The 57,671-nt window shown below is 61.3% G+C and carries 48 protein-coding genes (2 of these 48 running past the window's edge); 25 read left to right on the top strand and 23 right to left on the bottom strand.

Annotated elements, in window-relative coordinates; all coding sequences use genetic code 11:
• From EEB13_RS29085 to EEB13_RS29075, 3 genes are all read right to left on the bottom strand, one after another.
• On the bottom strand, window positions 1-516 hold the 5' portion of the coding sequence (locus EEB13_RS29085; protein ID WP_116102517.1) for a class I SAM-dependent methyltransferase. Its footprint begins 288 nt before the window's first position; the window shows 516 of its 804 coding nt (coding positions 1-516); the start codon lies at window positions 514-516; its stop codon lies off the left edge, out of view.
• Complete coding sequence (locus EEB13_RS29080; RefSeq protein WP_116102519.1) at window positions 513-1,169, bottom strand: FadR/GntR family transcriptional regulator; 657 nt, start codon at window positions 1,167-1,169, stop codon at window positions 513-515. Before EEB13_RS29080 ends, EEB13_RS29085 begins: the two co-directional genes overlap by 4 nt.
• Window positions 1,170-1,248: 79 nt before the next feature.
• Entirely contained in the window at window positions 1,249-2,151 is a 903-nt protein-coding gene (locus EEB13_RS29075) for an Lrp/AsnC family transcriptional regulator (protein ID WP_141486850.1), read from the bottom strand.
• 224 nt (window positions 2,152-2,375) lie between these two features.
• On the opposite strand from EEB13_RS29075, the gene EEB13_RS29070 reads away from it, so the two are divergent.
• Together EEB13_RS29070 and EEB13_RS29065 are read left to right on the top strand one after the other, a co-directional pair.
• A complete protein-coding gene (locus tag EEB13_RS29070) occupies window positions 2,376-4,091 on the top strand; it encodes an amidohydrolase (protein ID WP_029256542.1) in 1,716 nt (571 codons plus the stop codon).
• Window positions 4,091-5,425, top strand: coding sequence for an MFS transporter (locus EEB13_RS29065; protein WP_045065567.1), 1,335 nt, complete (start codon window positions 4,091-4,093; stop codon window positions 5,423-5,425). Before EEB13_RS29070 ends, EEB13_RS29065 begins: the two co-directional genes overlap by 1 nt.
• Before the next feature lie 86 nt (window positions 5,426-5,511).
• Here the strand turns inward: EEB13_RS29065 and EEB13_RS29060 are convergent, their stop codons facing one another.
• The 3 genes from EEB13_RS29060 to EEB13_RS29050 all read right to left on the bottom strand — a co-directional run bounded on the left by EEB13_RS29060 (window position 5,512) and on the right by EEB13_RS29050 (window position 8,219).
• Window positions 5,512-5,877 carry an ANTAR domain-containing protein gene (locus tag EEB13_RS29060; protein WP_095888045.1) on the bottom strand — a complete coding sequence of 122 codons (366 nt, stop codon included), beginning with the start codon at window positions 5,875-5,877 and terminating at the stop codon, window positions 5,512-5,514.
• Window positions 5,878-6,214: 337 nt separating this feature from the next.
• Complete coding sequence (locus EEB13_RS29055) at window positions 6,215-7,048, bottom strand: alpha/beta hydrolase family protein (protein WP_261984673.1); 834 nt, start codon at window positions 7,046-7,048, stop codon at window positions 6,215-6,217.
• Window positions 7,049-7,172: 124 nt separating this feature from the next.
• Window positions 7,173-8,219, bottom strand: coding sequence for a LacI family DNA-binding transcriptional regulator (locus EEB13_RS29050; RefSeq protein ID WP_141486848.1), 1,047 nt, complete (start codon window positions 8,217-8,219; stop codon window positions 7,173-7,175).
• A gap of 258 nt (window positions 8,220-8,477) precedes the next feature.
• On the opposite strand from EEB13_RS29050, the gene EEB13_RS29045 reads away from it, so the two are divergent.
• Genes EEB13_RS29045 through EEB13_RS29035 form a run of 3 tightly spaced genes read left to right on the top strand, consistent with a single transcriptional unit; the run spans window position 8,478 to window position 10,769 of the window.
• Entirely contained in the window at window positions 8,478-8,939 is a 462-nt protein-coding gene (locus tag EEB13_RS29045; protein ID WP_172937100.1) for a hypothetical protein, read from the top strand.
• Complete coding sequence (locus EEB13_RS29040; RefSeq protein ID WP_261984672.1) at window positions 8,936-10,585, top strand: N,N-dimethylformamidase beta subunit family domain-containing protein; 1,650 nt, start codon at window positions 8,936-8,938, stop codon at window positions 10,583-10,585. Before EEB13_RS29045 ends, EEB13_RS29040 begins: the two co-directional genes overlap by 4 nt.
• Window positions 10,551-10,769, top strand: coding sequence for a cupin domain-containing protein (locus EEB13_RS29035; protein WP_239654643.1), 219 nt, complete (start codon window positions 10,551-10,553; stop codon window positions 10,767-10,769). Before EEB13_RS29040 ends, EEB13_RS29035 begins: the two co-directional genes overlap by 35 nt.
• Before the next feature lie 51 nt (window positions 10,770-10,820).
• Here the strand turns inward: EEB13_RS29035 and EEB13_RS29030 are convergent, their stop codons facing one another.
• Window positions 10,821-11,474, bottom strand: coding sequence for a nucleoside/nucleotide kinase family protein (locus tag EEB13_RS29030; RefSeq protein ID WP_095888044.1), 654 nt, complete (start codon window positions 11,472-11,474; stop codon window positions 10,821-10,823).
• A gap of 273 nt (window positions 11,475-11,747) precedes the next feature.
• Between EEB13_RS29030 and EEB13_RS29025 the strand changes: the two genes are divergently transcribed.
• The 3 genes from EEB13_RS29025 (at window position 11,748) to EEB13_RS29015 (ending at window position 16,470) form a co-directional block, all read left to right on the top strand.
• A complete protein-coding gene (locus tag EEB13_RS29025; RefSeq protein ID WP_141486847.1) occupies window positions 11,748-13,472 on the top strand; it encodes a pentapeptide repeat-containing protein in 1,725 nt (574 codons plus the stop codon).
• A gap of 206 nt (window positions 13,473-13,678) precedes the next feature.
• On the top strand, window positions 13,679-15,232 hold the full coding sequence (locus tag EEB13_RS29020; RefSeq protein ID WP_141486846.1) for an acetyl-CoA hydrolase/transferase family protein: 1,554 nt from the start codon (window positions 13,679-13,681) through the stop codon (window positions 15,230-15,232).
• 26 nt (window positions 15,233-15,258) lie between these two features.
• A complete protein-coding gene (locus tag EEB13_RS29015; protein WP_141486845.1) occupies window positions 15,259-16,470 on the top strand; it encodes a PucR family transcriptional regulator in 1,212 nt (403 codons plus the stop codon).
• A 6-nt stretch (window positions 16,471-16,476) separates the two neighbouring features.
• Here EEB13_RS29015 and EEB13_RS29010 read toward each other — a convergent pair whose 3' ends face one another.
• A complete protein-coding gene (locus EEB13_RS29010) occupies window positions 16,477-16,824 on the bottom strand; it encodes a hypothetical protein (RefSeq protein WP_045066763.1) in 348 nt (115 codons plus the stop codon).
• A 237-nt stretch (window positions 16,825-17,061) separates the two neighbouring features.
• On the opposite strand from EEB13_RS29010, the gene EEB13_RS29005 reads away from it, so the two are divergent.
• Both EEB13_RS29005 and EEB13_RS29000 read left to right on the top strand, forming a co-directional pair.
• Complete coding sequence (locus EEB13_RS29005; protein ID WP_033233687.1) at window positions 17,062-18,147, top strand: TerC family protein; 1,086 nt, start codon at window positions 17,062-17,064, stop codon at window positions 18,145-18,147.
• 293 nt (window positions 18,148-18,440) lie between these two features.
• Window positions 18,441-19,022, top strand: a complete 582-nt coding sequence (locus tag EEB13_RS29000; RefSeq protein ID WP_080711699.1) for a PadR family transcriptional regulator — start codon at window positions 18,441-18,443, stop codon at window positions 19,020-19,022.
• Between the two features lie 69 nt (window positions 19,023-19,091).
• Here the strand turns inward: EEB13_RS29000 and EEB13_RS28995 are convergent, their stop codons facing one another.
• The 5 genes from EEB13_RS28995 to EEB13_RS28975 form a co-directional block, all read right to left on the bottom strand.
• Window positions 19,092-19,439, bottom strand: coding sequence for a hypothetical protein (locus tag EEB13_RS28995; protein WP_141486844.1), 348 nt, complete (start codon window positions 19,437-19,439; stop codon window positions 19,092-19,094).
• A 45-nt stretch (window positions 19,440-19,484) separates the two neighbouring features.
• Complete coding sequence (locus EEB13_RS28990; RefSeq protein ID WP_261984671.1) at window positions 19,485-20,996, bottom strand: MFS transporter; 1,512 nt, start codon at window positions 20,994-20,996, stop codon at window positions 19,485-19,487.
• 120 nt (window positions 20,997-21,116) lie between these two features.
• On the bottom strand, window positions 21,117-22,226 hold the full coding sequence (locus EEB13_RS28985) for an NAD(P)-dependent alcohol dehydrogenase (RefSeq protein ID WP_141486843.1): 1,110 nt from the start codon (window positions 22,224-22,226) through the stop codon (window positions 21,117-21,119).
• A 23-nt stretch (window positions 22,227-22,249) separates the two neighbouring features.
• A complete protein-coding gene (locus tag EEB13_RS28980) occupies window positions 22,250-23,713 on the bottom strand; it encodes an aldehyde dehydrogenase family protein (protein ID WP_141486842.1) in 1,464 nt (487 codons plus the stop codon).
• A 93-nt stretch (window positions 23,714-23,806) separates the two neighbouring features.
• A complete protein-coding gene (locus EEB13_RS28975) occupies window positions 23,807-24,697 on the bottom strand; it encodes a LysR family transcriptional regulator (RefSeq protein WP_045065541.1) in 891 nt (296 codons plus the stop codon).
• Between the two features lie 123 nt (window positions 24,698-24,820).
• On the opposite strand from EEB13_RS28975, the gene EEB13_RS28970 reads away from it, so the two are divergent.
• Window positions 24,821-26,191 (top strand): NAD(P)/FAD-dependent oxidoreductase, encoded by a 1,371-nt coding sequence (locus EEB13_RS28970; protein WP_045065538.1) that lies wholly within the window; start codon window positions 24,821-24,823, stop codon window positions 26,189-26,191.
• Window positions 26,192-26,237: 46 nt separating this feature from the next.
• Here the strand turns inward: EEB13_RS28970 and EEB13_RS28965 are convergent, their stop codons facing one another.
• The 3 genes from EEB13_RS28965 to EEB13_RS28955 all read right to left on the bottom strand — a co-directional run bounded on the left by EEB13_RS28965 (window position 26,238) and on the right by EEB13_RS28955 (window position 30,031).
• On the bottom strand, window positions 26,238-27,560 hold the full coding sequence (locus EEB13_RS28965) for a ClC family H(+)/Cl(-) exchange transporter (RefSeq protein ID WP_141486841.1): 1,323 nt from the start codon (window positions 27,558-27,560) through the stop codon (window positions 26,238-26,240).
• Between the two features lie 99 nt (window positions 27,561-27,659).
• Window positions 27,660-29,207: an FAD-binding protein gene (locus tag EEB13_RS28960; RefSeq protein WP_095888043.1), complete on the bottom strand. Its 1,548-nt coding sequence runs from the start codon at window positions 29,205-29,207 to the stop codon at window positions 27,660-27,662.
• Window positions 29,208-29,410: 203 nt separating this feature from the next.
• Entirely contained in the window at window positions 29,411-30,031 is a 621-nt protein-coding gene (locus EEB13_RS28955; protein WP_116102531.1) for a LysE/ArgO family amino acid transporter, read from the bottom strand.
• 74 nt (window positions 30,032-30,105) lie between these two features.
• Between EEB13_RS28955 and EEB13_RS28950 the strand changes: the two genes are divergently transcribed.
• The 5 genes from EEB13_RS28950 to EEB13_RS28930 all read left to right on the top strand — a co-directional run bounded on the left by EEB13_RS28950 (window position 30,106) and on the right by EEB13_RS28930 (window position 37,263).
• On the top strand, window positions 30,106-30,993 hold the full coding sequence (locus EEB13_RS28950) for a LysR family transcriptional regulator ArgP (protein WP_033233679.1): 888 nt from the start codon (window positions 30,106-30,108) through the stop codon (window positions 30,991-30,993).
• A 115-nt stretch (window positions 30,994-31,108) separates the two neighbouring features.
• Window positions 31,109-32,581: a class I adenylate-forming enzyme family protein gene (locus EEB13_RS28945; RefSeq protein WP_141486840.1), complete on the top strand. Its 1,473-nt coding sequence runs from the start codon at window positions 31,109-31,111 to the stop codon at window positions 32,579-32,581.
• Between the two features lie 85 nt (window positions 32,582-32,666).
• Window positions 32,667-34,514, top strand: a complete 1,848-nt coding sequence (locus EEB13_RS28940) for a DUF3556 domain-containing protein (RefSeq protein WP_033233678.1) — start codon at window positions 32,667-32,669, stop codon at window positions 34,512-34,514.
• On the top strand, window positions 34,511-35,944 hold the full coding sequence (locus EEB13_RS28935) for a phytoene desaturase family protein (protein WP_141486839.1): 1,434 nt from the start codon (window positions 34,511-34,513) through the stop codon (window positions 35,942-35,944). The genes EEB13_RS28940 and EEB13_RS28935 overlap by 4 nt, the downstream gene beginning before the upstream one ends.
• Entirely contained in the window at window positions 35,941-37,263 is a 1,323-nt protein-coding gene (locus tag EEB13_RS28930) for a PucR family transcriptional regulator (protein ID WP_141486838.1), read from the top strand. Before EEB13_RS28935 ends, EEB13_RS28930 begins: the two co-directional genes overlap by 4 nt.
• Window positions 37,264-37,272: 9 nt before the next feature.
• Here the strand turns inward: EEB13_RS28930 and EEB13_RS28925 are convergent, their stop codons facing one another.
• Both EEB13_RS28925 and EEB13_RS28920 read right to left on the bottom strand, forming a co-directional pair.
• Complete coding sequence (locus tag EEB13_RS28925) at window positions 37,273-38,421, bottom strand: RNA polymerase sigma factor (protein WP_141486837.1); 1,149 nt, start codon at window positions 38,419-38,421, stop codon at window positions 37,273-37,275.
• 9 nt (window positions 38,422-38,430) lie between these two features.
• Complete coding sequence (locus EEB13_RS28920; RefSeq protein ID WP_095887364.1) at window positions 38,431-38,838, bottom strand: YciI family protein; 408 nt, start codon at window positions 38,836-38,838, stop codon at window positions 38,431-38,433.
• A 168-nt stretch (window positions 38,839-39,006) separates the two neighbouring features.
• On the opposite strand from EEB13_RS28920, the gene EEB13_RS28915 reads away from it, so the two are divergent.
• From EEB13_RS28915 to EEB13_RS28885, 7 genes are all read left to right on the top strand, one after another.
• Window positions 39,007-40,296, top strand: a complete 1,290-nt coding sequence (locus EEB13_RS28915; protein ID WP_095888041.1) for an SWIM zinc finger domain-containing protein — start codon at window positions 39,007-39,009, stop codon at window positions 40,294-40,296.
• Window positions 40,293-41,777 carry a DUF5691 domain-containing protein gene (locus tag EEB13_RS28910; protein ID WP_141486836.1) on the top strand — a complete coding sequence of 495 codons (1,485 nt, stop codon included), beginning with the start codon at window positions 40,293-40,295 and terminating at the stop codon, window positions 41,775-41,777. Before EEB13_RS28915 ends, EEB13_RS28910 begins: the two co-directional genes overlap by 4 nt.
• Window positions 41,774-42,874, top strand: coding sequence for an ATP-binding protein (locus tag EEB13_RS28905; protein ID WP_095887362.1), 1,101 nt, complete (start codon window positions 41,774-41,776; stop codon window positions 42,872-42,874). The genes EEB13_RS28910 and EEB13_RS28905 overlap by 4 nt, the downstream gene beginning before the upstream one ends.
• An 8-nt stretch (window positions 42,875-42,882) precedes the next feature.
• On the top strand, window positions 42,883-45,066 hold the full coding sequence (locus EEB13_RS28900) for a DUF5682 family protein (RefSeq protein ID WP_181317482.1): 2,184 nt from the start codon (window positions 42,883-42,885) through the stop codon (window positions 45,064-45,066).
• On the top strand, window positions 45,063-46,220 hold the full coding sequence (locus EEB13_RS28895; protein WP_095887360.1) for a VWA domain-containing protein: 1,158 nt from the start codon (window positions 45,063-45,065) through the stop codon (window positions 46,218-46,220). The genes EEB13_RS28900 and EEB13_RS28895 overlap by 4 nt, the downstream gene beginning before the upstream one ends.
• A 29-nt stretch (window positions 46,221-46,249) precedes the next feature.
• Window positions 46,250-47,884, top strand: a complete 1,635-nt coding sequence (locus EEB13_RS28890) for an MFS transporter (RefSeq protein WP_033233869.1) — start codon at window positions 46,250-46,252, stop codon at window positions 47,882-47,884.
• Between the two features lie 204 nt (window positions 47,885-48,088).
• Window positions 48,089-50,416: a putative bifunctional diguanylate cyclase/phosphodiesterase gene (locus EEB13_RS28885; protein ID WP_033233669.1), complete on the top strand. Its 2,328-nt coding sequence runs from the start codon at window positions 48,089-48,091 to the stop codon at window positions 50,414-50,416.
• On the opposite strand, the gene EEB13_RS28880 is transcribed toward EEB13_RS28885, so the two are convergent.
• The 3 genes from EEB13_RS28880 to EEB13_RS28870 all read right to left on the bottom strand — a co-directional run bounded on the left by EEB13_RS28880 (window position 50,403) and on the right by EEB13_RS28870 (window position 54,020).
• A complete protein-coding gene (locus EEB13_RS28880; protein ID WP_072782667.1) occupies window positions 50,403-51,527 on the bottom strand; it encodes a GGDEF domain-containing protein in 1,125 nt (374 codons plus the stop codon). The two genes, EEB13_RS28885 and EEB13_RS28880, sit on opposite strands and share 14 nt — an antisense overlap.
• Window positions 51,528-51,591: 64 nt before the next feature.
• Entirely contained in the window at window positions 51,592-52,629 is a 1,038-nt protein-coding gene (locus EEB13_RS28875) for a GGDEF domain-containing protein (protein WP_230590094.1), read from the bottom strand.
• A 245-nt stretch (window positions 52,630-52,874) separates the two neighbouring features.
• Window positions 52,875-54,020, bottom strand: a complete 1,146-nt coding sequence (locus EEB13_RS28870; protein WP_095887359.1) for a cation:proton antiporter — start codon at window positions 54,018-54,020, stop codon at window positions 52,875-52,877.
• A gap of 89 nt (window positions 54,021-54,109) precedes the next feature.
• Here EEB13_RS28870 and EEB13_RS28865 point away from each other — a divergent pair, with 89 nt between their 5' ends.
• Both EEB13_RS28865 and EEB13_RS28860 read left to right on the top strand, forming a co-directional pair.
• Window positions 54,110-54,490 (top strand): cupredoxin domain-containing protein, encoded by a 381-nt coding sequence (locus EEB13_RS28865; RefSeq protein ID WP_033233666.1) that lies wholly within the window; start codon window positions 54,110-54,112, stop codon window positions 54,488-54,490.
• A gap of 126 nt (window positions 54,491-54,616) precedes the next feature.
• Complete coding sequence (locus EEB13_RS28860; RefSeq protein WP_141486835.1) at window positions 54,617-56,398, top strand: CocE/NonD family hydrolase; 1,782 nt, start codon at window positions 54,617-54,619, stop codon at window positions 56,396-56,398.
• Between the two features lie 12 nt (window positions 56,399-56,410).
• Here EEB13_RS28860 and EEB13_RS28855 read toward each other — a convergent pair whose 3' ends face one another.
• Window positions 56,411-57,604, bottom strand: a complete 1,194-nt coding sequence (locus EEB13_RS28855; protein WP_141486834.1) for a globin domain-containing protein — start codon at window positions 57,602-57,604, stop codon at window positions 56,411-56,413.
• A 31-nt stretch (window positions 57,605-57,635) separates the two neighbouring features.
• A protein-coding gene (locus EEB13_RS28850) for an RrF2 family transcriptional regulator (protein ID WP_092804572.1) crosses the window boundary here: on the bottom strand, window positions 57,636-57,671 show its final stretch. Its footprint extends 414 nt past the window's final position; 36 of the gene's 450 nt are visible here — the last part of the coding sequence; its start codon lies beyond the right edge, outside the window — the gene reads right to left on this strand; it ends in the stop codon at window positions 57,636-57,638.

The raw sequence follows: 57,671 nt of genomic DNA, 5'->3' as shown, positions 1-57,671 counted from the left end.
CGCCTTCTCGAATTCGCTCGAGCTCGACCACGTCGTCGGCAGTGGTGCGATGCCGTCCCACGCAGAAGCTGCCTCGGTGCGAAGTGCTGCTGCCCACCCGTTCGCCGACCACGTTGCGACGCAGATCTTTCCGCCTGGCCGGGTCACCCGCATCATCTCTGCGAGGGCAATCGAGGGGTCGGGGCAGAAGATGATCCCGAAGATGCTGACGCAGGCGTCGGCACTCGAATTCGGCCAGGGTAAAGACTGCGCATCGCCGATCGTGAAGGTGGGTTGGGTAGTGCCGGGGTGGGGAATCCAGCGTTCGCGTGCGACCTCGAGCTGGCTGGCGGAGAGGTCGAGTGCGTGGACCGTCATGCCTGACTGAGCCGCCGGGAGCGCAAAGTTCCCGGTTCCGGCGCAGACGTCGTACACCGTGCTCACATGCCCGATCGAGCGCAGTGCCTCCGTCGATGCCGGTGAGAGTTGCTCGGCAAGAGGCGAATACGTCGTACCATTCCAGTTTCCCTGTTTCACGACAAACTCCTTTCGACTGCGTCGATGACCGTATCGAGCGCTGCGCCCGCCGCGCGCGCTGCTTCGTCGGGGTTGCGTTTCTCGATGGCCGCGATCAAGGGTCGGTGCTCGTCGACGTGGAAACCTGGACCGACACTGACTGCGGACAGCGAATCCGTCACGGCGGCAAGGACTCCCCGGTAGACGTCGATCAGTGCGGAATTGTGGGACGCCTCGACGATCGAAAGGTGCAGGGCCATGCCGGCTTCGACAGTGAAGCCGCCGACGTGACCGGGGTGGGCATTCCAGGCTGCATGTATCCGCGCGAGATCTTCGGGGGTATGGCGCTGCGCTGCAAGTCGCGCGGCTTCGACCTCGAGTCCGCGTCGCAAGCGCAGTACGTCGAGAACGTCACCTCTGGCGAGCCTGCGCCCGAGTAATCCTTCCACCGGCGACGCCGCCAGGACGTAGACGCCGCCACCATGACGAACGGACAGAACTCCGGCGTGTGCGAGCGCCCGTACCGCTTCGCGCATGGTGTTTCGGGCGACTCCCAATTCCTCGACCAGTGCGGTCTCCGGCGGGAGTTTTGATCCGACGGGCCATCGACCGGTCGATATCGCCTCCTCGATCGCCGCGGCGACGATGTCTACCTTGCGTCCGGAATCGGACATGTGTGCCACCTCGGGTAAGTGGGTCAATGACTTTGTCCGAGGTTAGCGTGCGCTCACGAGTGGGTCAATGACTTGTGAACTATCCGCGTACGTCCAGGCTGCGGGCGTAGTGCTCCTTGAAAACCTCGAGATGCGCCCACGATTCCAAGCCGCTGACACCGTCGATGCCCCGGATTCGCTCGGACAAGGCATGGAGGTCGTTGGACGAGTTGGCGGCGACCGTAGCGATCACGTCGTACCGTCCCAGAGTCCGCGCGAGGAATTCGATTCCCGGGAGCGACTCGATCTCCGATACCGCGTTGTCATCCCGTGAGCCCAGATTGACGCCGATGCCCATCGCCAGCGTCCGGCCACCACCTCGCCGCTTGACGACGGCACCGACGCGCAGTGCCGTGCTCGAGATCAGATGATTGACGCGATTGCGCACAGCGCTCGGCGACAGGCCGGTGTGTTCGGCCAGCTCGAGAAATGGCATGCGACCGTTGCGCTCGAGCAGTTCGATCAAGGCGACGTCCGTCGAATCGAGTCGGATGTCGGCTTGTAAAGCGGTCTCGGGCATGAAGATTCCCTTGATGACGTCGACGTAGACCAGCGTGCTCACGGATCTGACGCCACGCTGTGAGCGGAGTTCGGCGATGGCGCGGTACAGATCGTCGTGGCTGGGCACCCGAAGTTCCGCGATCACGTTGTACTGCCCGCTGACTGCCGAGATGTACACGGCAGCCTCGGATTCGATCAACGCGTCCAGTACCGGGGTCATCGGTCCGGACACGGCGATCGACACGTGTGCGAGTGCCTTCAGGCCGAAAAGTTCGGGGTGTGCGACGGCAACCACGGACACCGTTCCCGAGTCGAGTAGTGCCTGCACCCTGGTGGACACTGCCGCGCGTGGGGCATCGACCGCCACGGACAGTTCGCGGTACGTCGCTCGCCCATTGCGTTGAAGAGCAGCTATGAGCTTGGAATCGAGATCGACCGTCATGGATGCCCCAACTTTTCCAGAGATTTTTCTGTATGAGCTTCCTATTAGAACAGTCGCATGTGGGCATAGATGATGTGGATAAGTGCAGAAATGCACGAAAACTTGTACAAAAAAGTTGTGTACCACCTGGTCTGAAACTTTGATGCATTGCATAGCTCCAGGTCAGGGCGTAGTTTTCGCTCAACACGCAGTGACCTGCACCACCATCTCGACGAAGGACCACCATGCGCAAGTTGCACACGCACGAAGCCTCGCCGCTCGACGCCACCGCCACGATCTTCACCGGCGCCAAGATCCACACCGTTGACGACAGCACGGCGGGAGCCGAAGCGTTCCTGGTGTTCGGAAACCGCTTTGCCGCGGTGGGGACACTCGAGGAATGCCGCACGGAGGCGCGACGCCTGAGCACTCGCACGACCGCGGTGGTCGAACTCGACGGCGCCACCGTCGTCCCCGGATTCGTCGATCCGCACGCACACCCGTTGATGTACGGACAGATGCTCAGCTGGGTGGACTGCGGACCGGAGAAGGCGCACTCGATTCCCGGAATCATTGCCCTGCTTCAGGAAGCGGCACTCACAGCTCCTGCGGGTGTCCCGATTCGCGGATACGGCTATGAGCACCGCAACCTGATCGAAGGGCGCCATCCGCTCAAGGAAGAGCTCGATCAGGTGGCCACCGATCGCGAGGTCTACCTCATGAACGCGAGCGGTCACGGCGGCGTCGTCAACTCCTTCACTTTCGACAAGCACGGCATCGATGCGAGCACTGAGAACCCGGCCGGTGGCGAGTTCTTCCGAGATGCAGACGGCGAGTTGACGGGCGAGCTGTCCGACGCCGCGTGCAACATCCTCACCGGTGTCAACGGTGTGAAGGTCGGCCATCACGGACCCAACTTCCATCTCGAGGACGAGCCGGAAGAGCACCTTCGCCAGCTGTCGGTCGCTCAGGACAAGTTCCTGGCCGGCGGCGTCACCACCATCGGCGACTGCCAGGTGACGCGTCGTGAATTCGACATGTACCTGCGTCTGGCCGAGCAGGATCAGCTCAAGACCCGCGTCAGCATGTACATGCTCAGTCATCTCCTCGATCACGTCATCGACACGGGAATGCATGGCGCCTTCGGCAATTCGCGGCTCGCGTTCGGCGGCATCAAGTTCTACGCCGACGGCACTCTCGGCGGCTGGACCGCATACTTCCCCGACGGCTACGTGGGCGACCCGTGCCGCACCGGGCAGCTCTACCATGAGCCGGCGGACTACTCGGAGCTCATTGCCAAGGCACACTCCGTGGGTCTGCAGACTGCCACGCACGCTCAGTCACCGACGGCCATCGACATGGTGCTCGACGCCATCGAAGCTGCGCAGAAGGCTCACCCCGACGCCGACGCGCGTCACCGCATCGAGCACTGCGGGCTCCCGACGGCCGAGCAGATCGCCCGGATGAACCTGGCCGGTGTGTACCCGGTGAACCAGCCGCAGCACTACTACAACTGGGGCGAGGGCGTCACCGCTGCGATCGGAACTCCGGGTGAGCGGTTCAACCCGCTCGGGGAGTTCATCGCTGCCGAGGTTCCCGTGACCATCAGCTCCGACGCCCCGGTCGCAGAGCCCAAGCCGCTCGAGGCAATTCAAGCAGCCGTCACTCGTGTGACGCGTCAAGGCCATCAGCTCGGCTCCGATGCACTCCGCATCACCGCCGACCAGGCACTGCAGGCTCACACGCTCAACGGTGCACGTGCGCTGGGCCGTGAAGCAGAACTTGGCAGCATCTCGGTCGGCAAGCGGGCCGACTTCGTCATTCTGGGCGCGGACCCCCTCGAGGTTCCGGCCGACGCGATTGCGCAGATCGAGGTGCGGGAGACCTGGATCGACGGCGAACTCGCACATTCAGGTCATAACCACCTATTGTCGAGCACTTCGACCACCGAGGAAAAGTAATGAACCGAGAGCAACAGATCGTGAAGGCCCGCAAGGCGGGATTTGCAGCCTTCGTCGGTACAACCATCGAGTGGTACGACTTCTACGTATATGCCACGGCAGCCGCCCTGGTCTTCGGTGACATCTTCTTCCCGCCCGGAACCGATCGCCTGACCGGCGTTGCGGCGGCGTTCGCGACGTACGCCGTCGGATTCTTCGCTCGCCCGCTCGGCGGAATCGTGTTCGGACATGTCGGTGACAAGATGGGCAGGCGCACCGCACTTGTCGTCACACTGACGCTGATGGGTGCAGGCACCTTCCTCATCGGCATGTTGCCCACTTACGCGTCGATCGGGTTCTGGGCGCCGTTGCTGCTGGTTCTGCTCCGCTTCGTCCAAGGCTTCGCCGTCGGCGGTGAATGGGGTGGCGCGGTCCTGATGGCCGTCGAGCATGCTCCCGAGGACAAGAAGACTTTCTACGGCGGATTCGCTCAGCTGGGCAACCCGGCCGGCGCCCTTCTGGCCACCGGGTTCTTCAGCATTCTCTCCACCTTCGGCGACGACGCGCTGCGCGAGTGGGCCTGGCGTCTGCCGTTCCTGTGCTCGGCGCTGCTGATCCTCGTCGGCTTGTTGGTTCGCCTCAAGGTCGAGGAGTCCCCGGTCTTCGAGTCCGAGGTGAAGTCCGCGGACGTCCCGGAGATGCTGCCGCTCAAGTACGCACTGGTGACCAACTGGCGTCCGATCATCCTGGGCATCGGCATTCTGCCGGTCGCAGTCGGCGGCTACTACCTCGTGACGACCTTCATCACGGCATACGCGACCGACCCCGACGTCGGCTTGTCGGAGACGCTGATTCTCAACGCGCTCAGTGTCGCCGCGGTGGTCGAGTTGATCGCGACCCTGGGCGTGGCGTGGCTCGGCGACAAGGTGGGGCGCGTCCGCGTGGTCATCTGGGGTCTCGCTGCGGTCGCGATACTCGCCGCGCCGCAGTTCTTGGTGCTGAAGTCCGGATCCGTCTTCCTGATCTTCCTGACGTTTGCGGTCATGCGACTGGTGCTCGCTGCCACGTATGGTCCGATTGCCGCCGTTCTGTCGCAGATGTTCAAGCCGCAGGCGCGCTACACGAGCATCTCGTTGGCGTACCAGGGTGCAGGCGCGATCTTCGGCGGGTTGTCTCCGCTGGTGTCGACGCTGATGTACAAGGCAACCGGCAGCATCTGGCCGGTCATCGCACTGCTGATCGGCATGTGCATCCTGAGCATCGTCTGCCTGCTCTTCGCTCCGCAGCACGTGGACGAGGCGACCGACACCGACGGTGTGCGGCAGGGCCTGAACAAGGAATCGGCTTCCGCCTGACAACTGCAAACACGAAGCTGGGGCAGTACACGATTTCCGTGTACTGCCCCAGTTGTCGTTTCAGGTCAGTTGTCGTTCAGAGCAGGTCAGGCGCCGACGAGATGGCGATGAAAGTGATCGCTGCGTCGGTGCGCCTGGCTGAGATTCCTGATCTCGCGAAGCCAGAAGTGAGACGCCAGTGCATTGTTGTTGCCATAGCCGGTGCCGGACGTGTCTTCGTCGATCAAGGCGACAAGCGCCTTGATCAGGCTGGTGACCTTGAGGTTGTTGGTCTGAGAATGTCGTACCAGCAGGTCAGCAGCTTCGTCGGTGCTGCAGCGGTAGAGCGTGCAGACAATTTCGAGAGCCCGTTCGCGGAGACGGCCCGAATTGGTCGGGATCCGTAGTCCGTTTGTCGGAACACTGTTCGTCTGGTTGTTCGTGTTGTCGGTGTGAATCATGGTGTTGTACAAGGTATTCCTTTGAACCACATGGGTTTTGGACCCGTGCGGTGTGTAGCGCATGTTGATACTGGTGCAGTCGGTACGCGATTGGCGGCGGACTCCGTCGGAGTCTTCGGCCTGGTCAACAATCTGCGGGACTGATGAAAGTGCGTAGTGATCAAAGGCGCGGATTTGCACCGAACTGGAAGTCTTGCCCCTGGAACGAGTTTTGGAACTGTCGTTCCGGGCGAAGCGACCGGCTGCCTGACTGACGGCTGCCCTCTGATAACCCCACCGTACGTCATGGTGTCGGTTTCAGCTAATCCTTTTCCGGGCGATCATGCTCACAGTAGGTGGTTTCACCTGCTCAAGGGGTATTTACGTGATCGATTATCGCTTGCTTGGTGGTAGCCCAGGCTGCGGATTCGGTGTTGGTGAATTCGCCGTGGCCGACGCCGGGAAGTTCGATCAGGTCGACGCGATCACCGGCCGCGCGGGCGGCGTCGGCATAGCGTCGGCTCTGCTCGATCGAGACCACCCGGTCAGCTTGCCCGTGCAGTGCTGTGACCGGGATGCCGATGGGAAGATGTTCGATCGGCGAGGCAACACGGTATCGATCCGGGTAGTCGGACGGCATGCCGCCCAGAAGATTTCGAACAAATCGATCCTTGCCGGCTGTGGCCGCGAGTTCCATGTCGAAGACACCGGCCATAACGGTGGCTGATCGAATGGATACTGTGAGAGCAGGGTCGGGCGCGTCGATACCTTGGCTAGGTCGCGACGCTGCCCAGGCGGCGAGTTGGCCGCCCGCCGAGTAGCCGGCTACGTGCACGCGGCCCAGATCCAGTCTTCCGGAAGCCTTTTCCTGCACAGAGTCGGCCAAGGCGTTTGTTGCCGTGACGGTGTCCGAGAGAGTGGTCGGCCATCCGCCGTGCCCGCCCACGCGCCGATACTCGATGTTCCACACGGCAATTCCGTAGGGCGTCAACGATCGAGCCCACGCGCCTGCGTAGTCGAGGTTACTTTTCTGGGCCCATCCGCCACCGTGAATGAGGACAACCACTGGTAGTGAATCTCCGTCGCCGGGGGGTAGATACAAATCCCCGAACGTGTCCGTGTCGGCGGCATAGGAAATGCGTACGGGGGCTACGGATCGATCGGTGCCCGCCGCGCTGGAAACGGAAATAACCAGGGTGAACAAGCAGACCAGCGCAACCGCGACATACCGAAGCAGCCGGTTGGCGGAGCGGTGCGCGATGGCCGGATTCCTCTCGTCACGCTGGGGAGATTGTCGTAAATAGGAGTCTATCTACGACAAGTGAATTTCAGGTGCCTACGGTTCGGTCCGTGCTGACTCTGACGCGAAGTTCGCCCCGAGTGTGGCCCTGGTTGCGCGGTTCGTCGCCGTTGATCAGGGCTAGCAGTGCATCCACTGCCAATGCTGCCTGTTCTTCGGGGAAGAAGTCGACGGCGGTGATCGGGGGATCGGAGATCAGTAGAGCGGGTTCGTCGCTGTTCTGGGCGATCAAGATGCTTCCAGGAATTGACAGACCGAGATCGAGCGCCGCTCGTGCAGCAGCAGGAGCGCAGCCGAGGATGAACGAAAGGATCGCGTCCGGTGGATTCTCGGATGTCAGTGCTTCGTGAGTCGTCGAATACGCAGCGGCGACGAGTTTTTCGACGGTATCGACACCTTCGAACGTTGCAAGTTCATCCATCGCTCTGGGTGTCACGCTGTGGGTGCGGCACCACTCGCGGTAAGCGATGGTTGTCGCGCGGTTCCACGCCGAATCCATTCCGGGATTGAGGACGAGGATGTCTGTCGCGCCCTTCTCAGTGAGGTGGTCCAGGAGCGTTTCGGTCGTGGCGAAGAGATTCGGTGAGATGGTCCATCCGAACTGTTCGCGACTTCCCGGGCCCACTGCGACAGTAGGGATTCCGAGCTTGTTCAATACATCGACGCGAGGGTCGTGCGTCATCGGGTCGACGACGAGAGCACCGTCCATCTCGATGCGCCGCAGCCCGTTCGGGTCTTTCATCGACGGCAGTAGCAGGAGTGAGTGATCCGCATGAAACGCGGCCTGAGTGGCGGCGGTAGCCACGCGGCCGTACCAGTCGAAGTTGAGGTACTCGGACGATGACAACTCGTCCCGAGTGGGGAGCATCAGTCCGAGGGTGGCAGTCCGGCCGGTCCGAAGATTCTGTGCCGAGCGATTTGCCCGGTAACCCAGGCGGTCGGCCACCTCTTGAACGCGCGCCCGGGTCGTCCCGTCGACTCGGCCCTTGCCATTGAGTGCGTAGGAGACTGTCGACACCGCGACGCCGGCAGCAGCCGCGACATCGCGAAGCGTCGGGACGTTCGGCGTGATCATCGGGCTGGTTTCCTTACTCCCTGGTCGGTTTCTACTACAGGTTAACGCCCAATCGTTTCGGCAAGGCAAAAGAAGGCAAGCCTAGTGGACGGTCGTCTAGTGACATTCGAGTGCAGAATCGTTTCATCACAGCTATTGACACTGAAGAAACGATTCGGCACGCTCGTGGAACGTCGGCACAACGTCGAACCAATTCGGATGAACCCGACGCACTCGTTTCAGCCAAGCGCATATTGCGATAACGCACGGAGTCATTGCATGACCGACAAAACCGACCTGCGGCCAACGGGTACAAGTCCCGCCACGCATCCGCCTCGAGCTCCTCATGACCTTTGCTCGGGCACTACCAACAGCGCCTACATCGCGGAGGGGTTCGGCGCGGGATCTTCGGTAGTGGCCTATGTCGGCGATCTCGGTGGCCAGATCGGTTTTGTTGTCGCCTGCGGTATTTTCACGTCGTCCACGCTCGACAACCTTTTCGATATCTCGATACCGATTTCTACAGGCGCGCTGATGGTTGCCGTTCTGGTCACGGCCGTGGGATATAGCCGAGTGGACATCAGCGAGAAGGTCCGCCTGGCACTTGGCATGGGCACTATGGCGGGCTTGTCCACTGTTCATAATCTGTGGTTCGCAATACCACTGCTCGCTGCATTCGTGGTGGGGGCTCTTCGGTGCGTGGGGGTCCGTAACCACTCGATCGAAGTGCTGTCGGTATGAGCGAACACCCATGGTCGGTCCCCGGCGGTTTGGTCGAACGGCCGGGATTGCTTTCGGGAGAGCCGGAGATCTGGGTGTACGCCGACAAGTTCTCGTACTTCGCCGGCGAGACCGTCTCCCTTCGAGTCCACACCACCGCAGACCAATACGACCTCGAGATCGTGCGAGACGGCGCACGGCCCCATAGCATCGTCAAGTACATCGGTCTGCCCGGAAAGCAGCAGGCGACGCCCGCGGACGCCTATGCAGTCGGCTGCGGATGGTCTGAGTCCCTCGCGTTCACAGTCGCCTCGAATTGGTCCTCGGGAATGTATTTGATTCTCGTACGGATGCGTCACGAAGGCGTCGTCGTCGAGCGTGAAGGCTTTTTCATCGTCCGTTCGCGGGACGCCGCGCTGGCCGACCTGGTTCTCATTCACACGACGAGCACGATGTTGGCTTACAACGACTGGGGCGGGGCCAATCACTACCGCGGTGTTCCGGACGGTTCCGGCGACGTGCCGACACCGATTTCCTCGACGCAACGCCCCATCGCGCGAGGAATGCTGCGTAAACCTGAAGGTGCAGCACGCAATATTCACACCGATACTCCCGGAGTGGGCTGGGTTCCGAGACACCCACCCTACGAGTGGGCCTGGGTGAACGGCTATTCGCGTCATCACGCCGATGCTTTTTGGGCGACGTACGAACGGCCGTTCACGGTGTGGGCGGAAGAGCAAGGTTTCCGCGTGCATCACATAACCCAGCATGATCTACACGAAGATCCTTCAGCACTGCAGGGATATTCGTGTGCGGTAGTCGTCGGTCACGATGAGTACTGGTCATGGGAAATGCGCGACCGAATCGACGAGTTCGTTGACGGGGGAGGAGGTTTGGCGCGATTTGGCGGCAACTTCCTCTGGCAGGTCCGCATCGAGGGCGATGTACAGGTCTGTTACAAGAATCCGTTCGATGATCCGATGCGTGAGGTTGATCCGACGCGGGTGACAACGGCATGGGATTCGCCCGAAGTTGCCCGACCGGGAGCGTGGACGATGGGTTTGACCGGTATGGCTGGTGTCTACAACCGTTATGGCGCAACGACTCCCCGGTCCTCCGGCGGGTTCACGGTGTACCGGCCGGACCATTGGGCACTGAACGGAACCGACCTGTATTACGGCGACAACTTCGGGATCGCCCCGATCTGTGTGGCCGGATTCGAGATGGATGGAGTGGATTACACGTTCACGAAGGGGCAGCCCTCCGCCACCGGGGTTGACGGTGCTCCCGAGGATCTGCAAATCATCGCGATGGCGCCGGCGGTATCGGGTTCACGGGACAATTGGAACGGCGCGGTTCCCATCGGTGCACCTTTTGCCGAGGTGCGGGGCATTATCGAATGCTTCTACGGGAGTGAGCCGCCCGAGCACCTTCGTGATCTCGAATACGGATCGGGAATGATCGCGTGCCACCAGCGAGGTTTCGGAACGGTGTTCAACGCTGGTTCTACCGAATGGGTGAATGGACTGATTCACCACGATCCGTTCACCGAGAAGATCACCTCAAATGTACTGAATCTATTTGCTGCACAAATCTCGAGCTTCAACGCGGGGGAAACTGACACGAGAGTCGATGACATTCGAACATTCGGCCCCGGTCAACTGTGATCCCTACCCGTACGACGAAGTAAGCAACATGGTCAGCGGCCGCGTGGCACTTGTCGATCTCGACCGACACCATCGCGAATTCGCTTCTGGTGACGCATTTGTGCCGAAGTCGTTTGGCGGCACGTGGGAGAACGTCGAACCGTCCCAGAAGTACTTCGTCGCTGTTCCTGGAGCGCGTTCATGAGCGTTGCCTCGTCGCATGGGCGTTATGGCGATCCTAAGGCCAAAGCTCCCATCACGGGCTCTCTGACGGCTCGATCCTGACAATCAGGTCCGCCCGCACCCGAACTGCCTCGACAGCAACGGCATTCGGTTGATCCACCTCGTGTACCCACGCCGCAGCCGCTTCGGAACTCCTTCCGAAGCGGCTGTGTCGTGTCACCAGTCTTTCCGTGCGAGTTTCTTCCGGAACGTCGAGATACCACACGGCGTCGAGTGACGCGCGGACGTCGGGCCAGGCTCCGGTCTCGAAGAGAAGGTAGTTGCCTTCCGTGACAATCAGTGGAGTCTCCGGGGTGACAGGCACCGCGCTGCCGATGGATTCGTCGATCTCGCGATCGAAGATCGGCCCGTAGATCGTGCTGTCCTGCATTCGAAGTCGACGTAGTAGTGCCGCGTACCCGTCGGCGTCGAACGTGTCGGGGGCGCCCTTGCGATCGCGCCTGCCTAGCCTGTCGAGTTCCCGATTGGCGAGATGGAAGCCGTCCATCTCGACGATGGCGCATCGAGAACCCAGCTTTCGCGCGATGGTCTGGGATGCCGTCGATTTTCCGGCTCCAGGTGCTCCCGTGATGCCGAGGATGTACCGACGGTTGTCGGCAATCAGTGAAGCAGCGCGTGAGGCAAGCTGGTCGAGCGTCAGCGAGACGGTCGGCGGTGAGGTCCTCACGTGTTGCTCCATTCGGTCGGGATGTCGGTTTCAGAAGACGGCTGCACGATGCCTTTGATTGCGCTTCGGCCCATTGTCCAACGGCGGATGATCTTCGACTGGTTATCTGAACTCGCCCCTCGGTTGGGCGTTTCCGGCCACTTAGTACCCGAGGCCTAAAGTGGCCACTCTTTTTGGGTGTTTCATGCCCTGATATCCGTTACGTTTTCCAGGTGGTTACTGCTGTGGTGCCATGCCGCACGGTGCGGAGACCCAGAGTGTGAAGGCCGATAGATGACGATTCTCAATTCTCGCTCTGGGCGGACTCGTCCTCGTTGCGGTCGCATTGTCGCTGCGTTCGGTGGTGTTGTTCTCGCAACGGCCTCGCTCGTGACTGCTGGTGCCGGCTTCGCTGCCGCCGAAACAGTCGCTGAAATCCTCAACCGTGCATGCGTCCGCTATGTCCCGAACCCCGATCCTGTTGAAGGCATAGTGTCCGACTGCGCCGGCGCGAACCTACAGAAGGCGAACCTGGCCGGCGCGAACCTGATCGGCGCGAACCTGATCGGCGCGGACCTGGCCGGTGCGACACTGACAAACGCAATCCTGACCGCCGCGGACTTGAGCTACGCGACACTGGAGCAGGCCAACCTGACCGACGCGGATCTGACCGGCGCGGACGTGAGCGACGCGCAAATGACGGGTGTGAACCTGACCCGCGCGATCCTGATCGACGCATCCTTGAGCAACACTTTCATGAGCTACGGAACCCTGACCGGCGCGAACCTGACCGGCGCGAACATGTACGGCGCAAATGTGTGGGAGGCCGATCTGACCAGAGCGAACCTGACCGAGGTGTATCTGTACTCCGCCACGATGGTCCTCGCGAACCTGACTGACGCGGACCTGACCGACGCAGACCTGAGCTTTTCGTATCTGTACGGCGCGAACCTGACCGGAACGAGAGCAATACCCTCGGATGTTCAGGTGACCGCCTCGTCACCTGCCGATGCTGCCGTCACAATTCCCTCACCCCTGGGCGTTCGGGGAGTGGGGCTCGGCGAATGCACCCGACCGACCGATATTGCGGTCTCGATCGGCACCCCGACCACCTTCCCCGTCGGAACTACAACCGTCACGTGCACCGCCGGAAACACCCTTGCGTCCGGTTCGGGGACCGTTACGGTCACCGTCAACCCGTATACCGCAGCTCCCGGGTTCGCCGCCTCCGCGCCCGTCACGTTGTCGGGGACTGTGGGCACCGAACTCCCACATACCTTCACCGCCACCGGAACACCCGCCCCGCAGATCACCGTCACCGTCGGGGCCCTTCCCGACGGCCTCACCCTGACCTCCGCCGGTGTCCTGACCGGAGCACCTACCGCCCCCGGACCGATCAACTTCACCATCACCGCCGACAACGGCGTCGGAACCCCGGCCACGTTGCAGGTCAACGGAACCATCACCGCCGCAACGCAAACCCCGGCCCAGATCATCGCCGGCGCGTGCGGGAACTACGTCGCCAACCCCACCGCCGGCAACTCCACCGACTGCTCCGGAAAAAACCTCGCCGGAACGGACCTCGCCGGCGTCAACCTGACCGGCGCAAACCTGACCGGAACGGATCTCGCGGGCACGAACCTGACCGGCGCGGACCTCTACCACGCGGATCTGACCGGCGCAGACCTCACCGGCGCGAACCTCACCGGGGTGACCCTGACAGGTGCGAACCTGACCGGTACATCGGCACTACCGTCCGACATCACCGTCCCCGCCACATCCAATGACGGCGCCCCCGCAACTTGGGCGGTTCCCGCGATGCCCACCGGGCTGACTTTCGGCACCTGCACTCCCGCCTCCGGAACCGTGTTTCCGGTCGGGGCCACCTCCGTCACCTGCACCGTCACCAGCGTGAGCGGCGACGTCCTGACAACAGGTACAGGTACCTTCACCGTCACTACGACACCGGTCGTCGACCCACCCGTCACCGGATCCCTCGGCTCGATCTTCGGTAGCTGACCTTCCCGGCCGAACGCACTCGATCGGTGCGCACATGCTCAACGACGTTGTCCGTCAACTCTTTCGTGGGGTCGGAGGGCAATGTGGTTTCGGGGACTGTGGGTACGGGCCGCGTCGACCATCGATCGCGGCCATATCACGTTGAAACAAATCTGTCTCGGTAATCCGAATATTTGACCTTGGCAGGCTGTGTTTATCCTGTTGGCGTGACTTCCTCATTGGGTGAGCCCGGGCACACAACGGCCCCCGGACGTATTCGCAGCACAGCTTTTGCTTCCAAAGTGATGTCCGCAGCGGAAGCGGTGAAGTTCATTCACCCCGGCGATACCGTCGCGATCAGCGGTTTTGCCAGCGCCGGCACACCCAAGGTCATCGTTCCTGCCCTGGCGGAGCGGATTCACCACACCCGCGGGGAGGGGTCGAACTTCACGATCAACCTCCTGACCGGCGCCTCGGTCTCCACCGAGACCGAGCGCCTACTCGCCGAGGTCGACGGCATCGCGTTGCGCATGCCGTATCAGTCCGAGGCGACAGCCCGTAAGCGGATCAACGACGGCCGGATGGACTACGTCGACATTCACCTCTCGCACGTTGCCCAGCAGGTCTGGGAGGGCTACTACGGCAAGGTCGACGTGGCAGTTGTCGAGGTCGCCGGAATCACCGCGTCGGGTGAGCTCATCCCCGCCGCATCGATCGGCAACAACAAAACCTGGCTTGATGTTGCCGACAGAGTCATTCTCGAGGTCAATTCGTGGGTGCCCGAGGCTATGGAAGGCATGCATGACGTGTACTACGGCACTGCCCTCCCTCCTCACCGCAAGCCGCTCGAGATCATTCGTGTCGAGGACCGGATCGGTCAGACGACGTTCCGGGTCGACCCCGCCAAGGTAGTTGCCGTCGTCGAGACCAACCGCCGCGACAGTGCGAGCCCCCTGTCTGCACCCGACGCCGTCAGTGAGGCGATCGCCGGCCACGTCCTGGAGTTCTTCGACTTCGAGGTGCGTGCTGGACGGATGCCGGCGGATACCTTGCTTCCGCTGCAGGCGGGCATCGGCAATGTCGCAAACGCGGTGCTCGGCGGTCTCGATCGGGGGCCGTATCGCGGCCTGACCTGCTACTCCGAGGTCATCCAGGACGGGATGCTCAAGCTGATCAAGGACGGAACCGTCGCGCATGCGTCGTCGACGGCTTTGGCGCTCACCGAAGAAGGCATCGAAGAACTGACCGCGAACGTCGATTTCTACCGCGAACACATCACGTTGCGTCCGCAGGAGATCAGCAACCATCCCGAGGTGATCCGCCGGCTCGGCGTCATCGCGATGAACGGCATGCTCGAGGCCGATATCTACGGCAACGTGAACTCGACCCACGTCATGGGCACGAAGATCATGAACGGAATCGGCGGTTCCGGCGACTTCACTCGCAACGGCTACGTCTCGATGTTCCTGAGCCCGTCGACAGCTCGGGGTGGCGCGATTTCTGCGATCGTCCCGATGGTGCCGCACGTCGACCACACCGAACACGACACCCAGGTGCTTGTCACGGAGCAAGGCCTGGCTGATCTGCGTGGGCTGTCGCCGCGACGTCGTGCCCGCCTGGTCATCGACAAGTGTGCGCACCCCGAATTCCGTCCGCTGCTGCATGACTACGTCGCCCGCGCCGACGCGCAGCCGGGCGCGGGTCAGACTCCGCACATACTGGGTGAGGCTTTCTCGTTCCATCAGCGCTACATCGATACGGGCTCGATGCATCTGTCCTGACACCCGCGCAGTGAGAGAATGCGGGAGTGAACGGAACCGGTGTACCCGCAGATGTGCTTCGACGGGTTGCAGTAGCGGGAGCAGACGACGCCGGTGGATTGCCGATCGAACTTCTCGGCGATTTCCTCGATGTGATCAGTTCAGCCGTCTGTGACGGTAAACCGCTGCAGCGGAGGCGACTTCACCGATTCCGGAGCCGTGGCGAGGACGCGGCCGAGCAAGGTGTTGCGTTACGTGCGTTGCTTGATCTGTACCTCTCGTCTGCCTGGCGCCTGTGGCGTGAGCTTCCCGCTGTCATTGCAGCGCAATCGGATCCGAACGCGGTAGTGGCAGCCGGCGAGGTGATGCTCCGGGCTGTCGACGACGCCGTCGCGGAACTGACGGAGGGATTTCAGCTGGCGCAGCGCTCTCTCGTGCGTTCGCAAGTATCCGCGCGCCGCGAATTTGTGGACGATTTGTTGACCGGTGGCGCCGATGTTGTCGGATTGCTCGCTCGCGCTTCGAGTTTCGGGTTGCATTTGTCCGGACCGCATTCGGTGGCAGTCGTGACCGCTGCGCGTGAATTCACCGACGACAATCCTCTGGTCGGCGCTGTCGAGCGTGCAGTGCTCGGCAGTAAAGGTGATGCCGACGCGCTGGTCGCCAGCAAGAGCGGCAAACTCGTCATCGTGTTTGCGGCGCCGGATCGAGATGCAATCGACCATGTGCTTCGCGGAATTCGGTTGGCTCTCGAATCCGGGGCCGATGGCGCCGGACGCGTTCAGTTGCAACGACGCGCCATGGACGTGGCCTGGCAGATTGCGGTCGGACGACCGCGTACAACGGCCGCCGGTGTGGTGGCGTCGTACCGCGAAGCGCTCGACGCACTCGATCTCGCACAGCGGTTGTCGCTCGAGTCGCCGGTAATCGACGCGCGGGATCTGCTGGTCTATCGCGTGCTGGTCAACGACAGGCCGGCGGTCACCGACCTGATTCAGACTCTCCTCACGCCGCTGCTCGAAGCACGTGGGGGAGCAGAGCCGATGGTGGAGACGCTGCTCGCCTACTTCGCGGCGGGAGGGAACACGGCAAAGACGGCCCGGGATCTGCACCTGTCGGTACGGGCGGTGACCTACCGGTTGGATCGCATTCGCGAACTCACCGGCCAGAACGTGAATGATCCCGGCGACGCTTTTGCTCTGCACGCGGCGGTGCTCGGGGCCAAGCTTCTCGATTGGCCCCGAACTCCGCTCACCTGATTGCTCTCAGCTGATGTCGGGTAACCCGGGGAGCGAATAGCCTGATTCGTCGTCCCAGTCGACGGGCGTGTCGTCGAGCGAGACATCCCACTGCGCGTTCGGCAAGGCGCGCCTGAGTTCAGTCAGTGCGTTGAACCAGTACACGAGGGACGGGATGATTTCCGTTTCGTCGTTCGAGATCTTGGTGGACCCGTTCAGGACCGTGTTCGGGATATCCGAGTCGTACAAGTCGAGGACTTCGGCGTCGAAGGGGAACTCGTCGTTGTGCACGGCGATCAGACGGTCGATTTCCGTCCTCTCGTCGGCCGACAACGGTTCAGGGCGAACGGCGGAGTAGTACAACGAGGTGCTCATGCTTGCCAGGCTAGAACACTCGGACAGATTGCCGACATGCATAATCGCGCCTAGATTGCCGTAACCCGGCAATTTCAGCTGGAAAAGTCGTCGACAAATAGACCGTGATGGTTTGAAGTCGGCAAGGAAAACTGGTGAAGACGGTGAAACGGCCGTCGTGATCGAAGTAATCGTCTTCCAGGCAAAGGAGAATCCCGTGACTGAAGTTAACCGTGGCAGTCGGGTAGGTGATCGGCGATGACGGTTCCCGTGTGGGCATGGGCCGCGTTTGCCGCCGTTATCGTCATCATGCTGCTGATCGACCTGCTTGCCCACCGCGGCGCGCACGTCATCGGATTCAAGGAAGCCGCCAGGTGGAGTGCACTCTGGGTCGGTTTGTCGCTGGTGTTCGCGGTGGTTGTCACCCTGACCTTGGGGGTGGACTCAGGTGTCGAATTCACCACGGCCTGGCTGCTGGAGAAGAGCCTCTCCGTTGACAACCTGTTTGTTTTCGCCCTGATCTTCGGTTACTTCAAGGTGCCGCGTGAGTACCAGCACCGCGTGCTGTTCTTCGGTGTCATCGGCGCCCTGATCTTCCGCGGTATCTTCCTCGCCGCTGGTGTCGCGATCGTCAGCAAGTTCACGGCAGTCCTGTTCGTGTTCGCCGCGATCCTGCTCTACAGCGCCTACAAGCTCCTCAAGGACGAGGACGAAAGCTTCGACCCCGGCACGTCGTTCGCGGTTCGCATGTTGCGCAAGATCATGCCGGTTCAGGACGAGTACGTCGGCACCAAGTTCTTCGTGAAGGAAGCCGGAAAGCGCATCGCAACACCGCTGTTCGCGGTTGTCGTAGCCATCGAAGCGGCCGACCTCGTGTTTGCCGTCGACAGTGTCCCGGCAGTTCTGGCAGTGAGCGACGACCCGTTCATCGTGTACTCCAGCAACGCGTTTGCGATCCTGGGTCTTCGTGCTCTGTACTTCCTGCTCTCGGGACTACTCGAGAAGTTCCACTACCTGTCCAAGGGACTGTCGATCATCCTCGCCTTCATCGGCGTGAAGCTGATCATGCAGGCCGGTCACAAGGTGATCAGCACTTCCATCCCCGAGATTCCGTCACTGGTAAGCCTCGCCGTGATCATCGTGGTGCTGGCAGGCTCGATCATCTTGAGCCTCAAGAAGCCGTTGCCGGAAAAGCCTGATGCAGAAGAGGTCGTGTCAGGTGACACACCGGTCGAGCTCGAGAAGGCGAGCGGTGACGCCGGCGCCCGGGATTCCGACATCGAGCTCGCAGCCGGCGAGCGCGACGACGATGACGACAAGGTGGATGCCCGTAGTAGGAGCTGATACCGACTGACCGAGAATGAAAGGGAGACCGCACTGTCTGCGGTCTCCCTTTCTCTGCCCGACCTCAGGGTCCAGGGAATTTGTTTGTGGAGTGACCTGAGGCGGAACAGCATTTATCCGTGGTGTATCCGAACTGCGATTGCGGCTTTAGCTGTTAGCACAATAGAGAAATCAGTCCATTCGGTGAGGAAGTCGGCGTCAGGTGATTGACATCTTGTTAGTCTGGCCCGGTGCCTGATCCCGCGACCACGTGTTATCCAGCATTGCCCGCGACAAGTTGGGCAGTGCTGGGAATGCTCACATTCGGTGAAGAACTCAGTGGTAGCGACCTGAAGAAGTGGGCTGATTGGAGCATTGGATTCTATTACTGGAGTCCTTCGGTAAGCCAAATTTACGCCGAGTTGAAGAAGCTGGAAGCACTGGGATTTGTTCGTTCGCGGGAGATTTCCGAATCGGGGCAGCGGAACCGACGAGTCTTCGAGATAACCGAATCCGGTATCGAGGTCGTCAGATTATGGTCACGCGAATCGCCGATCGAAACACCTGTCCTCAAACATGGCGTGATGTTGAGACTGTGGGTGGGTCACCTGAATGACCCCGATCAACTCAAAGCGATAGTGCTGGATCACATTTGTAATCTTCAGGCGAAGAAGCTCGAGGCAATAGAACATGCCGATCATTCCGAGAACGAACCAGGCTGGGCATTTACCCAGATGAGTTTGCGATGGGTAGGCCGCCATTTTCAGGCGGAGATCGACCTCGCCTCCCAATTGCTCGATGATATCGATGAGGCCGCAGCTCGAATTGCGCAAGGAGACATCGATGCTTTCGGCTTGCCCCGCCCCGTACGCGGCGGCAGGTGGAAGGAGATCTGAGCGCGACGCGTTCCGTCTGACTGCTATTCCGATTTGTCATCGAATTGAAGATGCACGACTCTCGTGACGTTATACATCGGCCAGTGGCGCGACGTCGTCGGCTGCAGCGGCCATGGTGCGACTACGCTCGGAGATGAGTGGATCCATTGCATCCCACCATTGCTTCAGGCTGGAGTCACCGCGGCTCAGGCGAGTCATTGCCCACCAACCGGTGGTTCCGTCGACGGTCCAGGTGATCGTCACGACGTTGGGTTCGCTGTCGGACCACAACGGCGGACTGACCAGTATGTTGTCGAGCGTCAGGCCGCGACGACTGGCACCAGGCAGGTAGCCGGCACGGAATTCGTCGACAAACTTCTTCCCACATCTGCGATTCGTGACGATCCGGTCGACCACGTAGAGCGTCTCGCCTGCCATGCCCGCAGGCTACGGTGTACCTAATCCTCTGCGGTACTTTCGATCTCACCTAGCGGGAGGTTGCTCCGGGGTGGCACGTTGCTCCGAAGCCGCAAGGGAACGCGGCGGGCGCAGACCCAGCCACCCCACCAGGCCCACCAGAACGAAGGCGACGGCGGCGGTCGAAAACGTGACAGTGAAGGCGGATTCACTGGGCATCGCAGGCACCCCTTCGGGGAGATTCGCAATTGTCATCGACGCCAGAATCGTTGTCACCACTGCGCTGCCGATGGCACTGCCGGTGGAACGTGAGATCGAGTTGATGCCGTTGGCGATGCCGCTCTGATGATGTGGCACGTTGGACATGATGATGGCGGGCATGGCTGCATAACCGAGGCTGAGGGCGGCGCCGATCACCATGCCTGCACCGATAACCGATGCGGTGTGCGTGTGGTCGAACGCCAGCCATGCGAACGGCAACGCCCCGAGGACCGCGGTGAGCCCCAGGACGAAGCGTGGCCCACGCAGCCTGATGAGTCGACCGCCGATCGGGGCGGCGATCAAGGAAACCAACGCGCCTGGCAGCAAGAATTCGACCGACGCACGCAGAATGCTCGCGTCGAACCCGTAGCCGGTGAGATCGCGGGGAAGTTGTGCGAGATACGAGATCCCGAGGAAGTTTGCGAACATGCCGAAGCCCACCACGACGCCGGCAAGATTTGCCATCATCACCGGGCGGTGGACGAACATCCGCATGTCGACCAGCGGTTCGTCGACGATCTTCTCGATCCACACCCAGACTGCGAACATCGCGATCGAGGCCAAGAAAACGCCGATCGTCAAGGGTGAGCGCCAACCCCATTGGTGGCCTTGAGAAATCGACAGCAGAAGCAGAAGTAGTGCCGCTCCCAGACTCAGCGCACCGATGAGGTCCACACGACCACCGCTTTTGTGTGTGGTGGGCGGGACCAGGGTGATGACGGCAATCAAGGCCAGCACCGCGAATCCCGTGGCCATCCAGAAGGCGTTGCGGTAGTCGGCGTCCGGGCCGGACGTGAGAAGTCCGGTGGCAACAAGGGCCAGCCCACTGCCGAACGCGAGAGTTCCACTGACCAAGGCCATTGCGCCGGGAAGCCTGTGCGGCCGTAGTTCTTCGCGCAAGACCGAGAGCGCCAGCGGGAAGATCGCGGTTGCAGTTCCCTGGAGAACCCGACCGAGAATGAGCAGCGGCAGATTGTGTGCCAGCGCGGCGACGATCGAACCGATCACCATGACGACAAGAACGCCGACCAGTGTGCGTTTCTTGCCATGCTGATCCCCGTAGCGGCCTAGCAGCGGGGTGAAAACCGCCGCAGACAGCAGCGTGGCCGTTGTCACCCAACTGACGCCGGCGGTCGAGACTCCCAGGTCGGATTGGATCCGCCCGAGAATCGGAACCGGCAACGTCTGCATCATCGAGACGATCATCGCGGCCAAGCTCAGGGCCGCGATGATCAACGCTTCTCGGCGCGGAGACGTTGCGGTGAATTCGACCGCGGAGTACGGGGTAGCGGTGTTCGTGGCAACTGTATTCGTCAATGGGTCCTTCTCGGGAACTACAAGAGAAATGTATTTAATGTGGCGAAGTAAATTTCTCTGGATGGTAGGTCCGGGGAATTGATCCCGTCAACGGTTGTGTTCACCGAAGCTCGCTGGGAATCAGTCGAACAGCAACACCGGCTTGAGCACACTGCCGTTCTTGATGCCCTCAGCGGCTTCGTTGATCTGATCGAATCGGTAGTGCTTCACCAGCTTTTCCAAGGGGAAACGCCCCTGCTCGATCAGCGACACCAGCGACGGCAGAAATACCTGCGGCACTGCGTCGCCCTCCGTGACACCGATAAACTTGCGGCCGTTGAGCAGGTAATTTACGTCCACCGCCACGGTAGTTCCGGCCGCGGGAGCGCCGATGGCAGCCACCGTACCCAGGGGAGCGAGGCATTCGATCGCAGTCGCAAGCACCGCGACGTTGCCGGTGGCGTCGATGGCGTAGTCGATACCCAGACCGCCGCTGATCCGGTCCAGTTCCGCTGCGGCGTCGACGTCCTTCGAATTGATCACATCGGTGGCGCCGAGTTCGCGTGCCAGGTCGAGGCGAGACGGCACGATGTCGATCGCGAAGATGCGCTCCGCGCCCGTCAGCTTTGCAGCCATGACTGCCGCCATGCCCACTGCTCCGACACCGAAGATTGCGATGGTCGAGCCGGATTCCGGCTTCAGGATGTTGAGTACCGCTCCTGCACCGGTCTGGATGCCGCATCCGAGCGGAGCGAGTAGACCGAGATCCGCGGTGTCGGAGACCTTCGTGACGCCGCGCTCGTCGGCAAGGGCATATGTGGAGAACGAGGATTGAGCAAAGAAGTGGCCGCTCACGTCTTCGCCGCCTCGCGAGATCGTGGCAGTACCGTCGGCTCGACTACCACCGATAAGATTGCGCGGCAAGAACTCCTGACAATACGCCGGGTGTGCTGTGCGGCAGTTTCGGCACGTTCCACAACTGGTGAAGGACAGCAGGACCTTGTCGCCGGGCTTGACCGTGGTGACAGCGTTGCCCACTTCTTCGACGATGCCCGCTCCCTCGTGGCCCAGAACGCCGGGTAACGGGAAGGGAATGTGGCCGGCTTGAACGCCGAGGTCGGTGCCGCACACACCCGCGGCCACGATGCGGACCAGAACCTCGTCCGCCCGTGGCGTGTCCAGTGTGACGTCGCCGATGGTGAAGGGTTCGCCGATCTTGTCGACAACGGCCGCGCGTGCCGCGTGGGTCATGTTGCGCTCCTGTTCTATTCGGGTCAGAAGGGGTAAACGGGCAATGTGCTCTGCGCCGTTACCCACTGTGTTTCGGTGAAGGCGTCGAGGTTGGCACCGATGCCGCCGACGCGACCCCCGTTGCCGGAGGACGCCATGCCGCCGAAGGGAATGACAGCCTCGTCGCCGACAGTCTGATCGTTGATGTGCACGAGGCCTGTCGGGATCTGCTGTGCGATTTCGAGCCCACGCATGGCGTCGGCGGTCAGAATGCCTAGGGACAGACCGTATTCGGAGTTGTTGGCGATGGCGATCGCCTGGTCGACGCTCGCGAAGGACGTCACCGGGGCGACGGGACCGAACACCTCGTCGGCAAAGGCGGGTGCTGTGAGTGGCGTATCGGCCAGGACTGTCGGCCGGTAGAAGAGGTCTTCGTAGGTTCCGCCTGCGGCCAGTTTTGCTCCGGCCGCAATGCTTTCGGTGACGAGCGAGTGGATGTGGTCGCGCTGTTTGGCGTCGATGATGGGGCCGAGCGCTACCTGGCCGGTGAAGGGGTCGCCGACCGGAAGTTTCTCGGCGTGCTCGGCGAGGAGTGCAGTGTAATCGGCGACGATGCTCTCGTGTACCAATTGGCGGCCGGTCGTCATGCAGATCTGTCCCTGGTGCATGAATGAGCCGAAAGCACCTACTGACACTGCCTTTTCGAGGTCGACATCGTCCATCACGATCAGGGCGTTGTTGCCACCTAGTTCGAGATGGGCGCGCTTGAGATGACGTCCGGCCAGTTCGCCGACTGCCCGGCCGGCGCGAGTCGATCCGGTGAAGGCGATGACGCGGATGCTCGGATGAACCACGATGGCCTCACCCGCGTCGGCGCCACCAGGCAGCATGCTGAACACGCCGGCGGGCAAGCCGGCTTCTTCGAAGATGCGGGCGAGGACCACGCCGCCACAGATTGCGGTGCGCGGATCTGGCTTGAGGATCACCGCATTGCCCAGTGCGAGGGCGGGTGCAACCGCGCGGATGGCCAGGATGATCGGAAAGTTGAAAGGCGCGATGACGCCGACAGTTCCGACGGGGACGCGCCGCGAGAAGCTGAGGCGAGGCTGTTCCGAACGCAGAACCTCCCCGACCGGGTGGGCGGCCAGGGCAGCTGCGTTGTAGCACTCCTCAGCGGCGGTGTGGGTTTCCAGCCCGGCCTTGGCCGGAATGCTGCCGGCCTCACGGATTACCCACTCACCGATTTCGTCGGCGTATTGCTCGAACAGGTGACCCGCGCGGCGCAAAACGGCTGCTCGCTCGGTGTACGGCTGTGCTGCCCAGTCTTTCTGGGCCGCGGCGGCCTTCGCGGCTGCGGCAGCGACGTCGTCAGGCGTGGCCATGCCGACGGTGCTGAGCTGATTACCTGTTGCGGGTTCGACAACTATGCGATCTGCGGCCCCGCCGGCGATCCATTCTCCGGCAAAGATCTTCGATTCCCAGACCGGTTCGGTCATCAAACTCGTCATGGTCGCTCCTTGAAAAAGGGGATGCGCCGCTCGGCCGCATCACATGGTTACTCACCACGCTGCTCTGCCAAGGAACTGATGACCACCCAACTTTCACTCAGTGAAAGACGGGTTCATGGAATCTTTGAGTGCCTGAATCAGATCGTTGAATTCCGGCACATGTGTGGCGCCGCTGCGGGTCACGCCGGAAACAGGGATTCGCAAGCGCCCGTGAGCTTCTCGCATGAAGCTGATTCCGGCGCGTGGGGATTCGCCGGCGGTGATCGAGTACAGGAGGGTCCAGGCCTTTGGGTTCGTGATGACGTCCAGCGTGGCGGTGTGATCGCTCGGAATTGCCGGACCCAACTGCACTCGACGCCCGATTTCCCGGAACGCGTCTTCCACGACCTGGTGAATCAAAACCTGGCTTTGGCGAGGTGGCAGCAGCAGCGGATAGGCGGCAAGATCATTCAGATCGACGCTCTGCTGGCCGGCCAATGGGTGGCGACTCGACATGACGATCAGCAGATCTTCGACGCCGAGGTCGATAGGCTCGAGCCCGGGGCGATCGACGCTGCCGCGAATAAGCGCAATGTCTGCATCGCCCGACGCCACGGCGTCCATTCGGTGCGCAAAGCTCTTGATCACGAACTCCACGTCGAGGTCCGGATGTCGTTCGCGCACATGGGCAATCGCATCCAGTGTCTGACCGGCAAAACTCATGTTTCCCGTGATGCGGATGCGTGCGCTGGGATCGCGTGCCACCGAGTACGCCATGGTTTCGAGACTGAGAACCTGCTGGGCGATCGGCACCAACCGGGAGCCTGCCGGTGACAGGTGCACCGCCCGGGTGGACCGCTCGAAGAGCGTCGCGCCGAGTTCCTTCTCCAACCGCGCCACCTGATGGCTGATGGCGGATTGGGAGATGAAGCACCGTTCGGCAGCACGGCTGAAGCTCAGTTCCTCGCTGACGACGAGAAAATACTTGAGTTGGCGAAAGTCCATACCGACATCCTACTTATGAGCAAAACAGATAACAGTCTTGCGAATGCTGCAGCTAGCTGGACTGAGCCTATGACCGTTCCATACGGTAATAGTCATACTTTCAATTTGGTTTAGGAGTTTGTGGTGGACAGAACTGCTGCGGGTCGCGCAGATGTGGATGCAACGGGACACGAGAAGACTCAGGTCGTCATCGTCGGATCCGGGTTCGGGGCACTTGCTGCCGCGAAGACGCTCACTAAGTCCAAGACGCCGTTTGTCCTCATCTCCGAGACCACTGAGCACCTCTTTCAACCGCTGCTCTACCAGGTTGCGACCGGCGTGCTCTCGGCCGGCGAAATCGCTCCGCCGATCCGCAACATCCTGCAGAAGTTCCCCGACGCGGATGTTCGTCTCGGACGCGTCGTCGAGGTCAATGCCGAAGACAACACAATCGTGTACGAGGCGTCGGGCCAACGGCACACGCTCGGATATCGCTCATTGATCGCAGCAACAGGAGCAACGCAGGCGTACTTCGGCCGCGACGAGTTTGCCGAGGTCACGTACAAGCTCAAGACCGTCGAAGACGCGGAATTGCTTCGTAAGCAAATCCTGCGCTGCTTCGAAGAGGCTCACACCACCACCGACGCACTCACTCGCAAGAACCTGCTGAGCTTTGTTGTTGTCGGTGCCGGTGCAACGGGTGTCGAGTTGGCCGGTCAGATCAAGGAATTGGCGCGACGCTATTTCGCGATGGCTATCAACAACATCAGTGCAGAAGAAGTCACTGTCACCATGGTCGAAGGCGCCGGCGTTGCACTGCCCGCCTTCGGTGGCAAGCTCAGTGAATACACGCAGAAATCGCTCGAGAAGTCCGGTGTCGAGGTAGTTCTCAACACCATGGTCACCGCCATCGACGAGCATGGCGTCACGGTGTCGTCGATCCCGACCAAGGAAGAGAAGCGTATCGACGCCGAGACCGTCATTTGGTCGGCAGGCGTGCGCGCCAACGACTTTGCCGCAGTTCTCGGAGCCGCAACCGGTTGTGAGAGTGACCGTGCCGGCCGACTCCTCATCAATCCCGACCTCACGGTGGGCGGCTTCGCCAACGTGTATGCCGTCGGCGACATGACCTCGCTCAACGGGTTGCCGGGTCAGTCGCCCGTCGCGATGCAGGGTGGCCGTCACGCTGCCAAGATTGTCAATGGAAAACGTAAGGCCGGAACGCCTTTCAAGTACATGGACAAGGGCAGCATGTCGATCATCAGTCGATTCAGCGCTGTGGTCCGGGTAGGCAAGAAGATCGAATTCAAGGGCACCATCGCATGGTTCATGTGGTTGGCCGTGCACGTCATGTACATGGTGGGCTTCCGAAACCGTTATGTCGCAGTGATGTCCTGGTTCGGGTCCTTCATCGGCCACCGTCGCCCGCACTTCCACTACACGCAGGAACCGGTGAAAATCGAGGCTGCTCCACCGGTGCTCGAAAAGGAACCCGAGTTGGCGCACTCCGCCTGATTCTCGCGGCTGCCCGGTAACGCAGGTTCTTCCAACGCCCACTTCGCTACGCGCGAGGTGGGCGTTGGCCTTGCAGCATCCGTTCGCGCAAACTGTCGTAAATAGGTGCTGACCCGGCCAATGTCGCGACGACGACTGCGGCAGCGGTGGCGGCGAGCATCGGAACCAGCACCGAAGTGACGGCTGTCATTTCCACGACGATCACAATGCCGGTGAACGGCGCCCGCACCACGGCGCCGAAGAACGCGGCCATACCGACCATCGCCATCGCGACGGTAACTCCGGCGTCGACGCCGGGGATGAAGCTTGCCAGCCCGGCAAATAACGAACCCCAGAGCGCGCCGAGGGCGAGTAGCGGAGCAAAAAGGCCTCCGGGAGTTCCTGCGGCGTAGGACAGCGGGCCGGTGAAGAATCGAACAACCAAGTACAGCAACAGAATCGGCATGACGAAGGTGCGCCCACCGACAAGTATCTGCGAGACTGTATCGCCGCCGCCGGCAACCAGCGGGTTGAGAAACAGAACGACGCCGATGACGGCACCGATCATCGCTCCGATGGCGGTCGGCGGAATACGACGATGGCGCGCAACAAGATCGAGCATGCCCAGAATCAGGCGGTTGTAGAAAATCCCCAGTATCCCGGTGAGCAGTCCGAAGACGACAAACAGCGGTAGGAGCGCAATCTGTGGGCTTGGGACGGTGCCGGTCGCGAAGTCAGGCCGATCACCTATCACCAGCCGTGAGCATGCCACTGCCACCGCTACGCCGAACAGGGTGGGAAGGACGGTGCGGAGCCGGAACGATTTGGTGACTTCCTCGCAGACGAACAAAGCGCCACCGATGGGCGCGTTGAATGCCACGGCAAGTCCGGCTCCGGCAGTGGATGTTTGAAGCAGTCGCACATCCGGTACCGAAAGCCGGGCTCGCCGACCTGCTTCTGCTCCGATCGCCGCACCCATATGCACGGTGGGCCCTTCGCGACCGAGCACGAGTCCCGAGCCGATCGCCAGTAGGCCGCCCACAAATCTTGCGGGCACGAGGACAAGACGTGGAGGTTGTGCCTCGCCGCGGAAGACGGCTTCCACATGCTGGATACCGCTTCCCGCTGCCAGTGGCACGCGTTGCACGATCATGACGGCAAGCGCTGTGCACAACGCCACCAGTGCAACGGGGACAAGCCAGCCGACATAGGGAATCCCATGTGACCATTCCAGAATCGCCTCGCGCAGACTGTCCGCCCTGTGCAGGCACCACCGGAACGCTCCACCGACGAAGCCGACACAAGCTCCGGCGACGATCGCGAGCAGGCATAGCAGCACCAACCCGCGGCTGGCTTCACGCGGTTCGTCGCCGATATCGTCCGCGGTCATCGTGGTCAGTCCTACCTGACGGTCACAACTCTCGAAACGTGAATTGCGTGGAACATGCGTCGTGTGAACGGTAACGCATGTGCGCTGGCAGCCTGTGCGTTACTCGCGCTCGGAGAGAATTTTCTGCACGGCGAGGTGGCTGAAGAGCATGCTGGTGCCGATGGGATTTCCGCCGCCGGGATAGACCGTTCCACTTGGCGCAGCCATGGTGTTACCCGCCGCGTAGAGGCCGGGAATCGGGTTGTGCGACGTATCGAGAACTCGAGCTGCCGTGTCGGTGCGCAGCCCGCCCTTGGTGCCGAGGTCGGAGATTCCGAACGCCGCCGCGTGGAACGGGCCCTGCTCGATCGTCACCAGTGGTGGTTCGCCGCCCGAGAACGCACGATCATAGGCTTCGTCACCACGGCCGAAGTCCTCGTCGACGCCGTTTTCGACCATCTTGTTGAATCGAGCGACTGTCTCCACCAGTATTTCGGACGGTACTCGGATCTTTTCGGCGAGGGCTTCAAGGGTGTCGGCGGTGTGCCACAGGCCTGCGTCGACGTACTTTTCAGTCGCTGTCATCGACACGTTCGGTGCCTGCACCGGCGGGCGCTCGCCCTCCTTGTCGTCGTAGATCATCCAGTACGGCAGGGTGAGGGTGCCCTGTTCCATCTGAGCGATCACATCGCGCCCGAGTCGGTCGTACGGAGCCGACTCGTTGACGAAGCGTGCACCGTCCTGGTTGACGAAGATGCCGCCGGTGAACCACAGTGCGAACGCAGAACGCCCGTCGGGATGGGTCAGTCCGGGTGACCACCATGCCTGATCCATGAGGTCGGTGTCAGCGCCGACTGCGATGGCAGCCTGATGCGCTTTGCCGAGGTTCGCTCCGGGCCCCATGGTGTCGCGGGCGTGGCCGGGAACCCCGAACTTCTGTCGCAGTTCGTCATTCGCCTCGAAACCTCCGGCTGCCAGGATCACGCCGCTGCGGGCACGGATGGCTACGCGCTGTCCATCGCGTTCGACGATGGCGCCGACGACGGCTCCTTCTTCGACCACAAGCTCGACAAGCGGGCTGTTCAAGGTCAACTTCGCATTCGGATACTTTTCGATGGCTTTGAGGAAGCGGGCTATCAGTGCTCGTCCGCCGATGAAAAAGTCGTCGGGTTGCGGGATCCCGAGACGGTCGAAGTCGAGGGGGCCTCGCACAACCTCCCGCAGTTCCGGCGCCTGCGAGACAGGGAGCGGGGTGGGCATGGTGTGCCGTTGTCCATCAAGGCGGGCTTTGGGCGCCTTGCCGAAATAGTCGGGCCAGGGGAGCATTTCGAACTTCAAGTTTTCGTCCTGTTCGAGGTACTCGATCAGGGGTCCGCCGCCGCGGACGTACGTGTCCTGCAACTCGCGCGGAGTACGGTCGCCGACTACGGCGTGGTAGTACTCGAGCGCGTCCTCGATGGTGTCGTCGGTACCCGCGCGTTGCAGCGCCGGGTTGCACGGAAACCAGACGCCGCCGCCGCCGGAATATGCGGTGGTGCCGCCGAACTTGTCGGTTGCCTCGATGAGATTGACGGTCAGTCCCTCGCGAGCCGCCGTGTAGGCGCCGGTGACGCCGCCGCCGCCGGAACCGACCACCAGCACGTCATATTCTTCGTTCCAGTTCATCATCATTCAGCCTTTCCCGGCTACGCCGGTTTTCCAGGTGGGTTCTTCCGCGCACGGAAAGCTACTGGTTGTGCAGATGCGAAGCGGGAAACCATGTCGTCAGTGATGTCCTCGACGTCGACGTAAGGTGATTTTAAGCACGGCCTCACCCGCGTGCGGTTGTCGATGTTCCAGTGAACGGGATACAAAATTCAGCCCGCCCGTGTTCAGAGTTCCAGGAGCAAGCTGACCCCGAGGGTCGTCATCATCACGGCGATAATGGCGTCGAGAACTCGCCAGGCATTGGGTTTGGCAAAAAGTGGCGTCAGCAGACGTGCGCCGTAACCGAGAGCGGCAAACCAGAGTGCGCTGGCGGTGATGGCGCCGGCAGCAAACCACCACCGTCCGATCTCGCCGCGGCCGTTGGCAATCGAACCCATCAGTACCACGGTGTCGAGGTAGACATGTGGGTTCAGCCAGGTTAGCGCCAATGCCATAGTGATGGCGGCAAGCCTTGATCCGTTGCCGTGTTGATCGGGCGCCAACGTCTGCGGCCGGACGGCACGTTTGGCTGCGAACACTGCATAGCTGAGTAGGAAAATCGCACCGGCAACGCGAACGAAAGTGATCAGTGACGGTGCGTGTTCGAGAATGGCTCCAATTCCACTGATGCCGGCGAGAATCAGAATTGCGTCCGAAACGGCGCAGACTGTCACGATCGGGAGTACGTGCGAGCGCGTGAGGCCTTGGCGAAGTACAAACGCATTCTGGGCACCGATCGCAACGATCAACGAGAGTCCGACACCAAAACCGACGACGGCGGACGTCGGGTCACTATTGCTGAGCATGTCACCAGCCTGGCCGTCGAATAATCAGCAGTCCAGCTAATGATTCTTAAGCCACATAAGAGTAGCTTCAGATCATGCTGGACATTGAGCAGTTGAAAGCGCTCCACGCCGCGGTAGACGAGGGAACATTCGACGCGGCTGCTCGGAAACTGCACATCACGCCATCTGCAGTCAGTCAGCGGATCAAAGCACTCGAACGTGCGGTGGGCCGGATTCTGCTGCAACGCACCAAGCCGGTTCAGGTCACCGACTCGGGGCGCGAGGTACTGCGATTGGCCCGTCAGATAGATGCTCTCTCGCGGGATACCATGCGCGAGTTGGGTCTTGACAACGAACAGGGCTCTCTGGCTCGTATCTCGGTTGCGGTCAACGCAGACTCGTTGTCCACGTGGGTACTTCAGGTGCTTGCAGATTTCACGGCCGAAGCGAGTTTCGACTTTCATCTCGACGATCAGGACCATACAACCGATCTCCTCCGTGACGGGTCGGTGATGGCGGCAGTAACCTCGGCGGCGACGCCAATTCAAGGGTGCACGTCGAGCCGGCTCGGCATCATGCGCTACCGGCCGATGGCAAGCGTCGAATTCTGTGACAGATGGTTTTCGGACGGTGTTACGGCAGAAGCACTTTCAGCCGCACCGGTGGTGGTGTTCAACCGCAAGGATTTGCTGCAGGACAGGTACTTGCGCAGGAAGGTCGGCTACCCCGTTGACCCTCCTCGTCACCAGGTGCCCTCGTCTGCGGGTTTTTCGGATGCGGTGCGACTGGGCTACGGCTGGGGTCTGTTGCCTGATCTGCAAAGTCACGAATCGGCGTATGCGCTGATCGGGTTCGATCCGGATTTCGTCTACGACGTGCCGCTGTTCTGGCAGCAGTGGAAGTTGTCGCCGCCCATCTTGGTGCGAATCGCCGACGCCGTTGCTGCTCGTGCCCAGGAAATCTTGCCTCAATCGAGTGCCTGACCGATTGTGCTCCGGAGACAAAGAAATTGGGCAAGTTGAGCCTCCGCGACCGTTTCTTCGGCCCCAGATCGCCGATAGTGTTCTGAGTCACATGCAATGAAAGGTGCTGACTCACGTGGTGGACATCGGATATCTGGCCCCCGATCTGGCAAAGAAGTACGGATCCGCTCCGTGCCTTCGTGACGATAGAAGCGAACTGACCTATGCGGAGTTCGCCGATCGCGTAGAAGCTGTTGCGGCGCAACTCGCAAGCCGGGGTATCGGGCGTGGTGACGTCATTGCGATCATGCTTCCCAACCGAGTCGAGTTGGTGACGGCGATCATGGCGGCCTGGCGACTCGGCGCCGCTGCGACACCGATCAATCCGATGTTCACGGCCAATGAGGCCGACTATCAGATCATGGATTCCGGTGCGCAACTGGTTGTTACGTCTGGACTGGGTGCACCGAACGGTGGACGCGCAGTGCTGTGCGTCGATGATCTGGCTGTTGCGCCACCATCCGTACCGTTGCCGGACGTCGCCGTCGCGGAGGAAGACCTTGCGCTCTTGATCTACACCAGCGGATCTACGGGTACCCCCAAGGGCGTCATTCTGACCCATGCCAACCTGCAGTTCATGGCGTCGTCGATGGGGCGCAGCATCGGCATCACGGGAGCGGACCATTGTCTTCTGGTACTGCCCTTGTTTCACGTCAATGCTATTTGCGTGAGCGTTCTCGCCCCGCTGATCGTCGGCGGTCAGGTCAGTATCACCGGAAAGTTCTCGGTATCAAGGTTCTTCGACGACGTGGCACGCTTGCGGCCCACCTACTTTTCCGCCGTTCCCGCCATCTACGCGATGCTGACCTCGCAGTCCGAAGGTGCAACGCTCGACACGGCGTCGTTGCGACTAGGTGTCTGCGGCGCCGCACCGATCAGTAAGGAACTGCTCGAACGCGCCGAGGAACGGTTCGGTTTTGTCATCGTGGAAGGCTACGGACTGACCGAGGGAACATGTGCGTCCGCGTGTAATCCCTATGACGGCATTCGCAAACTCGGCACAGTCGGCCCTGCGTTGCCCGGGCAAGAGATTGCGATCCTCGCCGACGACGGGACTCTTGCTCGGCGTGGTGTCGCGGGCGAAGTAATCATCAAGGGTGCCAACGTGATGCGTGGCTACCTGAACAGACCGGAAGAGACAGCCAAAACTGTTGTGGACGGTTGGTTGCACACGGGCGACGTCGGGTTTCTGGACGAGGATGGTTACCTGACTCTGGTCGACCGCATCAAAGACATGATCATCCGGGGAGGAGAGAACATCTACCCCAAGGAAATCGAAAACTCGCTTGCCACGCACCCTTCCGTGTTGGAGGCCGCTGTGATCGGGGCTCCGCACCAGGTCTACGGAGAGGTACCTGTTGCCTATGTTGTTGCGTATCCGGATTCGCCTGTCACGGAAAACGAACTGCTCGAACATGTCACGGCGCTCCTCACTCGCGTGAAGCTGCCAGTGGCGATCTACGTCGTCGACGCGCTACCCCGAAACCCGGTGGGCAAGATCGACAAACCTGGAATGCGGCGAGCATTGAGCGTCGAACCCGCTCGCTAGCCACATACCCGTAATACCCGAATAACTCGATGACGTGCGTCGAGTTGATCCGTCATGCCCACATATTGCACATCAGGAGCACACCATGGGATTCAAAGAAGGAAACTTCCCTCCCGTCGACCCGGCCACGTTCATGGACAAGCCCTTCCTCGAGCGCCTTCGCGACATGTCCACGCACTGGGTGGATTACGGCTTCGGGACACCGAAGATGGTCCACACCGTCTACATCATGAAGTTGCTGTTCCTCTACCTATTGGCCGGAACGGCAGTTGCGACATTGACTTCCGGTCTTTCCTGGGTTGATCCAGGATCTTGGTGGAATCAGCCCATCGTCTACCAAAAGCTGATCCTGTGGACGATGATGCTCGAGATGCTGGGCCTGGCAGGTTCGTGGGGCCCGCTGGCCGGTCACTTCAAGCCGATGACCGGTGGCGTCCTCTACTGGATTCGGCCGGGAACGATTCGCCTGCCACCGTGGCCGGGCAAGGTTCCACTCACTTCCGGCGACACCCGGACGGTGTTCGACGTGCTCATCTACGTCGCCGCTGTTGCCAATCTTCTTGTTGCCACAGTGCTTCCAGGAGTGCACACCACGGGAATCGACGCGGCGATCGCCGACAACGCCGGACTGGTACGCCCGACCGCCCTGTACTCGTTCCTGGTCCTCATGGCGATTCTTGGTCTGCGCGACAAGGTCCCGTTCATCGCCGCGCGCAGCGAGCAGTACCTGCCGGCTATTTTCTTCTTCACGTTCCTGCCGTTCGTCGACATGATCCTGGCGCTCAAGTTGCTGATCGTCATGGTGTGGATCGGAGCCGGTATCTCGAAGTTCGGTCGCCACTTCTCACTGGTGGTTCCGCCGATGTTGAGTAATACACCGTGGATTCCCTCGAAGAAGATCAAGCGCGCGCACTACCGTAATTTCCCCGAAGACCTGCGGCCCTCACACCTCGGTGGCGGCGTTGCACACGTGGCGGGAACGATGGTCGAGATCGTCACACCGTTGATCCTGCTGTTCTCCACCAACAAGACCCTGACCATTCTTGCCGTAATTCTCATGGTCGGATTCCACCTGTTCATCGCGTCGACCTTCCCGTTGGCTGTTCCACTGGAATGGAACCTGCTGTTTGCCTACGCGGCGGCGTTCCTGTTCCTCGGCTTCCCGGCGTGGGACGGCTACGGCCTCGGTGCCATGTCCTCGCCGTGGATTACCGTGGGAATTGTTGCAGCACTTGCTTTCTTCCCGATTCTCGGCAATCTTCGACCCGATCTCGTGTCCTTCCTGCCCTCCATGCGTCAGTACGCCGGAAACTGGGCGTCTGCGACGTGGGCATTCGCGCCGGGTGCCGAAGCCAAGATCGATCAGTGCATCAAGCGTCCGTCGCCCGATACCCGTAATCAGTTGATGACGATGTACCCCGAAGACGTGTCCGACGTCGTTCTGCATCAGCTGTTGGGGTGGCGTTCGATGCACAGCCAGGGGCGCGCGCTGTTCTCGCTGATGCTCCGGCACCTCGGTGAGGACATCAACACGTACTCCTTGCGGGAGGCCGAATTCATGTGCAACTCCATCGTCGCCTTCAACTTCGGCGACGGCCATCTGCACGACGAGAAGATGATCGCGGCGATTCAGCGTCGTTGCAACTTCGCACCGGGCGAGTTCCTGGTGACGTGGATCGAATCCCAGCCCATCCACAAGGGCACACAGGAATACAAGGTGATCGACGCGGCGTTGGGCGTCATCGAACGGGGCACCTTCAAGGTGGCCGACGCGGTAGCCGAACAACCGTGGTTGCCGAATGGCCCCATTCCGTTCGATGTTCAGTGGACACTGGACGTACGAGCTGACCGCGCGGCGACAGACCCGCAGGTCGTCTCCGAGCCGAGGATGCGAACGAAGACCAGCAGTATCGAGCAAGAGGTGGGTAAGTGACAAAGGCCGTAGTTGTCGGCAGCGGGCCGAACGGGCTCGCTGCCGCGGTACACCTTGCCAGGAGCGGTGTGGACGTGCAGGTACTCGAGGCCGCCGACCAGATCGGCGGAGGAACACGCTCCGGTCCGATCGACGTGCCCGGGTTGATCCACGATCACTGCTCGGCGTTTCACCCGATGGGTATCGGTTCGCCGTACCTGTCCAAGCTCGACCTCGAGCGGTACGGGTTGATTTGGCGGTGGGCCGAGGCGGACTGTGCGCACCCCCTCGACAACGGAGATGCCGGTGTTCTGTATCGCTCGCTGGAGCAGACCGCAGCGGGGCTCGGCGTGGACGGGCAGCGATGGCAACGCATGTTCAGCGACCTGTCGACTGGTTTCGACGCTCTCGCGTCCGACCTGATGCGCCCCATCGTGAACGTTCCGCGGCATCCGCTCAGGCTTGCGGCTTTCGGTCCGCGAGCACTGCTTCCGGCAACCGTGACCGCGAAATTGTGGAAGACGGACAAGGGCAAGGCTTTGTTCGGTGGGGTCGCCGCGCACGCCTTCTATCCACTTCACCGTCCGGCCACATCGGCCGTGGGGTTGATGATCACCGCGGCTGGTCACCGCTACGGATGGCCAGTTGCCGAGGGCGGTTCACGCTCCATCACCGATGCGTTAGCGGCGATGCTCCTCGATCATGGTGGCAAGATCGACACCGGTATCCGGGTGCGCACAGCTGTCGAGATTCCGGACGCCGATGTTGTTCTGATGGATGTCAATCCAGTTGGTGCTCTCGAAATCCTGGGGGATCGTCTCCCCTCCCGAGTGGCAAAGGCCTACCGGAAGTTCAAGTTGGCACCCGGCGCTTTCAAGGTTGATTTTGCGATCGAAGGTCATGTGCCGTGGACTAACCCGGATTGTGCGCGGGCCGGAACAGTCCATCTGGCAGGTGGTTTCGACGAAATTGTGGCAAATGAGCGTGAGACGAATGCGGGGCGCATGCCGCAGCGACCGTTTGTGCTCTTAGGGCAGCAATACCTCGCTGATCCCACCCGCTCTGCCGGGAACATCCATCCGCTGTACGCCTATGCCCATGTGCCACAAGGATATACCGGCGACGCTACGGAGGTGATCATCCGCCAGATCGAAAGGTTTGCACCGGGGTTCCGGGATCAGATCGTGGCCACATCGAGTCGCAGTACCGCTGATCTGGCACAGGACAATCCGAATCAGGTGGGCGGCGACATCATCGGAGGAGCAAACTCCGAACTGCAAGTGGTGTTGCGTCCGCGCATCGCTGTAGATCCGTACAGTACCGGGATCGAGGGCACCTACCTTTGCTCGGCGTCGACGCCGCCAGGGGCCGGGGCACACGGAATGTGCGGGTACAACGCGGCCGAATCTGCACTGAAGTACCTCAGGCGGAAGGGTGCGGAGGTTTTGTGACGGGTCCATCGCACAAGGATCGAGACGCCGTCGCGAGGCGGCGCCTCGCCCGGGTGCCGGCTGCCGCCGAACCGGAAGTTCTTGCCGTGGTTGCAGAATTGGCGCGACGCCTCGATGCGCGTAGCACTGAAATAGCGCGCGAAATGAGCGTCATGATGGCTCACGAGATCGACCAGTTGGACAACGATGCCAATTTGATCGAGATGCTCGAAGCCAGCGTGCAGGGAAATGTCACCACCATCATTCATGTGCTGGCAAACGACATCCCCATCGATCATCTCCAGCCCACAACTGCGGCAGTGGAATACGCGCTCAGGCTCGCCCAACGAGATGTCCCGTCCAACTCGTTGGTACGGGCATATCACATGGGCCAGGGCGATCTGATGAGGATCTGCCATGACGAGGTCAGCGCCCTCGATATTCCAGCCCGACTGACTTTGGCTGTCCTGAAACATACTTCGGACGTGGTGTACAGCTACATCGACTGGATTACGTTGTACGTCTTCGATGCGTACGAACAGGAGCGAAGTCGGTGGATCAACGCACAGGGCAACTTGCATTCGGCTGCGATCCACGCACTGTTGTCCGGAACTGGCGCAGACGCGGGAAGTTTCGAGGCTGAAACCGGATATCGGCTGGACCAGAACCATATTGCCGTAGTTGCCTGGTCGACGTGGGACGCCGATGCGTTGGGTTTCAATGCCCTGGATCGGCTGGTGCGTGATCTCGGCGCGGCGGCCGGCGCTGACAAATCAGTGATCGTTACCGCGATCGACCGTCGAACAGTGTGGGCGTGGTTGCCCTTCGGACGCCGCGTTCCGGCACCGGATCTGCAGGTGCTGTCGGCATCCGTGCCGCTCGACGGTGGCACCCGCGTCGCCATCGGTCTTCCCGGGAATGGGATGTCCGGGTTCAAGCGTTCGCATGAGCAAGCGCGCGCCGCCTATTCTGTTGCAACCGTGCCGGATACGCCGGGACGGCCTCTCGTGAGTTTTGGTGACCGAGGCATCGCGGTGGTGTCTCTCCTGTCGGACAATCTGGACGCGACCAAGTCCTGGGTGTGGGAAGTGTTGGGGCCGTTGGCTGCCGACACCCCGGGTGCGGCGTCCCTGCGCACAACATTGAGCGTGTACTTTGCGAACGGCGAAAGTCACCTGCATACCGCCAATCAGATGAATCTGCACCGCAATACCGTGAAATACCGCATCAACAAAGCGCTCGGCGATCCAGTCATCGTCGGGCGTGACAAGCTGGATCTGGCTCTGGCGTTACAGGTGTGCGAATTGCTCGGTAGATCGGTGTTGCGCCCTCCCGGTTGAGACAGGAATTCAGTCTGCACTCCGGCGGGAGTTGAGCCGGGAAGCCTGGCGTGTGAGGTGGTCGCGTTCGGCGAGGTTGGTTGCCTTGTGCGCCGCCTCGCCGTACAGGTGTGCGGCCGTCGTGAGGTCTCCGTCGCGCTCGTGAAGATACGCCGCCACCGCCGTGTAGCGGGGCAGTGAGTTGTCCAGCCTTGCCAGTGCCGCCAGACCGGCGCGTGCTCCGTCAGCCTCTCCCACGGCGACCGCTCGGTTGAGGCGGACAACCGGGCTGTCGGTGAGTTGCTCGAGTTCGTCGTACCACTCGACGATCTGAACCCAGTCGGTTTCCTCGGCGGTGAGCGCGTCAGCGTGGAGTGCCGCTATAGCGGCCTGGGCCTGGTACTCACCGAGCCGGTCGCGGGCGAGCGCGGCGTACAAGGTTGTGATGCCCTCGCTGATCGCCGCGGTGTCCCACCGGCTGCGATCTTGCTCCGCGAGGGGCACAAGATTGCCGTCGGGTGAGATCCGGGCAGCCCGCCGAGCGTGGTGGAGCAACATGAGGGCGAGCAAGCCCGCCACTTCGGGGTGGTCGATTGCGGCCGCGAGCTGCCGGGTGAGCCGGATGGCCTCGGCAGCGAGGTCGACATCGCCGGAGTACCCCTCGTTGAAGACCAGGTAGAGGACTCGCAGGACCGTGGCGACATCGCCCGGCTGATCGAACCGCACGCCGGATACGGTGCGCTTGGCCCGGCTGATGCGCTGCGCCATCGTCGATTCGGGGACCAGGTAAGCCTGCGCGATCTGGCGGGTGGTCAGCCCGCCGACAGCCCGCAGCGTGAGTGCGACTGCGGATGACGACGTCAGCGACGGGTGCGCACACAGAAAGTAGAGCTGGAGTGTGTCGTCCACTGCGGGTGCGGACTCCCGCACGGCTTCTTCCTCGAGCAGCTGCTCACGCCTGGTGCGAGCAGCCTCCGCTCGGGTCGCGTCGAGGAATCGCCGCCAGGCGACGGTGACCAACCAGCCCTTCGGATCTCGCGGCGGGTTGTCGGGCCAGACCCGAACTGCCTCGAGCAGCGCATCCTGCACGGCGTCCTCGGCCGCCGCGAAATCTGCTCCGCGGCGGACGAGGATTCCGAGCACGCTCGGAGTGAGGCTCCGAAGCAAGACGTCGTTCATCTGTCGAAGTCAGTCGGTAATCGTGGGTGGCGCGGTCAAGAAGGGGCGCAATTCGAGCCACTCGTGGATCGGCTTTCCGCCGGCTCCGGGTGCTGCCGACAACTCACCCGCCAGTTCGACGGCACGGTCGTAGCTGTCGACGTCGATCACCATCCAGCCGGCGATGAGGTCCTTGGTCTCCGCGAACGGGCCGTCGGTGACGGGCGGTCGACCCTCGCCGTCGTACCGGACAAATGTTCCTGAAGGGGCAAGAGCCTGACCGTCGACGAACTCTCCCGTCCCCTCGAGCCGATCCGCGAAGTCCTGCATGTACTGCATGTGGGCCGTGATCTCTTCCGGTGTCCACTGATCCATGGGAACGTCGTTGACCGACGCCGGAGCGCCGCGGTAATGCTTGAGAAGCAGGTACTTGGCCATCGTGTTTCTCCTCGGGGTTGGTGCCACCATTCTGGTCGCACTTCACTACAGGGACGTAGCAAGCCACGGATTCTCGACATCATGCCGACAAGTTTTTTCGAGCTTTGTGTATGTGCTGGTGAAGCGTCTGAAAGCGGTGGTGTCGGCAGCGTGACCTACGGTGTTCGAGTGACTTCGCCGTGGACTGCCGGGCAGGTGGCATCGGTAGCTCCCGACGCCTCCTCGTTGGCAGCTGCGCAGAAACTGGCCGGTTCGTGGTCGCAGACCGGGCAGGTCGAGAACGGCCTCTGGGGACTGTGCCAGGGCAGCGGATCGAAGCCTTACCAGGCGATAGTCGACCTGAGCGGTCCCGCCTACAAGTGTTCGTGCCCCAGCCGCAAGTTCCCGTGCAAGCACGCGCTCGGCCTTCTCCTCGAATGGTCGACCGGACGCGTCCCGGTGGCATCGGAACCGCTCGACTTCGCTGCGGAGTGGTTGGCACAACGGGAGGGGAAGGCCGCACAGCAACCGGTACCTGCCGCCAAGGCAGTTGCCGATCCGGCCACAGCCCAGAAACGCGCCGAACGAGTGGCAAGCGGATTGGTCGAATTGGACCTGTGGATCACCGACCAGATACGTGGTGGCCTGGCATCGATGGATATCTCCTGGGAAGCGCTCGACGGAGTGGCCGCACGCATGGTCGACGCGCAGGCGCCGGGGGTTGCCGGAGCGCTCCGGTCGCTGGCCGGGGCGGTGGCCGGGGCGGAGAACTGGCCCGAACTGGTGTTGGGTGAACTCGTACGCCTGCATCTCCTTGTTGTTGCGCATCAGAGAATGGACCAACTTCCCGGTCCACTTCGGGATTCGGTGCGAGCGCACGTCGGATACCCGGTGTCCACCGAGAGTGTGATGGAACTGCCTGCTGTTCGCGAACTCTGGATGGTGATGGGTTCACGCATCACGGAGGAGAAGCGGCTCTTCACCCGCACCACGTGGCTCCGGGGGCGAGCTACGGGACGCTGGGCGATTTTGCTCGACTTCTCCCACGGTTCCCCCAACTTCTCGGGTGTCGTGCCGCCCGTCGGACATGTTGTCGACGCAGACCTGCACTTCTATCCCGGTGCGGCGGCGCTGCGGGCACGACTCGGAGCAACACATGGTGACGCGGAGCCGTTCACGACTCTGCCGCCGGGGAATATTGCGGCGGCGCTGGAGCACTACACCGACGCAGTCAGCGCTGATCCGTGGTTGCGGTCGTGGCCGGTTGTGGTCACCGATGTGACGCCGTCATATGTCGACGGATCATGGTTTCTGGTGGACAAGTCCGGTTCAGCGCTGCCGGCAGAAGGTGATTCACGCATGATGTGGACACTCCTCGGAATCTCCGGCGGGTATCCGGTGAGTGTCTGCGGAACGTGGAATGCACGATACATCGAGGCATTCTCGGTATTCGTGAGTGGCCAGGTGACGGCACTGTGAGCACTCTCATGTCGGCGGCTCTGCTCGGAACATCGCGTACAGCACCGAGTTTCGATGATCTCCCGGTCGATGTCCGTTCGGCTGCCACGCGACTTGGCGGCGATCCGGCAGTCGTGCTGCTGGAGGCGACGGCACTGGCCAGGGCCTACCGCGCCGGGGGAGCAGGTTCCGTCACTGCCGACCTGCCTGCGCCCGCGGAGGACGACCCGCGGCTGGTTCTCCCCGAATCGTCTTCTGTGCATCTGCTTTCCATGCTGGCCGCCAAGGCGACGCTACTCGACGAGTGGTTTGCGCTGGCGCTCGAGCGAAACTTCCGGGCACCGGATCATCTGGTCGCGGAATTACTGGCCTATGCACGAGCCAGTGAGGTCTACCGTGAGAGAATCCTGCGAATCGTCGGCGAGCACGGACAGTGGCTAGCTGCCCGAAATCCCGAGTGGTCCATGCTGATTCGTAACCGCAGCGGCGGCGTCGACGGGTGGCGGCACGGAACGCCGGCAGAACGCCTCCGGTGGTTGGCCGATACCCGCCGGAGCGAGCCGGCGCAGGCGTCGGAAGAGCTGACACAATCCTGGGAAACGGAACGGGGAGAACACAAAGCAGCGTTTGTCGCAGCTCTCGTCACCGGATTGAGTGCCGATGACGTGCCCTTGCTCGAACGCGCCCTCGACGACAGGCGCAAGGATGTCCGGCGTGAAGCAGCGACGGTTCTCGCCCGACTGCCGCAGTCGCCTTTCGGTGAACGTATGGCTCGGCGCGTCCAGGAATGGGTGCGGATCGAACGAACACAGTCCGGTGTGCGACTTGTGGTCGAGGCCCCCGAAGAAATCGATGCGGCTGCGAAGCGCGACGGGATCGAGGATCGGCCCAACCCACACACCGATTACCGCGCCGAGTACGTACGGCAGGCGATCAGTGCAGCTCCACTGTCTTTGTGGAACAACATGATCGGTCAACCGTCGGCAGTTCTGAACCTGAGTCTCGACCGAACCTGGGAACCGATCCTTCACGACGCCTGGTCCACGGCCACTGTACTCCAACATAACTCGGAATGGGCTCAGGCGATTTTCCGCACGCGTGGTCTGTCCACCGACAGGCGCCTGCTCCCGATGATTCCGCCGCGCGATCTGGCCGATCTCCTCTTGTCGGGAACTGGTGACGCGAACATCCTGCATCCGGACCGGGCGGCGATCTTCCAGACGCTGCCTCGCCCGTGGCCGGACGACATCACAGCCTCCGTGGTGGCGCAGTGGGAACGCGCCGCGGCCAGGCGTGCAGATGGCGGGGCCAGATCTGCCGAGTTCTCGCGCTACAAGTACTCCGAGTCGCTGCGTCTTGCGCAGGCCAGTTTCCCGTACAGCGCAGTAACCGTGCTCGGCCGAGCTGCGGAACGTGCCCGTGATCTCGACTGGCAGCAAGCTTTTGTCAAGACCGCCAACGCCATTGTCCACCGCAAGACACTGCTCGAGGAGCTCACATGAGTGCCACTGTTGATCCGACCTCACTGATGCGTCCGCACGCCGAGCAGGAATACGCACATGAGTTAGCCGCACTGGCGGCGGCCGACACGCGTCCGCGGCCACCGTCGTGGAACCTCTCACCCTGGGCGGTCGTCACCTACCTACTGGGCGGCACTCTCGAGGACGGTACCGTCATTTCTCCCAAGTACGTGGGCCCGCGTCGGCTGATGGAAGTCGCCGTCGCGACGCTCGCGACCGATCGCGCACTGCTCTTGCTCGGAGTGCCGGGAACCGCTAAAACCTGGGTGTCCGAGCACCTTTCGGCTGCGATATCGGGGGCGTCGACGCTCTTGGTTCAGGGCACGTCCGGCACACCCGAAGAAGCCATCCGGTACGGCTGGAACTACGCGCGTCTGCTCGCCGAAGGCCCTACCGCTGGCGCGTTGGTGCCCTCGCCGGTGATGAACGCGATGGAAACCGGGAAGATCGCTCGAGTCGAGGAGTTGACGCGCATCCCGGCCGACGTGCAGGACGCTCTCATCACGATTCTGTCCGAGAAGACGCTTCCCGTGCCCGAATTGGGTATGGAAGTGCAGGCGGCCAAGGGCTTCAACCTCATCGCCACTGCCAACGACCGCGACCGTGGTGTCAACGATCTGTCCTCCGCATTGCGTCGACGATTCAATACCGTCGTTCTGCCTCTGCCTGCCAGCGAGGAAGACGAGGTGGCCATTGTGGCGCGGCGGGTCGAACAATTGGGTGTGGCGCTGGAGTTGCCACTCGTTCCGGCAGCGGCTGAGGAAATTCGTCGAGTCGTCACGGTATTTCGCGAATTGCGTTCCGGCACCACGGCAGATGGTCGGACAAAGCTGAAGTCCCCATCCGGGACGCTGTCAACAGCAGAGGCGATTTCGGTGGTCACCAACGGCTTGGCGTTGTCCGCGCACTTCGGTGACGGTGTCCTGCGCGCATCAGACGTAGCGGCCGGGATTCTCGGCACGGTGATCAAGGACCCGGTAGCGGACAGCGTGGTGTGGAACGAATACCTAGAGGCCGTGGTGCGTGAACGAGGCGACTGGTCCGACTTCTACCGGGCCTGCCGCGAGGTCACCGGGTGACATTTGCCATGCAGGACAGCAGGGTCCGAGTTTTCGGGATCCGTCATCACGGGCCGGGTTCGGCGCGTGCCGTTCGGCGCGGGTTGGAGGAGTTTGCTCCGGAAGTTGTCCTGATCGAAGGTCCATCGGATGCAGATCCACTGGTAATGCTGGCGGCATCGGAAACCATGTCGCCACCGGTTGCCCTGTTGGCGTATGCGACGGGCGAACCGTCGAAGGCCGCATTTTGGCCGTTTGCGGTGTTCTCACCAGAGTGGCAGGCACTTGACTGGGCCGCGAAAAACGGTGTGCAGGCCCGTTTCTGCGACCTACCGGCGCACAATATGTTGGCGGATCAGCGTGAACTGAGCACGCGTGAAGGAGACCCGCTGGCCGAGTTGGCCGCGGCTGCAGGTTACGACGATACCGAGCGTTGGTGGGATTCCGTCATCGAATCCAACTCGGGTACAGGTAGCTCGGATGTCTTCGATGCGATCACCGATGCGATGGCGGCACTTCGGGAGACCGTTCCGATTGACGAGGAGACGGCGCACCGTGAGGCGTACATGCGTCAGGTGCTGCGAAAAACACTCAAGGACGGCGCGCAGCGAGTGGCCGTCGTGTGCGGTGCGTGGCATGCGCCCGCGTTGGTGGGCCCGCTCGGTCCCGCTTCGGTGGATGCTCGAATCCTCAAGGGAATGACCAAGATCAAGACGTCGTTGACGTGGGTTCCCTGGACGCATTCGCGACTGGCATCCGTATCGGGGTACGGCGCGGGGATCACCTCGCCGGGTTGGTATCACCACCTGTTCACAGCGCAGGACAAGACTGTTGCCCGCTGGCTGACCAAGGTTGCCCGGGTGCTTCGCGCCGAAGATCTGCCGATCTCGAGTGCACACGTCATCGAAGCGGTGAGACTGGCAGAAGCATTGGCAGTCATACGCTCTCGGCCTCTGGCCGGCTTGTCGGAAGTGACAGAGGCGACAAGGTCGGTGATGTGCGACGGTAACGACGTGTTGCTCGATCTGATCACCCGAAAACTGGTGGTCGGTGAGTCTTTGGGTGAAGTGCCTGAAGAAACTCCGACGGTTCCGCTGGAAGCAGACTTGCGGGCCAGGGCAAAAACGCTGCGTCTCAAGCAACAGGCGGGCGCGAAGAACCTTGATCTGGACTTGCGCCGCGACATCGACGTCGAGCGTTCACGATTCCTGCACAGGTTGGCTCTCCTCGATATCGACTGGGGTGTGCCGGCGGAGGACGAAGTGCGTTCTACGGGTACCTTCCGGGAAACGTGGGCATTGCAATGGAAGCCGGAATTTGCGGTGTCGGTGATCGAGGCATCGCTGTGGGGAACAACGGTATCGGTCGGAGCTGCGGCCAAAATCGAGGCACGAGTTCAGGCACCCGATATTGCGCTCGCTGCGCTGATCGAACTCTTGGAACAGTGCCTCCTCGCTGATCTTCCGGACGCGCTGACCCGGGTGCTGACGAGTGTCAAAACTGTTGCAGCTCTTGATCATGACGTAACACATCTGATGGCAGCGCTGCCGATACTCACACGCACCCTGCGCTACGGTGACGTGCGCGGTACCGACGTATCTGCTCTGACGGAAGTTGCCGACGGACTGTTGGTTCGAATCTGCACCGGCCTGCCGGTGGCGGTTACCGGACTTGACGACGCGAGCGCCGAAGAGTTCCGTGATCATCTCGACAAGGTGCACGCGGCCGTGTTGATGCGCGACCATCCGGAGTCCATCGTGCGATGGCTGAAGGTGGTCTCAGGTCTCATCGACCGTGACGACGTCAACGGGATTCTGACGGGTCGGATGGTCCGATTGCTCCGTGATGCCGGATCGATTTCGGAATTCGATGCGGCGCAGCGGTTGTCACGGGCGCTGTCCATCGGTAGCGCGCCAGTGGACAAGGCAGGGTGGGTCGACGGTTTCCTCGGCGGCGGTGGGCTGGTCCTGGTGCACGATCGAGCGCTACTGGACTTGATCGACAGTTGGGTTGGGCAGCTGCGTGAGCAGGATTTCATCGACACCCTCCCGTTGCTGCGCCGGACGTTCGGTGCATTCGAGGCGGGGGAGCGGCGCGCGATCGGACAGGCCGTGCGCGGTGGCCGTGTCACCGAGACCTCAGTCGAGACCGATGCACGACGTGGCCGGGCAGCGATGGCTGTCGTTTCGGATATCTTGGGGGTCAACGCATGAGCGAAGACGAGCAGCGGCTGCGGCGATGGCGCTTGATGCTGGGTGAATCCGCAGAGGAGTCGACGGGCGGACTCGGCTTGCCGGGAGACTCGCAGATGGATGCCGCTCTGGCCGCTCTCTACGACAGTTCGAAGCCAACGAAGGGAACTCGGCGCTCAGCGGGGTTGGGTGCGTCGGCGCCAAAAGTTGCACGGTGGCTCGGCGATATCCGTACCTACTTTCCCAGCACCGTGGTTCAGGTGATGCAGAAGGACGCGATAGAACGACTCGGACTGACGCACCTGCTGCTGGAACCGGAACTGCTCGATGCCGTCGAACCTGATGTGCACTTGGTGGGCACCCTGCTCAGCCTCAACCAGGTGATGCCGGAAGCCAGCAAGGCCACCGCCCGGATGGTGGTGGGCAAGGTGGTGCGCGAAGTGGAGGAGCGCATTGCTCAGAAGACCAGAGCAGCGGTGACCGGGGCGCTCAATCGTGCTGCCCGGACGTCCAATCCGAAGCTGCGAGACATCGATTGGAACCGCACCATCGCGGCGAACTTGAAGAATTACCTGCCCGAGTATCGCACTGTGGTGCCGGAACGACTGATCGGCTACGGACGGAAATCCACGGCCGTACAACGTGACGTGGTACTGGCCATCGATCAATCGGGTTCGATGGCGTCCAGTGTTGTCTATGCCTCGGTATTCGGCGCAGTCCTGGCGTCGATGCGCGCGCTGAAGACGTCGCTGGTGGTCTTCGACACCGCGGTGGTTGATCTGACGGAGAAATTAGCGGATCCGGTGGACGTGCTGTTCGGAACTCAGTTGGGTGGCGGCACCGACATCAACCGAGCGATCGCCTATAGCCAGTCGTTGATCTCACGGCCGTCCGAGTCGATGTTCGTGCTCATCTCCGATCTGTACGAGGGCGGAATTCGCAACGAGATGCTTCGGCGCATGGCCGCGATGAAAGCGGCCGGCGTTCAGGTGGTGGTCTTGCTGGCGCTCTCCGACGACGGTGCACCCTCGTTCGATCACGACAACGCCGCAGCTTTGGGCGGGCTGGGCATTCCTGCTTTTGCGTGTACGCCGGACAAGTTCCCGGAGTTACTCGCGGTGGCGTTGGAGCGCGGCGACGTCGGTGCGTGGGCAGACAAAAATCGCCCTGCTTGAAAGAACACATGTTCGGGTATTCCCTCGCGATGACCCGTGCGCAGACATCGGCAACACAAGCAGGTTCTGGTTTGGTCCTCGCAGTGTTGGCATGTGGCCAATTCTTGATGACTCTCGACAGTTCGGTCATGAACGTCTCGATGGCGACCGTGGCCGCGGATGTCGGGACCACAATTACCGGTATCCAAACCGCTATCACGCTGTACACCCTGGTGATGGCGACCCTGATGATCACGGGCAGCAAAGTCGGTTCGATGATCGGCCGGCGGCGGGCCTTCGGGTTGGGGCTGGTCATCTACGGGGTCGGGTCGTTCACGACGGCGATCGCGCCCAATCTTGCCGTGTTGCTGATCGGATGGTCGCTCCTCGAGGGGATCGGTGCGGCATTGATCATGCCGGCGATCGTGGCGCTGGTGGCATCAAACTTTTCGGCGGAAAAGCGACCGGCCGCATACGGATTGGTAGCGGCCGCCGGAGCGATGGCAGTTGCCGTCGGACCACTGATCGGTGGCGCTGTCACGACTTTCGCGTCGTGGCGGTATGTCTTCCTCGGCGAGGTCGTCCTTGTAGTTGCGATCTTGTTGGTGTTGCGAAAGGTTGCCGATGTTGCCCCCACCAAGGGTCATCTCGACGGTGTGGGTTCCCTATTGTCAGTGGCAGGCCTCGGCATGATCGTTTTCGGTGTTCTGCGTTCGAGTGAATGGGGTTGGTTGCAGGCCAAACCCCAAGGGCCGGAGATGCTGGGGATGTCGCCGGTCGTGTGGCTGTTGCTCGGTGGGATGTTGGTTGTCTACGGCTTCCTCCGCTGGGAAGCGTGGTTGGTCAGTGTAGGCAAGGAACCACTTGTCGATCCGGACATGCTGAGGAATCGGCAACTGACAGGTGGGCTTTCGATGTTCTTTGCCCAATTCCTCGTTCAAGCGGGCGTGTTTTTTGCGGTGCCGCTTTTCCTGTCCGTGGTTCTCGAACTGAGCGCACTCGAGACCGGGGTGCGAATCCTGCCGTTGTCGGCAGCCCTGGTACTGGCCGCGATCGGAATTCCGAAGCTCCGGCCGACGGCGAATCCCCGTCGCGTCGTCCGCATCGGGTTGTTGTCGATGATTGTCGGCATCCTGTTGTTGGTTGCCGGGATGGATCCGGGCGCAAATGCCGCGATCGTGATGGTTCCGATGTTGTTCCTGGGGTTCGGTTTGGGGGCGCTGTCGTCACAACTCGGAGCCGTCACGGTGTCGGCGCTGCCGGACGACAAGAGCGCAGAAGTAGGTGGATTACAGAACACTGCAACCAACCTCGGTGCGTCACTGGGAACGGCGTTGATCGGTTCGGTGCTGATCGCAACATTGACAACGTCGGCAATTGCCGGGATCGAGGACAATCCGGCTGTTCCAGCAGCGGTACAGCAACAAGCCACGACGAATATGGTGTCCGGTGTTCCATTCCTCTCGACCACCCAACTTCAAGACTCCTTGGCGCAGGCCGGCGTGAACGAGCAGACTTCTGCGGCGATCGTCGACGTCAATTCCGAGGCCAGACTCGAAGCTCTGCGTGTTGCTTTTGCCGTCGCAGCGTTCCTTGCCGTCGCGGCGCTGTTCGCGACCGGCCGGATTCCGCGGATACCGGTCGGGTCCGACGATCGAACGAACGGAATTCCTGCCTCCGACTGACAACTGCTTTGCGTCGTTCACGTCGAGAAATGGCGATCTTCGGGAACTGGAAACTCGCAGTCGGCTAACGTCGAGCGAAGAAACAGCCAAAAAGTCTGGAAAGCTCCATTCAACCGGCAATCCGATCGGTATGGCGACAAAGGAGGAACCGATGCCCGGACACCAGCGTCCGGCTGCGATCCGCCACGGTCTCAGGCCACCTGAATGTTGAGTTCTGTCCGACAAACAAGTCGCCGGGCCGCATTGCCGGAATCCGAGCGCAGCGACTTCTTCCGCCGCCAGGTAGACGAGGCCGTCACCGTCGCACCGTTGGCGAACTTTGCCATCATGGCCGGCATCAGTTCGGTGCTCGTGTTTGTCATTCCTCCGGAGCAGCACCTGATTCGCTGGGTCGGCGCGGTGGCGATTCTTCTTGTCTTCCTGAACTCGACTTACACGTGGGTCTCGTTGCGCCAGAAACGAGCGCAACGATCTGTTCGCCGGGACTACATCGGTCTGATGTTCGAGGTTGTAGTTCTCGGAGTCCTCGACGTCGTTCTGTTCGCGCTGCTGTTTTCCGAGACGGCAACCGATGACGTGATCCTGATCGCGACAATGGCCGGTCTCATGGGCGCCGGAACCATCAATTTCTATACGCTTCGTTCAGCCAGTCTGACCTGGATATATATCCACGGTGTTGGGTTGTTCATCATCTTCCTGTCCCACACGAAGCCGTATCTCTCGGTCTTGATGCTTCAACTGGTGATCTACACGTTTGCACTCACAATCGGTGCGCTGTATCTGTCCGCGTCGTTCAAGCGGAGGTGGCTCGCCGAGATGCAAGCCGAATCGGAACGTCAGACAGTGGCCTTGTTGCTCGACGGATTCGAAGGTGGATCACGCGACTGGCTGTGGGAAGTCGACGCTGCGGGACGCTTCACCCACACGTCGCCCCGGTTCGCCGAGGTAACGGGGTTAGCGGTTGGCGAGCTACAGGACAGGACTTTCGATCAGATGCTCGACCAACTTGCCATCACCTCCAGCGCGGAGGGCCGGAAGGCAGTTGATCTGTTGGTCGACAAGTTCGAACGCCAGGTGCCCTTCGGCGATCTGGTGGTGTCAGTCCGCGTCGACGGCGTTTGCCGTTGGTGGTCGCTCTCCGCAAAGCCACGAATCCGCGAGGATGGTGAAATGCTCGGATGGCGCGGCGTCGGTTCCGACATCACCGAGTGGTACGTCCGCGAGCAGGATATTTTGCGGCAGGCGGAGACCGACGCCCTGACGGGACTGCCCAACCGGCGAGCATTCGGACAAGCGCTGGAGCAGGCAATCGCGGACCGTGACGAAGGCCAGGTGCACGTCGCGATCCTCGACCTCGACAACTTCAAATCCGTCAACGACACGCTGGGACATCCGGTGGGAGACGGGTTGCTGCTCGCGGTCACCGAGCGACTGTGCGCCGTAGCGGATTCGGATGTGTGCGCGCGCATGGGTGGTGACGAGTTCGGATTCATCGCCCGGATGCCCGCAGGCCAGAGCGAGCGAGGCGCATTCGAACGATACCTCGACGTCCTGCACGATCCGTTCTTCGTCGACGGCAACCGGATCGAGGTACGCGCGACCATCGGCTTCGCGACCAACCCGAATGACTCCGCCGACGTCGACGAATTGGTCATGCTCGCTGATCTTGCCTTGTACGAGGCCAAGTCGACAGGACGTAACCGGGTGGGCCGATTCTCCCCGGCGCTGCGGGCGCGGGCATCGGAGCGCGCCACCGCTCAACAGGAGCTCGCCCGTGGAATCGCGGCCGACCAATTCGAACTTCACTATCAGCCCCAGGTAGACGCGGTGACCGGTCAGGTGGTGGCGTTCGAGGCATTGATTCGGTGGAACCATCCTGTGCGAGGTCAGCTCGGACCACGCCAGTTCATCGGAGTGGCTGAAGAAACCGGGATGATCATTCCCCTCGGGGCGCGGGCCTTGGAGCTTGCCTGTACGGCTGCCGCGAATTGGCCAGACGGCATCGCGGTCACCGTCAACGTCTCATCCGTTCAGCTGGTGTCCACGGGCTTTCTTGCCACCGTTGTCGATGTATTGAGAACCACCGGACTCGAACCGCATTTGTTGCAGGTCGAAATTACCGAAACCGGGGTCGTCGACGATCGGGCTGTCGCAGATCTGCACCGATTGCGCGAGCTGGGGGTCACCGTAGCTCTGGATGATTTCGGTACCGGATACTCGTCTTTCGCGACTTTGCAGAGGCTGCCCATCGACGTCCTCAAGATCGACCGCGTGTTTATCGTCGACTGTGCCGACCAGCCGATGGCGGTGGTGCAATCGGTGGTCGAACTTGCCGGAACACTAGGGATGAAGTCGTTGGCTGAAGGCGTCGAAACGGCAGTGCAATTGCGACGTGTTCAAGCCGCGCGGTGCCAACTTGTTCAGGGCTTTTACATCAGCAAGCCCCTGGATGCGGCGAATTTGGAAGAATATTTTGCCGCAACGAAGACTGAATCAGGCAGCCATATTCATCCATTCTTCAGATTTCCGTAGCCCTCAAACTGTTTCCTCCGGCGGCTTTCGCTTGATACATCATCGAGTCCGCGACATTCGATGCCACAGATATTGCGGACGATCCACCGGTCCAGGCCTTCGACCCCGCCGGCATTATCACTGCCCCGACGCTCACGGTGGTCGGGACGAGATCGGAATGATCCGAAATTGCAGAAGTGATGCCGTCGATCAACGTGCCAATTTCTTCGTGACATCCTGAAATGACAGCCAGGTACTCTTCGCCGCCCACCCGCCCTACGACGCCCTGATCTCCTATATGCGTCTTCAAGCGGTTGGCAGTGCGAATAATTACTTGGTCGCCCTCGGAATGCCCGTGAAGATCGTTGACCATTTTGAATTTGTCGATGTCGACGACTATGAATGCCAGGCATTTTTCCTGTACCCGGGCCGAATCGAACAAATCGATGACCGCAGCGTCGAGGCCGCGGCGGTTGAACAGTCCGGTCAAAGGATCACGATCGGAATCGCGGGCATCGCGGTAGAGGGTTCGCCACGTCAAATGCGAGAAAATCGGCACGATGGTCACGGCTCCAAGTAGAACGGTGGCTCGGGCCGCGATGGTCGTGGGGTCGACGGTTCCTTGTTGATAGGCGAGCACGAGGATGAGGGTGGTGATCGACGTTGCAAAGATTACGTGCGTCATAAGCCATCTCGCACTGACGAACAGCGTTGCGAAGGTACCGCTTATCGCAAAGATGATGCACCCGAACAATGCCGAGTCGCGGTCGGGGACAAGAAGAATTGCCGACGCGATTCCGAGGTCGGCGAATATGCCGAATGCGAGCAGTCCGCGTCTACCGGGAAATGGCAGCGTGAACCAACAGGTCATGACGATAAGCGATCCGATGACCATGCAGACCGACAGGAATTTGCCGGCACTGGCTGTCGGTGCATCGGGTCCGATCAATTTGAAGAATGCGCCCGATCCGAGGATGGCAGTCATTACGCCAAGCAGGCCACGGAAGATCGGCGCGATAGCGCGACTTGATCGTTGGTTACTTATCCACTCGTAATCGTGTGGTTCGTCGAACCATTCCTTGAGCGTGCGCCACGAGGTGTTCCTCGAACGCACGCTTTCCGAACTGGACATGTGGTTCATTCTCGCATTCAAGTTCGGGAAGGCATGGCAATCAGTCCCTCAGTGCAGTTTCAGCTCAGATACTGGTGGTTCGGACGCCGTTTCCTCCGGCAGCCTTCGCCTGGTACATCATCGAATCGGCGACGTTCGACGCAACCGAGATTGCTGACGATCCACCCGTCCATGCTTTTGACTCGGTTGGCATGATCGCCACTCCGACGCTCACCGTTGTGTGTATCGGGTCCGGGTAATCGGAGAGTGCCGGAACAATGCCTTCGGTCAACGTAATGATCATCTCGGGTGGCCCCGCTATGACTGCGAGGTACTCTTCACCGCCGACTCGACCGACTACGGCCCGTTGACCGAGGTGAGCGCTGAGTCGGTTGGCTGTTCTCTGGATTACCCGATCGCCTGCGGGGTGCCCGTGTACATCGTTGACCAACTTGAACTTGTCGATGTCGACCACGATGAATGCAAGACACCACGCATCATCGCGGGCCTGATCGAACAGAACCGTAACCGCAGCGTCGAGTCCACGACGGTTGAATAGACCGGTCAGGGGGTCGTGGTCCGATTCGCGGGCATCTCGATACATCATGCGCCACGTCAGATGCGAGAAGATCGGGAGAAGGGTTACTGCGGCAAAGAGGACCAATGCGCGGGCAAGGAGTGTGCCGTGGTCGACTGTTCCCGCACCGAAAGCAAGAACAAAAACGATGATGCTGACGCCGGTAGCCCAGGCTACGTGTCCCAGAAGCCATTTAGCGCTGACGAACAATGTCGCGTAAGTACCGCTCACGGCAAAGGCGATACACCCGAAAGTCGCTGAATCGCGATCAGTCACCATGAGAACCGCCCCAGCCAGACCGATATCGGCAAAAATTGCAAAGGCGATAAGTCCACGCCGTCCGGGGAAGGGGCGAGTGAACCAAAGTCCCGCGATGACAAAACAACTGACGACCACGATCGCCCCCAGGTATTTCCCGAGTGTTGTCGGCGGCGCGTCGGGCCCGACGAGTTTAACGAGCGCGGTAAGACCGAAGATCATCGACATGATGCCGAGCAAGGCGCGACAGAGAGGCTGAATCGCGCGGCTGGAGCGCTGGCGTTTCATCCATTCGTAGTCGTGCTCCTCGTGGTACCACTCATTGAGCAAATTCCATGAGTTACCCCCTGTTGGAAGATGGACAGGGGTGCGCATGACACCTATTTTGGCATTGAATTCCAGCGAAGAAAAACTAACAATCACCAGGTTGATTTGTTCGGAGAGTCGCGGGGATCAAGTGCATGAATACTTCGGGGAACTGACTTTGTGCATGTTTTCGTGAGAACCGAAAATAGGTCGCAGCGATGAAGGTTTTACCGTTTCCCTGCCAGTAATCGACCCGACCGTGCCGCACTTGCACCGGCCAATGTCGCGGCACCGACGGTGATCATCGCGCCAAGCAGAATTGCTGCAGGCTCACCGTCGCCGAGCACGCCGAGCTGCGAGCCAACTGTTACCGCGGCAACGGGAACACCGAGCTGCGCAGCAGACAATATGCCGAGCGGAAGAGGTAAACCCATTACCCGAACCACGGCATGCACTACGAGCGTTGCCATGCCTAAAGACACACCGAGCCAGATGGACGACGGATTGCTGACGAGGTCCCGAAGATTGATGGAAGCGCCGAGCCACACGAAGAACAGCGGCGCAAAAAAGCCATCCGTGACGGCGAAGAGCTGTTTCGCCAGGCGCCGGGGCTCACCGATCGCCGCAAGGACCAAACCGAAAGCAAAGCCCGCGAGCATGACGGAGACGTGAGTGGTTGTTGCCAGCGCCGCCAGAGAGAACAGGATCACCAGATTGATCCGCAGTTCGAGGGCGAACTTACGCTTCTCCGAGAACTTGTGGAGCCGCCGCCATGCTCCGGAACGGTGGAATGACCGGAGCCCGAAATAGAGCACGACCGCAGCGGCGATGACGGCGAATGCACCGAGCCCCGCACGCACCGCGTTACCGGGATCGATTACGAGCGGCACCGCCACGATGCATGCCGTGTCGGCGATGGCGATCTGTGCCGTCATCTGCAGAACGGATGTTCCACCAAGTGCGAGTGAATCTACGATCGGAAGAATAAGTGCTGCAGACGAAGACGCTATGAGCACCGCGTACAGAAAGGCGTGACCGGTATCGAAAACCGATGCCACCGCGTACCCGGCGACAGCGGCCAGAACCCCGACCATCACTGCGCGGACCGCGCCCTTACCCATCGCCGACCGAACCGCAGGATCGCGAACGGGGACGTGCGAGCCTGCCACCAACATCGTCAACGCAAAACCGATATCGGCCATGAACGTGAAAGTGTGGTCAGTCGCATCGAGCAATCCGAATCCGGTGACCCCGAGAATGACACCTGCCGCCAACTCGCCTACGACTACCGGGATATGCCAGCCTTCGCGTGCCGCCAGCAGCGGCCCGAGTAGCCCGGCGAAAGCAACCAATGCGAGTACGTCGAATGTCACCAATGATCTCCTCGCCGTTTGGTGCCTGTGCCCAGGGGTAATCATCGCATTGGGGGATGACGGGGGGATTCGACCAGGAGGCGGTACCCATGAGAAGGATCGTCGCCGCAATCGCGGCGCTGTTCCTGTCGACATTTGCCTTGATCGGGTGTGGTGACACCAGCACCGATTCCCACGGCAATCACTCTGCCGAGATGGGAGTGACCGCTGCAAACGCACAGGCAGCGGAAATTGTGATCAACGGCTTCGAATACTCCACACCGGCCCCCGTGATGCCGGGTCAAACTGTCACGGTCCGCAACAACACTGATGACGAGCATTCCGTTACGTCTGATACACCAGGGTTGTTCGACGTCATTGTCAACGAGAACGAAGTCGCACGTCTCACAGCGCCCGAGGAACCAGGGTCCTACGCGTTCCACTGCACCTACTTCTCGGACATGCACGGGACCTTGACCGTGGAGGATTGAGAGGAAGTGATCAGCCCCCTTCCGAGCGAAAGGTATCTTGGTCGCCTTCAATGCGCCGAAAGGTACTTTCGCTCTGTTGGGAGGGATGAGTTTTGCCGTAAATAACCGGCCCGGAAACAGTTCCGGGTGTACGGTATGCGGGTGCGCCGGAGACTGGTAATCAGTATCGTCACGTTAGTGGTTTGCGCCTTCGGCTTCGCGCCGCCCGCGCTCGCAAACAGGACGTATTCGTCGCAGCTTCTGTACTTTTCGGTTCAGGTCGGCCCCGATCGGGCAACGCAGTGCACGGTTGTCGGCGAGCTGACCATCCCTGACGGCGTCAGTGCCGGAAATCGGGCGCCGGCGATCCTGACCACCAATGGTTTTGGCGGATCGTACAAAGACCAGATACCGATGGTGCAATTTCTTGCCGAGAACGGGTACGTGGGTCTTACGTATTCAGGCCTCGGCTTCGGCGGAACCACCTGCAAGATCACCCTCGATGCTCCCGCATACGACGGCATCGCCGCGTCACAGTTGGTCAGCTTCCTTGGCGGCAGCGAAGGAATTGCTTTCACTGATCCTGGTCTGACGCAACCATTTCCGGCTCTAGACGTGGTGGTTCGAGACTCGGTGGACCACAACGGAGCGCCGTCGATCAACGATCCTCGCGTCGGTATGTCGGGCGGATCGTACGGTGGCGGTATTCAGTTTGCCGCTGCCAGTGTCGATCCGCGCATCGACACGATCATCCCGATGATCACGTGGAACGATCTGTCGTATTCGTTGGCGCCCAACAGTACTGGCATCGTCACCGGCGTATCGACGGTGGAACCCGGTGCGTCCAAGGTGCTGTTCGCGTCGTTGCTGTTCGGATTGGGAGTCACGAATCCTGGTGTCGACGGGTATGTCGCCGATCCCGCGCGGCTCGAGGGTTGCCCGAACTACGTGTCGTACATGTGCAATGCCATTGCGCAGGCGGTGGTTACAGGTGAAGTGGGTCCGAAGATAGTCGCGGATCTGCGGGCGTCGTCGGTCGCGTCCTACATTGATCAGATCAAGATCCCGGTGTTGCTCGCGCAGGGGCAGCAGGACACTCTGTTCGATTTGAACGAGGCGACGGCCACCTATGAAGCGCTGAAAAGCCGTGGTGTGGATGTGAAGATGATCTGGCATTCGTGGGGGCACAGTCACTTGGCTGCTGCGCCAGGCGAATTCAGCTTCAGTGCTCCGGACGCAGAAACTCAGTACGAAACAGGCCGATTCCTCGACTGGTTCGACCACTATCTTCGGGAGGAGAACACCGAAACCGGGCCGGAATTTGCTTACTTCCGTAATTGGATCGACTACGAGGGAAATGCTGCGCCGGCCTATGCGACGTCGAATACCGTGAATGTCGGCAGCAACCGGGACTTCCATCTCTCCGCGGATGGCGCACTGCTGCCAGGCGGTGTACCGCCGGTACCCGGAGCGAACACCGTAGTCACCGCTCCAGCGGGTCTTCCGACTGGCATCGAACCGCTCAATATCTCTCCGGCAGGCAATATTCCGAATGTGCAGATCCCCGGAACCGAGGCCTTGTGGACCTCGGCTCCGATGACCGACACAATGGACGTTGTCGGTTCGCCGACTGTCACGTTGCGGGTCGCGGCGCCCGGCCAACCGGTGGTGTTCGCCAAGGTGTACGACGTGGCGCCCGACGGAACCTCGACGTTGATCAACGGTTTGATCGCGCCGATCAGGATCAGTGATCCGTCGCAACCGGTGCCGGTGACCATGCCCGCGATTGTCCATCGTTTCGAACCCGGTCATGCTGTGCGACTTGCGATCACAGGGGGAGACATCAGCTTCCGGGGCGGTCTGGCCGGGATGCCGGTGACGATCTTTGCCGACGCCTCAGGCCCGCTGCAGCTTCCGGTGGTGGGCTAGCCGGCCGTCACTTCAGATATTTGCCCAGCTGTCCGGCCCGAAGACCTCGTAGTGGATATTCTGCGCCGGAACATCGCGTGCTATCAACGATTCGCGCATGGACAGCATGAACGGCATCGGGCCGCAGAGGAATGCCTGTGTGTTCGGCTCGAGTTCGATCTCACGCAGATCGGCACGTCCTTCGTGAACAGCGCCGAGGGGTGCTAACGAACCGAGGTCTTCGTACCAGCGGTGCAGTGTTGCGGCCGGGATCTTGCCGACCAGCTCGCTGAGTTCAGCTCGGTGAGCGTGATCAGCGATGGAGCGATCCGCGTGAATTACCGACACCGAGCGCTGAGCGCCGGTATCTACGAGATGATTGAGCATGCCGATCATCGGCGTGCATCCGATTCCGGCAGACGCGAGCAGGAGCGGCGAATCGTCCTCCGGCATCATCAGATCGCCGAACGGCGTGGTTACCGACAGTTCGGAATCTTCGAAAGCGTTGTTGTAGAGGAAGTTCGATACTTCGCCGTCGGGCGTGCCCGAAATCCTCTTCACGCTGATGCGCCAGTCGGCACTACTCGGCACGGAACAGAGGCTGTATTGCCGGATTTGCCGAGCGCCGTCGGGGAGGACTACCCCGACTGAAAGATACTGTCCGGGAGCGAATGTGGGGAGAATGCTGCCGTCGAGTGACGTGAGTGTCAGTGACACGGTATCGGCAGACTGCAATACGCGTTCGGTGATTCGCACCGTCCGCCAGACGTCTCCGGGTTCGACTCCGGCGAGCTGATAGAGCCCACGCTCCATGGTGATCAACGTTTCCGCCATCAGCCAGTAGACCTCGTCCCACGCCTTCGCGACATCGGGAGTGACTGCATCGCCGAGTATTTCGACGATTGCGGCGAAGAGGTGCTCGTGCACAATTACATATTGGTCCGGGGTGATTCCCAGCGACGCGTGCTTGTGGGCGATACGCGAAAGGATCAGATCGACCTTGGCGCTGTCGGGTTCGAGCTGGAGTGTCGCGAAGGCGGCGATCGCTCCGGCGAGGGCTTTCTGCTGTTCGCCTTGCTTTTGATTACCACGGTTGAACAAATCACGTTCGAGTTCGGGCTGGGCCTCGAACATCTTGCGGTAGAACAGCGTTGTGATTTCTCCGATGGCGGCGCCGACCACGGGGAGGGTGGCGCGAATGACCTCGGTTGACGCACTGGAAAGCATGAGATGCTCCGTTCGGTCGAAATTCGGTTGTTCAGCCTGCTTCGTCGCTCCGAGTGGTGAGGCGAAG

The sequence above is a fragment of the Rhodococcus sp. WS3 genome, from assembly GCF_003797085.1.
GTDB classification, from domain to species: Bacteria; Actinomycetota; Actinomycetes; order Mycobacteriales; family Mycobacteriaceae; genus Rhodococcus_F; species Rhodococcus_F globerula.
This window is presented reverse-complemented; position numbering and strand designations above follow the sequence as displayed.

What these genes read in the sequence shown, in the direction of transcription:
- EEB13_RS29070 (WP_029256542.1), top strand. Translation starts at nt 2,376, where the DNA reads ATGCGCAAGTTGCACACGCACGAAGCCTCGCCGCTCGACGCCACCGCC.
- EEB13_RS28985 (WP_141486843.1), bottom strand. Translation starts at nt 22,226, where the DNA reads ATGACCCACGCGGCACGCGCGGCCGTTGTCGACAAGATCGGCGAACCC.
- EEB13_RS28955 (WP_116102531.1), bottom strand. Translation starts at nt 30,031, where the DNA reads ATGCTCAGCAATAGTGACCCGACGTCCGCCGTCGTCGGTTTTGGTGTC.
- EEB13_RS28895 (WP_095887360.1), top strand. Translation starts at nt 45,063, where the DNA reads ATGAGCGAAGACGAGCAGCGGCTGCGGCGATGGCGCTTGATGCTGGGT.
- EEB13_RS28875 (WP_230590094.1), bottom strand. Translation starts at nt 52,629, where the DNA reads ATGAAACGCCAGCGCTCCAGCCGCGCGATTCAGCCTCTCTGTCGCGCC.
- EEB13_RS29040 (WP_261984672.1), top strand. Translation starts at nt 8,936, where the DNA reads ATGAGCGAACACCCATGGTCGGTCCCCGGCGGTTTGGTCGAACGGCCG.
- EEB13_RS29065 (WP_045065567.1), top strand. Translation starts at nt 4,091, where the DNA reads ATGAACCGAGAGCAACAGATCGTGAAGGCCCGCAAGGCGGGATTTGCA.
- EEB13_RS28950 (WP_033233679.1), top strand. Translation starts at nt 30,106, where the DNA reads ATGCTGGACATTGAGCAGTTGAAAGCGCTCCACGCCGCGGTAGACGAG.
- EEB13_RS28865 (WP_033233666.1), top strand. Translation starts at nt 54,110, where the DNA reads ATGAGAAGGATCGTCGCCGCAATCGCGGCGCTGTTCCTGTCGACATTT.
- EEB13_RS28925 (WP_141486837.1), bottom strand. Translation starts at nt 38,421, where the DNA reads ATGAACGACGTCTTGCTTCGGAGCCTCACTCCGAGCGTGCTCGGAATC.
- EEB13_RS28920 (WP_095887364.1), bottom strand. Translation starts at nt 38,838, where the DNA reads ATGGCCAAGTACCTGCTTCTCAAGCATTACCGCGGCGCTCCGGCGTCG.
- EEB13_RS28965 (WP_141486841.1), bottom strand. Translation starts at nt 27,560, where the DNA reads ATGACCGCGGACGATATCGGCGACGAACCGCGTGAAGCCAGCCGCGGG.
- EEB13_RS28980 (WP_141486842.1), bottom strand. Translation starts at nt 23,713, where the DNA reads ATGACGAGTTTGATGACCGAACCGGTCTGGGAATCGAAGATCTTTGCC.
- EEB13_RS29075 (WP_141486850.1), bottom strand. Translation starts at nt 2,151, where the DNA reads ATGACGGTCGATCTCGATTCCAAGCTCATAGCTGCTCTTCAACGCAAT.
- EEB13_RS28855 (WP_141486834.1), bottom strand. Translation starts at nt 57,604, where the DNA reads ATGCTTTCCAGTGCGTCAACCGAGGTCATTCGCGCCACCCTCCCCGTG.
- EEB13_RS29025 (WP_141486847.1), top strand. Translation starts at nt 11,748, where the DNA reads ATGACGATTCTCAATTCTCGCTCTGGGCGGACTCGTCCTCGTTGCGGT.
- EEB13_RS29050 (WP_141486848.1), bottom strand. Translation starts at nt 8,219, where the DNA reads ATGATCACGCCGAACGTCCCGACGCTTCGCGATGTCGCGGCTGCTGCC.
- EEB13_RS29080 (WP_116102519.1), bottom strand. Translation starts at nt 1,169, where the DNA reads ATGTCCGATTCCGGACGCAAGGTAGACATCGTCGCCGCGGCGATCGAG.
- EEB13_RS28995 (WP_141486844.1), bottom strand. Translation starts at nt 19,439, where the DNA reads ATGGCAGGCGAGACGCTCTACGTGGTCGACCGGATCGTCACGAATCGC.
- EEB13_RS29000 (WP_080711699.1), top strand. Translation starts at nt 18,441, where the DNA reads ATGCTCACATTCGGTGAAGAACTCAGTGGTAGCGACCTGAAGAAGTGG.
- EEB13_RS28880 (WP_072782667.1), bottom strand. Translation starts at nt 51,527, where the DNA reads ATGTCCAGTTCGGAAAGCGTGCGTTCGAGGAACACCTCGTGGCGCACG.
- EEB13_RS29045 (WP_172937100.1), top strand. Translation starts at nt 8,478, where the DNA reads ATGACCGACAAAACCGACCTGCGGCCAACGGGTACAAGTCCCGCCACG.
- EEB13_RS28900 (WP_181317482.1), top strand. Translation starts at nt 42,883, where the DNA reads ATGCAGGACAGCAGGGTCCGAGTTTTCGGGATCCGTCATCACGGGCCG.
- EEB13_RS28905 (WP_095887362.1), top strand. Translation starts at nt 41,774, where the DNA reads ATGAGTGCCACTGTTGATCCGACCTCACTGATGCGTCCGCACGCCGAG.
- EEB13_RS28890 (WP_033233869.1), top strand. Translation starts at nt 46,250, where the DNA reads ATGACCCGTGCGCAGACATCGGCAACACAAGCAGGTTCTGGTTTGGTC.
- EEB13_RS29005 (WP_033233687.1), top strand. Translation starts at nt 17,062, where the DNA reads ATGACGGTTCCCGTGTGGGCATGGGCCGCGTTTGCCGCCGTTATCGTC.
- EEB13_RS28940 (WP_033233678.1), top strand. Translation starts at nt 32,667, where the DNA reads ATGGGATTCAAAGAAGGAAACTTCCCTCCCGTCGACCCGGCCACGTTC.
- EEB13_RS28885 (WP_033233669.1), top strand. Translation starts at nt 48,089, where the DNA reads ATGTTGAGTTCTGTCCGACAAACAAGTCGCCGGGCCGCATTGCCGGAA.
- EEB13_RS28975 (WP_045065541.1), bottom strand. Translation starts at nt 24,697, where the DNA reads ATGGACTTTCGCCAACTCAAGTATTTTCTCGTCGTCAGCGAGGAACTG.
- EEB13_RS29010 (WP_045066763.1), bottom strand. Translation starts at nt 16,824, where the DNA reads ATGAGCACCTCGTTGTACTACTCCGCCGTTCGCCCTGAACCGTTGTCG.
- EEB13_RS29035 (WP_239654643.1), top strand. Translation starts at nt 10,551, where the DNA reads ATGACATTCGAACATTCGGCCCCGGTCAACTGTGATCCCTACCCGTAC.
- EEB13_RS28960 (WP_095888043.1), bottom strand. Translation starts at nt 29,207, where the DNA reads ATGATGAACTGGAACGAAGAATATGACGTGCTGGTGGTCGGTTCCGGC.